At 58.6% G+C, this 52,790-nt stretch carries 50 protein-coding genes and 5 pseudogenes; 41 read left to right on the plus strand and 14 right to left on the minus strand.

Annotated elements, in window-relative coordinates:
• On the plus strand, positions 1-295 hold a 295-nt coding region (locus tag K408_RS0134500), incomplete at its 5' end, for an integrase core domain-containing protein (protein ID WP_155248779.1).
• 18 nt (positions 296-313) lie between these two features.
• Here K408_RS0134500 and K408_RS41565 read toward each other — a convergent pair.
• From K408_RS41565 to K408_RS39545, 3 genes and pseudogenes are all read right to left on the minus strand, one after another.
• A pseudogene (locus tag K408_RS41565) lies at positions 314-454 on the minus strand (PAS domain S-box protein); the annotation flags it as partial.
• A 232-nt stretch (positions 455-686) separates the two neighbouring features.
• Complete coding sequence (locus K408_RS42435; protein WP_155248780.1) at positions 687-995, minus strand: hypothetical protein; 309 nt, start codon at positions 993-995, stop codon at positions 687-689.
• Between the two features lie 139 nt (positions 996-1,134).
• Entirely contained in the window at positions 1,135-1,899 is a 765-nt protein-coding gene (locus tag K408_RS39545; protein ID WP_245265975.1) for an AAA family ATPase, read from the minus strand.
• Between K408_RS39545 and K408_RS43735 the strand changes: the two are divergent.
• Positions 1,841-1,975, plus strand: a pseudogene (locus K408_RS43735) (ABC transporter ATP-binding protein); the annotation flags it as partial. The gene K408_RS39545 and the pseudogene K408_RS43735 sit on opposite strands and share 59 nt — an antisense overlap.
• A gap of 83 nt (positions 1,976-2,058) precedes the next feature.
• Here the strand turns inward: K408_RS43735 and K408_RS39550 are convergent.
• Positions 2,059-2,886 carry an ABC transporter permease subunit gene (locus K408_RS39550; protein WP_245265976.1) on the minus strand — a complete coding sequence of 276 codons (828 nt, stop codon included), beginning with the start codon at positions 2,884-2,886 and terminating at the stop codon, positions 2,059-2,061.
• Here K408_RS39550 and K408_RS39555 point away from each other — a divergent pair.
• From K408_RS39555 to K408_RS0134555, 7 genes are all read left to right on the plus strand, one after another.
• A complete protein-coding gene (locus K408_RS39555) occupies positions 2,879-3,829 on the plus strand; it encodes an AMP-binding enzyme (RefSeq protein ID WP_049820505.1) in 951 nt (316 codons plus the stop codon). The two genes, K408_RS39550 and K408_RS39555, sit on opposite strands and share 8 nt — an antisense overlap.
• Positions 3,830-4,131: 302 nt before the next feature.
• Positions 4,132-4,857 carry a transglutaminase-like domain-containing protein gene (locus K408_RS0134530; protein WP_024343073.1) on the plus strand — a complete coding sequence of 242 codons (726 nt, stop codon included), beginning with the start codon at positions 4,132-4,134 and terminating at the stop codon, positions 4,855-4,857.
• Positions 4,854-5,303 carry a MaoC/PaaZ C-terminal domain-containing protein gene (locus K408_RS0134535; RefSeq protein ID WP_024343074.1) on the plus strand — a complete coding sequence of 150 codons (450 nt, stop codon included), beginning with the start codon at positions 4,854-4,856 and terminating at the stop codon, positions 5,301-5,303. The genes K408_RS0134530 and K408_RS0134535 overlap by 4 nt, the downstream gene beginning before the upstream one ends.
• Complete coding sequence (locus K408_RS0134540; RefSeq protein WP_024343075.1) at positions 5,300-6,412, plus strand: acyl-CoA dehydrogenase family protein; 1,113 nt, start codon at positions 5,300-5,302, stop codon at positions 6,410-6,412. Before K408_RS0134535 ends, K408_RS0134540 begins: the two co-directional genes overlap by 4 nt.
• Positions 6,409-7,560 carry an acyl-CoA dehydrogenase family protein gene (locus tag K408_RS0134545; RefSeq protein ID WP_024343076.1) on the plus strand — a complete coding sequence of 384 codons (1,152 nt, stop codon included), beginning with the start codon at positions 6,409-6,411 and terminating at the stop codon, positions 7,558-7,560. The genes K408_RS0134540 and K408_RS0134545 overlap by 4 nt, the downstream gene beginning before the upstream one ends.
• Before the next feature lie 37 nt (positions 7,561-7,597).
• Positions 7,598-8,407, plus strand: a complete 810-nt coding sequence (locus K408_RS0134550; protein ID WP_024343077.1) for an enoyl-CoA hydratase/isomerase family protein — start codon at positions 7,598-7,600, stop codon at positions 8,405-8,407.
• A 25-nt stretch (positions 8,408-8,432) separates the two neighbouring features.
• Entirely contained in the window at positions 8,433-9,629 is a 1,197-nt protein-coding gene (locus K408_RS0134555) for a phenylacetate--CoA ligase family protein (RefSeq protein WP_024343078.1), read from the plus strand.
• Here the strand turns inward: K408_RS0134555 and K408_RS39560 are convergent.
• Positions 9,626-11,014 (minus strand): TetR/AcrR family transcriptional regulator, encoded by a 1,389-nt coding sequence (locus K408_RS39560; RefSeq protein WP_024343079.1) that lies wholly within the window; start codon positions 11,012-11,014, stop codon positions 9,626-9,628. The genes K408_RS0134555 and K408_RS39560 overlap by 4 nt on opposite strands.
• Positions 11,015-11,133: 119 nt before the next feature.
• Between K408_RS39560 and K408_RS0134565 the strand changes: the two genes are divergently transcribed.
• The 5 genes and pseudogenes from K408_RS0134565 to K408_RS44480 all read left to right on the plus strand — a co-directional run bounded on the left by K408_RS0134565 (position 11,134) and on the right by K408_RS44480 (position 15,052).
• Positions 11,134-11,895, plus strand: a complete 762-nt coding sequence (locus tag K408_RS0134565) for a glucose 1-dehydrogenase (protein WP_024343080.1) — start codon at positions 11,134-11,136, stop codon at positions 11,893-11,895.
• Between the two features lie 78 nt (positions 11,896-11,973).
• Complete coding sequence (locus K408_RS0134570; RefSeq protein WP_024343081.1) at positions 11,974-13,911, plus strand: AMP-binding protein; 1,938 nt, start codon at positions 11,974-11,976, stop codon at positions 13,909-13,911.
• Positions 13,912-14,218: 307 nt separating this feature from the next.
• Positions 14,219-14,719, plus strand: coding sequence for a helix-turn-helix domain-containing protein (locus K408_RS44470; RefSeq protein ID WP_366863931.1), 501 nt, complete (start codon positions 14,219-14,221; stop codon positions 14,717-14,719).
• Positions 14,602-14,880, plus strand: a pseudogene (locus K408_RS44475) (DDE-type integrase/transposase/recombinase); the annotation flags it as partial. The gene K408_RS44470 and the pseudogene K408_RS44475, both read left to right, overlap by 118 nt.
• Positions 14,819-15,052 carry an integrase core domain-containing protein gene (locus K408_RS44480; protein WP_433994163.1) on the plus strand — a complete coding sequence of 78 codons (234 nt, stop codon included), beginning with the start codon at positions 14,819-14,821 and terminating at the stop codon, positions 15,050-15,052. The pseudogene K408_RS44475 and the gene K408_RS44480, both read left to right, overlap by 62 nt.
• Before the next feature lie 93 nt (positions 15,053-15,145).
• Here the strand turns inward: K408_RS44480 and K408_RS0134580 are convergent, their stop codons facing one another.
• A complete protein-coding gene (locus tag K408_RS0134580) occupies positions 15,146-17,179 on the minus strand; it encodes an oxidoreductase (RefSeq protein WP_024343082.1) in 2,034 nt (677 codons plus the stop codon).
• Positions 17,180-17,271: 92 nt separating this feature from the next.
• Between K408_RS0134580 and K408_RS0134585 the strand changes: the two genes are divergently transcribed.
• From K408_RS0134585 to K408_RS39570, 8 genes are all read left to right on the plus strand, one after another.
• The gene (locus tag K408_RS0134585; protein WP_024343083.1) at positions 17,272-18,453 is read left to right on the plus strand and encodes an acyl-CoA dehydrogenase family protein; all 1,182 of its coding nucleotides are present in this window, start codon (positions 17,272-17,274) and stop codon (positions 18,451-18,453) included.
• Positions 18,450-19,229 carry an enoyl-CoA hydratase/isomerase family protein gene (locus K408_RS0134590; RefSeq protein WP_024343084.1) on the plus strand — a complete coding sequence of 260 codons (780 nt, stop codon included), beginning with the start codon at positions 18,450-18,452 and terminating at the stop codon, positions 19,227-19,229. The genes K408_RS0134585 and K408_RS0134590 overlap by 4 nt, the downstream gene beginning before the upstream one ends.
• Positions 19,219-20,409, plus strand: a complete 1,191-nt coding sequence (locus K408_RS0134595) for an acyl-CoA dehydrogenase family protein (RefSeq protein WP_245265977.1) — start codon at positions 19,219-19,221, stop codon at positions 20,407-20,409. The genes K408_RS0134590 and K408_RS0134595 overlap by 11 nt, the downstream gene beginning before the upstream one ends.
• Positions 20,410-20,438: 29 nt before the next feature.
• Positions 20,439-21,830, plus strand: a complete 1,392-nt coding sequence (locus tag K408_RS0134600; protein ID WP_024343086.1) for a phenylacetate--CoA ligase family protein — start codon at positions 20,439-20,441, stop codon at positions 21,828-21,830.
• On the plus strand, positions 21,827-23,434 hold the full coding sequence (locus K408_RS0134605; RefSeq protein ID WP_024343087.1) for an acyl-CoA carboxylase subunit beta: 1,608 nt from the start codon (positions 21,827-21,829) through the stop codon (positions 23,432-23,434). Before K408_RS0134600 ends, K408_RS0134605 begins: the two co-directional genes overlap by 4 nt.
• Before the next feature lie 12 nt (positions 23,435-23,446).
• Positions 23,447-25,462, plus strand: a complete 2,016-nt coding sequence (locus tag K408_RS0134610) for an acetyl/propionyl/methylcrotonyl-CoA carboxylase subunit alpha (RefSeq protein WP_024343088.1) — start codon at positions 23,447-23,449, stop codon at positions 25,460-25,462.
• Positions 25,459-26,415 (plus strand): hydroxymethylglutaryl-CoA lyase, encoded by a 957-nt coding sequence (locus K408_RS0134615; protein ID WP_024343089.1) that lies wholly within the window; start codon positions 25,459-25,461, stop codon positions 26,413-26,415. The genes K408_RS0134610 and K408_RS0134615 overlap by 4 nt, the downstream gene beginning before the upstream one ends.
• 190 nt (positions 26,416-26,605) lie before the next feature.
• Positions 26,606-28,159, plus strand: a complete 1,554-nt coding sequence (locus K408_RS39570) for a class I adenylate-forming enzyme family protein (RefSeq protein WP_024343090.1) — start codon at positions 26,606-26,608, stop codon at positions 28,157-28,159.
• A 142-nt stretch (positions 28,160-28,301) separates the two neighbouring features.
• Here the strand turns inward: K408_RS39570 and K408_RS0134625 are convergent, their stop codons facing one another.
• The 3 genes from K408_RS0134625 to K408_RS0134635 form a co-directional block, all read right to left on the minus strand.
• The gene (locus tag K408_RS0134625) at positions 28,302-28,703 is read right to left on the minus strand and encodes a PaaI family thioesterase (protein WP_024343091.1); all 402 of its coding nucleotides are present in this window, start codon (positions 28,701-28,703) and stop codon (positions 28,302-28,304) included.
• The gene (locus K408_RS0134630) at positions 28,700-29,185 is read right to left on the minus strand and encodes a PaaI family thioesterase (RefSeq protein WP_024343092.1); all 486 of its coding nucleotides are present in this window, start codon (positions 29,183-29,185) and stop codon (positions 28,700-28,702) included. The genes K408_RS0134625 and K408_RS0134630 overlap by 4 nt, the downstream gene beginning before the upstream one ends.
• A gap of 199 nt (positions 29,186-29,384) precedes the next feature.
• On the minus strand, positions 29,385-30,215 hold the full coding sequence (locus K408_RS0134635; protein ID WP_024343093.1) for an SDR family NAD(P)-dependent oxidoreductase: 831 nt from the start codon (positions 30,213-30,215) through the stop codon (positions 29,385-29,387).
• A gap of 190 nt (positions 30,216-30,405) precedes the next feature.
• On the opposite strand from K408_RS0134635, the gene K408_RS0134640 reads away from it, so the two are divergent.
• From K408_RS0134640 to K408_RS0134705, 14 genes are all read left to right on the plus strand, one after another.
• Positions 30,406-32,004 carry an acyl-CoA carboxylase subunit beta gene (locus K408_RS0134640; protein ID WP_024343094.1) on the plus strand — a complete coding sequence of 533 codons (1,599 nt, stop codon included), beginning with the start codon at positions 30,406-30,408 and terminating at the stop codon, positions 32,002-32,004.
• 12 nt (positions 32,005-32,016) lie between these two features.
• On the plus strand, positions 32,017-32,814 hold the full coding sequence (locus K408_RS0134645; protein ID WP_024343095.1) for a crotonase/enoyl-CoA hydratase family protein: 798 nt from the start codon (positions 32,017-32,019) through the stop codon (positions 32,812-32,814).
• Positions 32,799-34,826 carry an acetyl/propionyl/methylcrotonyl-CoA carboxylase subunit alpha gene (locus K408_RS0134650; RefSeq protein ID WP_028139152.1) on the plus strand — a complete coding sequence of 676 codons (2,028 nt, stop codon included), beginning with the start codon at positions 32,799-32,801 and terminating at the stop codon, positions 34,824-34,826. Before K408_RS0134645 ends, K408_RS0134650 begins: the two co-directional genes overlap by 16 nt.
• Positions 34,823-35,992, plus strand: coding sequence for an acyl-CoA dehydrogenase family protein (locus K408_RS0134655; protein ID WP_024343097.1), 1,170 nt, complete (start codon positions 34,823-34,825; stop codon positions 35,990-35,992). The genes K408_RS0134650 and K408_RS0134655 overlap by 4 nt, the downstream gene beginning before the upstream one ends.
• Before the next feature lie 362 nt (positions 35,993-36,354).
• Complete coding sequence (locus K408_RS0134660; RefSeq protein WP_024343098.1) at positions 36,355-37,218, plus strand: SDR family oxidoreductase; 864 nt, start codon at positions 36,355-36,357, stop codon at positions 37,216-37,218.
• Positions 37,219-37,270: 52 nt separating this feature from the next.
• Positions 37,271-38,065 carry an ABC transporter ATP-binding protein gene (locus K408_RS0134665; RefSeq protein WP_028139151.1) on the plus strand — a complete coding sequence of 265 codons (795 nt, stop codon included), beginning with the start codon at positions 37,271-37,273 and terminating at the stop codon, positions 38,063-38,065.
• Positions 38,055-39,980 (plus strand): AMP-dependent synthetase/ligase, encoded by a 1,926-nt coding sequence (locus tag K408_RS0134670; protein WP_024343100.1) that lies wholly within the window; start codon positions 38,055-38,057, stop codon positions 39,978-39,980. Before K408_RS0134665 ends, K408_RS0134670 begins: the two co-directional genes overlap by 11 nt.
• Positions 39,980-40,867, plus strand: a complete 888-nt coding sequence (locus K408_RS0134675; RefSeq protein WP_024343101.1) for a branched-chain amino acid ABC transporter permease — start codon at positions 39,980-39,982, stop codon at positions 40,865-40,867. The genes K408_RS0134670 and K408_RS0134675 overlap by 1 nt, the downstream gene beginning before the upstream one ends.
• A gap of 3 nt (positions 40,868-40,870) precedes the next feature.
• Complete coding sequence (locus K408_RS0134680) at positions 40,871-41,944, plus strand: branched-chain amino acid ABC transporter permease (protein ID WP_024343102.1); 1,074 nt, start codon at positions 40,871-40,873, stop codon at positions 41,942-41,944.
• An 8-nt stretch (positions 41,945-41,952) separates the two neighbouring features.
• On the plus strand, positions 41,953-42,771 hold the full coding sequence (locus K408_RS0134685; RefSeq protein WP_029674699.1) for an ABC transporter ATP-binding protein: 819 nt from the start codon (positions 41,953-41,955) through the stop codon (positions 42,769-42,771).
• A 41-nt stretch (positions 42,772-42,812) separates the two neighbouring features.
• Positions 42,813-44,060: an ABC transporter substrate-binding protein gene (locus tag K408_RS0134690; RefSeq protein ID WP_245265978.1), complete on the plus strand. Its 1,248-nt coding sequence runs from the start codon at positions 42,813-42,815 to the stop codon at positions 44,058-44,060.
• A gap of 102 nt (positions 44,061-44,162) precedes the next feature.
• Positions 44,163-45,413 (plus strand): ABC transporter substrate-binding protein, encoded by a 1,251-nt coding sequence (locus tag K408_RS0134695; RefSeq protein ID WP_024343105.1) that lies wholly within the window; start codon positions 44,163-44,165, stop codon positions 45,411-45,413.
• Positions 45,414-45,529: 116 nt separating this feature from the next.
• Positions 45,530-46,312 carry an enoyl-CoA hydratase/isomerase family protein gene (locus K408_RS0134700; RefSeq protein ID WP_028139149.1) on the plus strand — a complete coding sequence of 261 codons (783 nt, stop codon included), beginning with the start codon at positions 45,530-45,532 and terminating at the stop codon, positions 46,310-46,312.
• Between the two features lie 50 nt (positions 46,313-46,362).
• On the plus strand, positions 46,363-47,640 hold the full coding sequence (locus tag K408_RS0134705; RefSeq protein WP_024343107.1) for an acyl-CoA dehydrogenase family protein: 1,278 nt from the start codon (positions 46,363-46,365) through the stop codon (positions 47,638-47,640).
• 52 nt (positions 47,641-47,692) lie between these two features.
• Here K408_RS0134705 and K408_RS42440 read toward each other — a convergent pair whose 3' ends face one another.
• Genes K408_RS42440 through K408_RS44490 form a run of 4 tightly spaced genes read right to left on the minus strand, consistent with a single transcriptional unit; the run spans position 47,693 to position 49,492 of the window.
• Positions 47,693-48,133 (minus strand): HTD2 family dehydratase, encoded by a 441-nt coding sequence (locus K408_RS42440; protein ID WP_491018466.1) that lies wholly within the window; start codon positions 48,131-48,133, stop codon positions 47,693-47,695.
• Positions 48,097-48,558: an FAS1-like dehydratase domain-containing protein gene (locus K408_RS41585; RefSeq protein ID WP_155248782.1), complete on the minus strand. Its 462-nt coding sequence runs from the start codon at positions 48,556-48,558 to the stop codon at positions 48,097-48,099. The genes K408_RS42440 and K408_RS41585 overlap by 37 nt, the downstream gene beginning before the upstream one ends.
• Before the next feature lie 5 nt (positions 48,559-48,563).
• A complete protein-coding gene (locus K408_RS44485; protein ID WP_080654993.1) occupies positions 48,564-48,815 on the minus strand; it encodes a Zn-ribbon domain-containing OB-fold protein in 252 nt (83 codons plus the stop codon).
• Positions 48,743-49,492: a hypothetical protein gene (locus K408_RS44490; RefSeq protein ID WP_433994164.1), complete on the minus strand. Its 750-nt coding sequence runs from the start codon at positions 49,490-49,492 to the stop codon at positions 48,743-48,745. Before K408_RS44490 ends, K408_RS44485 begins: the two co-directional genes overlap by 73 nt.
• Here K408_RS44490 and K408_RS39585 point away from each other — a divergent pair.
• From K408_RS39585 to K408_RS39590, 5 genes and pseudogenes are all read left to right on the plus strand, one after another.
• Positions 49,492-50,373: a thiolase family protein gene (locus K408_RS39585; protein WP_210163728.1), complete on the plus strand. Its 882-nt coding sequence runs from the start codon at positions 49,492-49,494 to the stop codon at positions 50,371-50,373. The genes K408_RS44490 and K408_RS39585 overlap by 1 nt on opposite strands.
• Positions 50,304-50,662 (plus strand): annotated as a pseudogene (locus tag K408_RS44495) (thiolase C-terminal domain-containing protein). The gene K408_RS39585 and the pseudogene K408_RS44495 overlap by 70 nt, the downstream one beginning before the upstream one ends.
• Before the next feature lie 12 nt (positions 50,663-50,674).
• Entirely contained in the window at positions 50,675-51,139 is a 465-nt protein-coding gene (locus K408_RS0134725) for a MaoC/PaaZ C-terminal domain-containing protein (protein WP_024343108.1), read from the plus strand.
• A 58-nt stretch (positions 51,140-51,197) separates the two neighbouring features.
• Positions 51,198-51,455 carry an acyl-CoA dehydrogenase family protein gene (locus K408_RS43185; RefSeq protein ID WP_210163730.1) on the plus strand — a complete coding sequence of 86 codons (258 nt, stop codon included), beginning with the start codon at positions 51,198-51,200 and terminating at the stop codon, positions 51,453-51,455.
• Between the two features lie 12 nt (positions 51,456-51,467).
• Positions 51,468-52,355 (plus strand): acyl-CoA dehydrogenase family protein, encoded by an 888-nt coding sequence (locus tag K408_RS39590; protein WP_210163731.1) that lies wholly within the window; start codon positions 51,468-51,470, stop codon positions 52,353-52,355.
• Between the two features lie 81 nt (positions 52,356-52,436).
• On the opposite strand, the pseudogene K408_RS0134735 reads toward K408_RS39590, so the two are convergent.
• Positions 52,437-52,790, minus strand: a pseudogene (locus K408_RS0134735) (IS21 family transposase); the annotation flags it as partial.

A 52,790-nucleotide genomic window follows, 5' to 3' on the forward strand; every position in this document is an offset into this window, starting at 1 on the left:
GATCCAGAATGCCTTCGTCGAGAGCTTCAACGGGCGTATGCGTGATGAACTACTCAACGAGACCCTGTTCTTCGACCTCGACGACGCCAGGGCAAAGATCGCGGCGTGGGTTGCCGACTACAACGGCGACCGCCCGCACTCATCGCTGAAATACCTCACCCCGGCGGCCTATGCTGCCACATTCACCGCAACGGGCGATCGGCTGCGCAACCCCGACCAGCTCCGCCGATCGCCCGTTGCTCCACCTGCGCCAATCGGCGTACAAACCCCCGAGACTCTAATTGCCTCTGGATGAAAACTCAGGGGCAGGTCACTTGCCTTGAATCTCTGCAAGCGAATAGCCGACCGCCTTGAGGAAGTTGTCGTTCGCCTTGATGATCGTCCCATCAAGCTTGAATTCGATGATGGCTTGGGACCGATCAACTGCTTGGGCGGTAGCCAAGGCATCTTCGATGGACTATTGTTCCGGCGAAACATGGCAAATCCTTCCACTCAGCAATCGAGTAAGGATGTGCCGACCTCGTAAAGGAATTGCTAACCTGGTGACGATCCCCGTATTTTCACGATAGGCGCGGGCAGGCGCAACCAGAGCAATGGGCGGTGACGCAGGCGCTTCAGCCGTTCCGCGACTCCCCATTATGCGGATATGAATTGTTTCCTATGGGCCGGTACGGTAGGTTCTTCGGCTAGGGATTAACGTCCCCCCTACCCATCGCTTGGCAGCGCTGGCAGGCATGCTCCCAGGCGTCAAAACTGACCGCTGGTGCGTCTTTAGGATTGACCGGCATTACGAAGGGATCATCGCCATGGGCCACGTAGGACTGCCACAAGTCGTCTGCGGACATACCTGGCTTAAATGCTTCGGCAAGCCATTCATCGACGATGGCTCGGCAGGCCGCCAACGCCTCTTCAGCGGTCTCGAACGTGCCATGGTTGAGGCGTTCGGATTCATCCATAAATTTATAATTGTCGTCGATCAGGACTCGATATTTCACGACGCATCCTTGGCGACTGACCCAGCCCGGCAACCGCAGCCGGACAGGACAAGGGATATGTAATATATCCCATGTCCGTCCAGCCGCTTTCGGGTTCAGTCGGACATAATTTTTATGTAATGGGACATGTCCGGCTCGGCTAGTGAAGAAGAACGGCGTCCGGCAAGCCGTAGAGGTCGCGATATAGCACAATCTTGCCGTCGCGCTTTAGTTCGGCTTCAGCACGCCGAAAACGCTTGCTGAGAGTGTCTTCCTTAGCGTCCGGTTCTGTTGTTCTGCAATCGGCGTAGTACTGCTCACGCCAGACGTTCGGATGCACGACCATGGTCGGGGCTTCAGAGGACGGTTCACCTCGCGCCTCGATAGCTCGGCTCAATGAAGAAAGCGCTGCTTCGGCCACCTTTGGAGGCTTCTGTCCATCGATCTGCACGACAATCGGCGCGGAAGTTTCGTCGCCGTCCTGGCCTATACCGAGCGTGACGCTTTCCAGCTTGAAATGCGTGATTACGCCGTCCTGCCCATCATTAGCGCCGGTGCATTCAAACGTGTATTGCTTTGCAGCCCCGCTACCCGTCGCCTTTATGCCGAACGAAACGTCTATCGCGCCGTCCAAATCGATTGCCCCTTTGCCGCGATCATCAGACCAAGGCGAATGATGAATTATGACAACGTGAGCACCAGTCGCGCGGCTAAGAACATCTATCGACTGTACGTATCGTCCCATGTCGCGTGATTGATGCTGGTCGCCCGGACCGAACGTTCTTGTTAGGGTGTCAACGATGACCATCACGCAGCCAGAAGGCCGCGACATATTTCCGGCCCTTACCGTGGAACAGAATCTTATCTTGGGCGAGAAGAAGCCTAGAGGTGCCTCATCGAAAGCCCAGTGGTCCTTGGACGACATGTATCGCTTTTTCCCGCATCTGAAAGAACGCCGATATATCCCCGCGGGGGTGCTTTCAGGTGGCGAGCAGCAGATGCTCACGCTGTGCAGGACGCTTATGGGAAATCCAGACATGATCATAATCGATGAGCCCACGGAAGGACTCGGCCCCCGCATTGTTCACCTTGTCGGCGAGTATTTGGTTGAGCTGAGAAATAGAGGAATTTCGGTGCCCTTGGGACGGAGAATGAGAACCAGGACCAGCAGGATATATGGCAGCATCGGTGCCATCTGTGCAACGGTAATGCGGAGAACGGTGCCGCGCAGCGCGGTCTCTTGGATTCCGAGCGCCGTCAGCAGGGTGAGAACAGAATAGTCCAGCGATACCGCAAAGGTCTGCACCATTCCGATCAAGAGGGATGCAATCAGGGCGCCGGCGAGCGAGCCTAGCCCACCAACGACCACAACAACGAAGATGATGCTGCCGACAGTGGCGGCCATGCCGGGCTCGGTGACAAAGGCATTGCCCCCGATCACACCCGCGAGCGCGGCGAGACCACAGCCTCCTGCAAACACCAGCGTAAACACGCGGGGAACGTTGTGGCCCAGTGCCTCGACCATGGAAGGGTGTGTTAAGGCGGCCTGAACGACGAGGCCCACACGTGTCCTTGTCAGAGCGAGATAAATTGACAGCACATGAGCGACGCAACGAGCATCATTAAACCGCGATAGATCGGAAAGGAGGTGCCATAGAGCGTAAACAGCGGGCCGACGGTGCTGCACGCCATGAATGCCGCCCACACCAACGCGTATGGGATTTCCGTTCATGACGTCGCGATGCCGTTGACGCCGATGTTTCACGTCAACGCCGGAGGCCTTCCCTATATTGCTCCGCTTTGCGGTGCGGCTTTGGTTCTCGTTGGGCCTAAAATTGATGGTGAGATCATGCAGTCTCTTATTGAGTCGGAAAGGGGTGAGTTTCACCACGGGCGTACCGACAATGGTCACGATGCTGATGGAGTATCTAGATCGCAGCGGCAAGCGTATTGATAGTCTGAAGCGTGCTGTGATTGGCGGGTCCTCCGTGCCCGCAGCGATGATCGATCGCATGCGTACCCAGTACGGCTGCAAAATCATGCAACTCTGGGGAATGACGGAGACGAGCCCCGTTGGGGCGCTTTGCACGGAAACGCCGGCTGCGGCGGCCCTGCCGGAAGCGATTCGACGAGAAATAATGTTGAAGGCCGGGCGCGTGTTATTCGGAGTGGAGGTCAAGCTCGTAAGCGATGAAAGCGTGACCGCGTCTCCAGAACGAAGCCGGCAAGGTGCATTGTGGGTACGTGGTCCTTGGACGGCGAAGGCGTATTTCAAGCAGGAAGATCTGCCAATAATGGACAAGGAGGGCTGGTTTCCCACTGGGGACGTGGCTGCGCTGGACGAGTACGGTTTTCTTCAGATTCTGGATCGCACAAAAGACGTCATAAAATCTGGAGGAGAGTGGATTTTGTCGACCGATATCGAGAACATGGTGTGCGGGCATCCCGAAGTCCGTCAGGCCGCTGTCATCGGCGTGCACCATCCAAAATGGGAGGAGCGGCCCCTGCTGATCATTGTTCCCGTGCCCGGGACTTCGCCGACGAAGGAGGGCTTGCTCGACTATCTAAGGCCGAGAATCGCCAGTTGGTGGATGCCGGATGATGTCGTGTTCATTGAAGAGATGCGGATGACGGCGACGGGGAAAATTCGGAAGACGTCACTACGCTGTGTTGCCCGAAAAACAGAGCTCGAGCAGACCTCAGCAGCCGCCACAGCGCAGCGGATGATCATCGCGGAATTTGATAAGCACAGCGTTTGTCTTGGTCACCCTAGACCGTACCGGCTCGTGGTCGAGGATCTCGCTGACCGTCTCATCGATCGGATGCGGCGCGCCGCCACAGCCAGTCAAGCCTAAAACTAGCAGGACGGTAGCCTGGCTTCGCGCACTTACCTCGATCGAGAAACATGCCGGTGAAGGTATCCGGACCGCTTCGCCGAGGTTGTCGATCGGTACGGAGGGCCGGCATTTCAATAGGGTCGACGCGGAACTGCCAGTGGGGCCGCTGCGAATAGATCTCCACAATTGAGGGAGCGGCCGAGGCGGATCGAACGTCCATCTCATTAAGCGGAAATCAAGATTTCGTGCACCGTTGACAGGCCTGCATACGATGGAGTAAATCTAACGTATGTTAGAAAAGTTGCTTCAAGGGGTGGATAATGTCTAGCGCGGATCATCAACCGCCGGCAGATCCGGCGTGGTTCACTTCCCCGACAAACTTTGTCGATAGCGATAGCGCCGAGGTGAGGGCTTTCGTAGAGTCTGCTTTGCGCAACCTGAACTCCAGCGCTTCCGATACCGAAAAGGCAATCCGACTGTTCGAAGCGGTGCGCGATGGCATCCGATATGATCCCTACACGTTTGAACTGAGCCCCGATGCTTATCGCGCTAGCGTGGTGGCAGGGGCGGAGTCTGCTTTTTGTGTGCCCAAGGCGATCTTGCTGACCGCCTGCCTACGTGCTGTTGGCATTCCCGCTGCATTGGGCTTCGCCGACGTTCGTAACCATTTGAATACGCCAAAGCTAACCGAGCTGATGCAAACGGATCTCTTCATTTACCACGGATACGTGCAGCTGTGGCTCGACGGGAGGCCCTACAAGGTTACGCCGGCCTTCAACATGGAGCTATGCAAGCGCTTCGGAGTAAAGCCTCTTCTCTTCGACGGGACGTCTGACGCTCTGTTTCACGAGTTCGACGAAAAGAATCAGAGGCACATGGAATATGTTCATGACCGGGGCTTGTACGTGGATGCGCCAATCGACGAATTCCTGGCGGCGTTCAAAGCAACCTATCCCAAGTTGGAGGAATTCAACCGTTGCCGGATCGCGGGGCAGAGCGGCTTTGACGATGGTTTTGCGCCGACGGAGGAAGGGCATCGGCCGTGAAGTACTTGGAGGATTTCAAGGTCGGACAAATTTTTGCGTTCCGCACCCCTCCCTTAAGCAAGGACGAGATAATTTCGTTCGCCAGGGAATGGGATCCGCAGCGGCTGCATACGGATGAATACTATGCCAAGCAAATCCATGGCGGTCTGATCGCATCGGGGTTCCAGACACTCCTCCTCGTATTCAGGCCGATTATGCGGGACTTCATGACGGGGGTCGCAAACATCGGTGGTTTGGGTTTCGAGAGACTATCTTGGAACGCGCCTGTGCGGGCGAATGAGCCGCTTGATGTTACATTGAAGATGCAGGCAGTGAGGCCCTCCCAAACCAAGCCCGATCGGGGTGTCGTCAGCTACCGTGTCGAAGCGCGCAACATGGCAGGAGAGCCCGTGCTGACCGTCGATACCGCCGCGATGGTTAAGCGAAAGGCAGGGCCGCCGTCATGAGCAATGTGAGGGCGCATTCACAGGACGATTTGCGGATGCTGCGCGGAAGCGTGCGCACACTCTTTGAGCGCGCGGGCGGCATCGCACGCGCCCGTAACGCTCGCGACAAGGGCTGGGACCGACAGGTGATGAACGAACTGGCCCATGCTGGCGTGCTCGGTGTCGCCGCCCCAGAAGCGGTCGGCGGACTTGGCATGGGACTTACAGCGGCCGGTGTGATCGTGGAAGAAGTTGGTCGCGCGCTCACGCCCGAACCGGTGGTGTCAGCCATCGCACTTGCGATCGGAATGATTCAACGGGTATGTCCTGGCGATGCGATGCTCGCTACGGCTATCAGTGGCAAAATCGCCTGCGCCCTCGCGTGGCAGGAACGTGGTCTTCGAGGTTACTCTGACCAAATGGCATGCCGTTTCGACGGTAAAGTGCTGAACGGCTCAAAGGCCTGGATTGCCGGGGCCGTCGGCGCGGATCAATTGCTCGTGGTTGCGCAAAATGATTCGAAGCCCGTTCTCGTTGCCCTCGACGCTGATGGCAAGGGGATCTACTCGGAGCTGCGGCGACAGTCCGACGGAAGCCAGCTCTGCGACATCGGCTTTGTCGACGCCCCAGGTAAATTGCTGGCCGAAGGCTCGGTGGTATCGGAAGCGTTGTCCACCGTCGTCGCCGACGCCACGGCGCTCGCCGCCGCCGAGCTGGTCGGCGTCAGCGCTAAAGCACTCGAACTGACCCTCGATTATGTGAAGACGCGCGAGCAGTTCGGCAAGCCAATCGGGTCGTTTCAGGTCATCCAGCACCGCGCCGTAGACCTGTATGTCGCTCAGCAGGTGGCCGAGGCGGGGGTGAGCGAGGCGCTGGCACGGATGGATGTGAGCGCCGATCAGGGTGCGCGCATACGTGAGGCGAGCCGCGCCAAAGCTCGCGCCTGCAGCACGGCCAAGAGGATCACCCGGGAATCGATTCAACTCCACGGTGCAGTCGGCTATACGGACGAGTTCGACATCGGCTTGTTTCTGAACCGTGCGCTTGTGCTTTCGGCCTGGCTCGGGGATGCCGCCTACCACCGGGCTCGTTGGATGGACGCTCTTGAGGCAAATGAGGCAGGTCGATGACCGACTGGAATGCACTGAGTGACGAAGCGTTCCGCCGCCAGGTTCGCACCTTCTTCGAGACCGAGTATCCCGAAGAGCTACGCCATCTGCCGCATCGGGCGAAGTTCGCCGAGATCCGCCAATGGCACGAGAAGCTCTACGCCAAGGGCATGGTCGCGCCTGCTTGGCCGGTCGAATATGGCGGCATGGGTCTGGAAGCTTCGAAGCTCCTCATCTTTTATGAAGAGCAGCAGCGCTGGGGCGTGACGCGGGGCCGCGACATGGGTGTACAGATGGTCGGCCCCCTTATCATCAAGTTTGGCACCCAGGCGCAGAAACACTACTGGCTGCCGCGTATCCTTACTTGTGAGCACATCTGGTGTCAGGGCTACTCCGAGCCGGGCTCGGGGTCCGATCTCGCCAGTCTGCGCACGAGTGCCGTGATCGACGGCGATTATTTCGTGATCAATGGGCAGAAGATCTGGACCACGATGGCTCATGACGCCACGCACATCTTTATGCTGGTGCGCACCGATTCTCATGCGCGAACAAAACAGGAGGGCATCAGCTTCTTGCTCGCCGAAATGAACCAGCCGGGCATCGAAGTTCGCACGATCACGACGCTCGCGGGTGAAGACGAGTTCTGCGAGGTATTCTTCGACAATGCTCGCGCGCCCCGCGAAAACCTGGTTGGCGAACTGAACAAGGGTTGGACGATGGCCAAGGCCCTGCTCGGCTTCGAGCGAATCTTCATCGGTGCGCCCAACCTGGCGCAAAACGCACTTGTTCAGTTACGGACGATTGCGCAAGGGCGCTGCATGTTCAGCGATCCGGTGTTCCGCGATCGCTTTGCGAAAGTCGCTCTGGATGTTGAGGATCACGCGGCGCTCTATAGCCGCTTCGCCGACCAACTCAAGCGCGGCGAAATGCTCGGTCCCGACGTGTCGATGCTGAAGATCTGGGTCACTGAGACGTTCCAAGAGATTACCGAACTCATGATCGAATCCGCCGGACCTGACGGTGGCCTGATCGGTCCCTTACAGCTCGGCAATGTCGGTGTTGACGTGCTGGCGAACTTCTACAAGGCGCGACCGACCACGATCTACGGCGGGACGAATGAGATCCAGCGCAATATCTTGTCGAAAGCTGTTCTCGGCTTGCCTGGCTGATAGATAATTGCCCTACATTGAAGGAGGAAGAGCACCCATGTCTGACAGCTATGCCAAATACAACAAACTGAAATTCGACTATCCGGCGGACCGTGTTCTTCGGATCACGTTCGATCGTCCCGAAACCTTCAACTCCGTGGATGCGGAAACGCACACGCAAATGACCGACATGTGGATTGATGTCGACCGCGACCCCAACATCAACGCGGTTATCGTGACGGGGGCTGGCAAGGCGTTTTCGGCGGGGGGAGATTTCAGCCTGATCGAAAGGATAGCGGGCAACTTCGACGAGATGATGAGAACCTGGAAGGAAGCCAAGGATCTCGTTTACAACATCATCAATTGCAACAAGCCTATCATCTCGGCGATCAATGGCCCAGCCGCGGGTGCGGGGCTCGTTGTCGGAATTCTGGCTGACGTGTCGATCGCAGGCAAGCGAGCCAAGATTGTTGACGGGCACCCCCGCCTGGGGGTTGCCGCAGGTGACGTAGCGGCGATCATTTGGCCGCTGCTCTGCGGCATGGCCAAGGCAAAGTATTATCTTCTGACGTGCAAGGCAATCTCCGGCGAAGAGGCCGAGCGCATTGGCTTGGTATCCATGTGTGTCGACGATGATCAACTGCAGCAAGTCGCTCTCGACACTGCAGTTGAGTTGGCAAACGGCGCGCAAAGCGCGATCCGCTGGACGAAATATTCACTGAATAATTGGTTGCGCCAGGCCGGGCCAATCTTCGACGCTTCCACTGCGTTCGAGATGCTGGGTTTCATGGGCCCTGACGTCAAGGAAGGCGTGCTGTCACATCGGGAGAAGCGCGCTCCGAATTTTCGCAAGGACTGCCCTATTTAGTTTGCGCGGGAGAGAGGTAGAGCATATGCCCGACGCGATTTACCGGAAGATCGCTGCAGCCTATGGCCAGGCGGCACGTAAGGCGCCCGGCCTAAAGGCACGCTTCGATGCGGCGGGTTTCGACCCGGCAAGCATCAGATCATTGAGGGATCTCTCTCGCCTGCCGGTTCTGAAGAAAGAACAGCTCCTGGCACTCCAAAGGGAAAATCCGCCCTTTGGAGGCTTTCTCGCAGCCGATCTCGAAAGCCTGTCGCGGATCTATGTGTCGCCCGGGCCGATCTTCGAGCCCTCATTGGCGGGAGGTGGCGGGCACGGCTTCGAGGAGCTGTTCAAGGCTGCGGGGATCACGGTGGGCGATCTCCTCCTGAACACATGGTCCTATCATCTGGTCCCGGCAGGTCTTTTGTTCGACGAAGCAGCGCGTGCAGTCGGCGCGACGGTCATTCCCGGTGGTACGGGAAACCGTGAGCTGCAGGCGCAGATCATCGTTGAAACCGGCGTGACCGCGGTCTGCGCCAGCACGGCATTCTTCCTTACATTGGCGGATACGGTAATCGAGGCGTATGGGCGGAACGCTTGGAAGGTCAGATCAGCATTCCTCGGCGGCGAGATGGGCAACTGGATGGCGAAACGGCGTCGTATCGAAGCGGACTATGGCGTTACAACCTGGGCCGCCTATGCGACGGCCGATCTGGGTCTTGTGGCTTATGAGGATGACGGCGAAGGGTATGTTGCGCATCCCAATCACGTGGTGCAGATCTGCGATCCCATCAGTGGGGAACCCTTGGCCGCCGGCGAAACCGGTGAGATCGTGGTGACCGCACGCGACGCCAACTGGCCGATGATCCGCTTCGGCACCGGAGATAGCGGCTTCGCTCTTGAGAGTGACGGAGATGGTCGCGTTACGCGTCTTTCGGCCTTGCAGGGACGAGTCGGCGCGGCCGTAAAAGTCCGTGAGATTTTCGTCTACCCCCGCGCCATCGAAGAGGTGGTTATCGCGACCCCGGGCGTGCGCGCCGCCCAGGCGGTTGTGACATGCGAGAACGATCGTGATACTGTGCGCCTCTTGCTCGTCGCCGAGCCCGGCGCCGATCGTATTATGGCCCAAACACGTGCCATCGAAGCTTTTGCCACCAGTGCACGAATCCGGGCCGATGGCGTGGAATTCATCGATCTCCTGGAGGAGAACGCGTCGCTGATTGTAAACAAGAAAGACGCTTAGCCGGCGTGAGATCCAGCGCGCAAGGCGCGCCGCCTCGTTCGTTTGCTCGTAGAGGGCAAGTCGCGATGATGAAACGAAGGACCGGCATCGTACTGAAGGCCATCCAACAGCAGGCTCTGCAACATCACAATCAATTCAGACAGCGAATAGTATCCATCGCGTTGGCCCTTTTCAGGATTGAACCACTCTACAGTCCAGTTGAGCGCTCCCAGCATGGCCTGCCGCAAAGGCACAACCTTGATATCGGAGCGCAGCTCACCCGCTTCCTGCGCTTTGCGTAAGCAGTCATCCCAAAGGTTCGCGTATTTGTGTCGTATTGGCTGATGACGTGCTCGCACCTTCTTGGGTAGCTGCCCGTAGATGCGGATATTCGCAGACGTAAATTCGCTCAAACGAAAGAGGTACTCCATATGGGTACGGATCGCTGCGGCGATCCGGCTGCGGTGATCGGGAAACTGATGTGTCTTCGAAATGGTCAACGACATTCCGCGCAGGACCGCTCGCAATCCAATATCGAGCACTTCGTCGAGTATCTCATCCTTTGAACTAAAATGATAATAGATGCTGCCTGCTTCCATGCCGGCTTCTTGCGCGATATCTCGCATTGTTGCGGCCTTGTACCCTCTGTCGCGAAAAATCCGCGCTGCAGCGGAGAGCACTTGGACGCGGGTGCGGGATGATTTGCTGTCGTCGGAATCAATCAGGTCCAGGGTTTCCAGTTCGATTGGAGCTGGCTGTTTCAATGGCATGCCGCGTGCGGTGGACATTCCGTCCAAGAGAAGTTTACAAAGGCGCTCAGACAGCATGCTTACGGGATAGCGCGTCGCATCATACCATTCGACTGTCCAATTCATCGCTCCCAGCACGAACTGCCGCAGCGGTACGACTTTGATGTCGCTCCTAATGTCCCCGGCCGCTTGAGCTTCTGCCAAGAAATTGTCCCACACGGAGGTGTAGGCTTGGCGCAGTGGCCGATGGGCCACACGCATGTCCTGGGGAAGCCTCGAGTAATTTCGGATATTTGCCGAAGTGAAATCACTTTCTTTCAGGAAGTACGTCAGGTGCGCGTCGATCATCAAGGCGAATGTCTGTCGGAAATCCCTGCCGGAGAGCCGGCAATCCTCTCGGACCTTCTGCACGGCGTCGAAAACGTGCCGTACGCCCAATCGAAGGATTTCGTCGAAGATCGCCTCCTTCGACGCAAAGTGATAATATAGGCTACCCGCCTCCATACGCGCAGCCTTCGCGATCTTGCGGAGCGTCGTGGCATCGTATCCTTCATCTCGAAATAGCTTCGCGGCGGCGCTCAGGATGAGGGCGCGCGTCTGCTCCGACTTGCCATGATTTTTTCCAGTAGTTCCAAGCTGCGGTGAGGGCGAATTCATATTGTGTAATTTGCCTCTAGACATCGAAATAGCAAGTGCGATAATCTAACATACGTTAGAATTTGGTCGCCTAAGGTAGAACACCGATGGCGTATCCGCGGAAGGGAGGGGTGATAACCATGCGCGGGCTAAAAGGGAAGCGGACAATCGTAACCGGCGGCGGCAGCGGGATCGGACGCGAAGTATGCAAGCGATTCGCCGAAGAAGGCAGCGAGGTCGCCGTATTCGACACAAATGCCGCGGGTGCGGCTGAAACTGTGAAGATCATAGGGGACGCAGGTGGCAAAGCGACTGCCCACGCCGTTGACATCACCGAACGTGCGGCAGTCGATGCGGCTGTGGCCGAGGTGGAGAAAGGCGGGCCCATCAATGTTCTGGTCAACAATGCCGGCTGGGACGTCCCTCGACTTTTCCTGGAATCCGACGCAACGCTCTGGAAAAAGGTTATTGACATTAACCTCTACGGTCCCCTGAACATGCATCACGCGGTACTTCCGGGCATGGTTAGAAACGGAGGCGGGCGCGTGGTCAATATCAGTTCCGACGCGGGCCGCGTTGGCTCCTCAGGCGAAGCTGTTTACTCGGCCTGCAAGGGCGGCATTATCGCCTTCACCAAGACAGTGGCGCGGGAATTGGCGCGCAAGGGAATACAGCTCAATGCCGTGGCCCCAGGGCCGACCGACACACCGCTTTTCGCCGAATTCTCGAAGGGCGAAGGTGGCGAGAAAATCGCGGAAGGTCTCAAGCGTTCCATTCCGATGCGACGGCTCGCGCAACCGACCGACTACCCGGGGATCATCTGCTTCCTTGCCTCCGACGACGCTGGTTTCATCACCGGCCAAGTGATTTCGGTCTCCGGCGGGCTGACGATGCATGGATGACGCGCGCGACGGCGGCGCCCTCAACTTGTGGATTGATACGGCCGGACCGTGCCGAGATACCGTATCGGATGAAATGGTATGTTTACGCCATCTAAAGACATCCAGGACTGCAGCGCGATCCGAGCTTTTCTCACGCGCTGCGGCCTGACAGATTACGAAAGTCTCGTCGAGTGGGCCGACGCTGAACCCGATTGGTTCTGGTCACAAATTCTCGATCTTGCGAACGTGCGCTTTTCGCGTCGTTACCGAACGTTGCGGGACGTGAGCGGTGGGCTAGCCGGAATCCGTTGGGCCGCGGACGCCACTCTCAACCTCACCGAGACTTGCCTTGACGCTCGTATCGAAGTTGGGCTCGGGGAAAAAGCCGCCATCGACTGGATCGGCGAAGACGGGGAACGGCGCGTCTGGACCTACCGCGATCTCGCCTGCGAAAGCGCCCGGGTTGCCAGCGCCCTGGCCGCCCGCGGCGTAGGCGCGGGTGATGCGGTTGGCATCTACATGCCGATGGTGCCCGAGATCGAAGCGGCCCTCCTGGGCGTTGCGAGGCTCGGCGCTATCGCCGTCCCCCTGTTCTCCGGATACCCGGCGCCGGCCGTGGCGGCACGCTTGAACGACTGCACGGCCAAAGCGGTTTTGACGGCCGATGCGAGTAGGCGTCGCGGCAGGCCTGTTCCCATGGAATCCGTGCTGGTTGAGGCTCTGGCCGACGTATCCAGCGTGCACACGGTGATCAGCCTGCGCCGCTTCGGCGGCAGCGCCGCCGACCCACGGCGGGATCTGGACTGGGCTGCCACAGTCGGGGCCGCAAAGGCGGATTTTGCACCTGTTCCGGTTGCATCAGATGCGCCGCTGATGATTGCCTACACTTCTGGGACAACCGGCCGGCCCAAGGGGGTGGTTCACACGCATCTCGGTGTGCAGGCGGCGGCAACGACCAATTTCTTGTTGTGCCTCGACTTGAAGCGCGAGGACCGGCACCTGTGGATGACCGATATGGGCTGGGTTATGGGCCCGCTGACCCTGATCTCGACGCTTCTGGCGGGCGCGACACTGGTGCTGGCCGAAGGGGCGCCCTCCACGCCGGACGACCCGTTCCGCCTGCTGCGCCTCGCAAGCGAACATGGCGTTACCCATCTTGGCGTCGCGCCCACCTTGGTGCGACAGTTCATGAGAAGCGATCGCGGTCTGCTGACGCGGTACAACCTCTCCGCGCTGCGCATCGTCGCTTCCACTGGCGAGCCCTGGACCGAGGATGCCTGGCGTTGGCATCTAGAACACATCTGCCGCCGCAGGGCTGCGCCACTCAACATCTCCGGCGGTACTGAGCTCTTTGGCGCAATCCTGACGTCGACCGTGCTTCACACGTTGCGGCCCTGCGGTTTTTCCAGCGAGGCGTTGGGCGTCGGGGCCAAAGTGCTACGACCGGACGGGTCCGAGGCGAGGGATGGCGAAGTGGGCGAACTGGTGGTCACCAAACCGCCGCTAGGCCTGACGCCCACGATTTGGCAGGATCACTCGCGATATCTCGAGACCTATTGGTCGGATTATCCCGGCATTTGGCGGCATGGCGATTGGGCGCGCCGCGATTCCGACGGAACATGGTTCATTCTCGGCCGTTCGGACGACACGCTCAACATCGCCGGCAAACGTATCGGCCCGACCGAGATCGAGGCCGCGCTGACTTGCACTGGTAAGGTGATCGATGCTGCGGCAATCGCAGCGCCGGATGATCTGAAAGGCTTCGCTGTGGTGTGCGTGTGCGTACCCTCCGCCGGCGTGAAAACCGACGACACCTTGGTGGAGCAACTGAAGGACAATGTAGCCGCCGCGGTCTCCCAACCTTTCCGCCCGCGCGAGATACACTTTGTCGAGGCGCTGCCAAAGACTCGCAGTATGAAGACCATGCGCCGCGTCGTCCGCGCGGCGTTTCTGGGCGAGAAGCCGGGCGACCTGTCGCCGTTGCAGAATCCCGAGGTCATTGCTCCCATCGCTGCATTGAGGAACAAAGGCCGCTGAACGCCGTCTTGGAAGGGAGCGACAGGCTGCAACTCATCGACCGCCCCGCCAAGGGGGATCCGCCGCTTTGGTATGGTATTGTCGGTCCTTCGAGGCGCGGTGCCCCAACAGGTTTCTTTTCGATAGCTTGGCCGCAATGCCGACGGCCCGCTGCGAGCGGGCTAGCTGTGAGCTTTCAGGAGGTTGTCCATTCGACCGCAACCGTGAACGCTGATGTCGCCAAACACACAGTGATTCGCGGGGGATCGAATGGACACTCACAAGAATGCGCCTCTGACGCCCAAAGGTCGAGAGGCCATGGTGCGCAGTGTTGTTGAAGGAGGGCTCAGCAAGGCCGCAGCCACGCGCCAATTCAACATCACCAACGATTGTCGCCAAGTGGGTCACCCGCTTCCGCACAGAAGGCGTCGATGGGCTGCGGGATCGTTCCTCACGGCCCCATTCATTGCCAGGCCAAACCCCGGCAGCTACATGTGCCACTGTCGAGGCGTTGCGTCGGCAGCGCCACACGGGCAGGCAGATCGCTGCCGAAATCGGAATATCGCCCGCAACCGTTAGCCGCATCCTGCGCCGGCTCGGCCTGAACAGGTGGCCGCGCTGGAGCCGGCCGAGCCGATCCGCCGCTATGAGCGCGAGCACTCCGGCGAGCTTATCCACCTCGACATCAAGAAGCTCGGCCGGATCGGCTCTGTGGGACATCGCATCACCGGGCGGTATCCCGGCGCGATCAATCGCCACCATGGCATCGGCTGGGAGTTCGTCCATGTCTGCATCGACGATGCTTCACGCATCGCCTTCGTGCAGGTGATGGCCGATCAGCGCAAGGAAAGTGCAGTGGCTTTTCTTGAGGCCGCTGTCACTTACTTTGCCAGGCTCGGAGTCCGCGTCGAGCGCGTGATGACTGATAATGGCTCGTGCTACCGCTCAAGGATGTTCCGAGCAGCTTGCAGGCGCCTTGGTCTTTCACCAAATCTTCACCAGGCCATATACACCGAAGACCAACGGCAAGGCCGAGCGCTTCATCCAAACTTCCCTTCGCGAATGGGCATATGCCCGCGCCTACCAGAACTCAAATCAACGATCAGCCGAGCTGGTGCATTGGCTCATCGCTACAATTGGCATCGGCCGCATGGTAGTCTGAAGGCCAACACTCCCATCAGCCGACTCGGTTTAGCCAGGAACAACCTCTTGAGGCCCTACATAGACCAATGTCAACAAACGATATCATCCACCCTTAAAGCGATTGTGCCAGCCGGATGCCCTCGTCAATCGCGCGTAAGGCGTCGAGTTCGGTGGCTTCCTTGGCCCCGCCGACTACTGTGGCCGGGATGCCGCGCTCAATCAGTGCGGCGTGAAGCGCGCGCTCAGATTCCTGCCCGGTGCAAAGCACGATCGTGTCAGCTGCGATGACCTGACGTCGGCCGGCGATCTTGATGTGTAGGCCCTCATCGTTGATTCGTTCATAGCTGACGCCGCCCAATATCTCGACGCCGTATTTGCGTAGCGCGTTGCGAAGGATCCAGCCTGTGGAAACGCCGAGTCCGTCACCGGGCTTAGTGGTCTTACGCTGCAGCATGACGACTTTGCGGGTGCCGTCCACCGGTGCCTGCGGATCAGCCTTGAGCGCGCCGGGCGCGGAGAAATTTCCATCCACGCCCCAAGTGTCGAAAAAAGCCTCGCTGCCGTTAGCCTCGGCGGTGGGAGTGACGAGAAACTCGGCCACGTCGAAGCCGATCCCGCCAGCGCCCACGATGGCGACGGTCTTTCCCGCGACCCGTGTGCCCGATAGGATTTCCGCATAGGTTGCCACCTTGGAATGGTCAACGCCCGGCAGATCGGGGATGCGGGGGCTGACGCCGGTAGCAATCACCACATGATCGTACCCGCTCAGATCCTCGGGGGAGGCGCGGCGGCCAAGATGCAGGTTGACCCCGTGCTTGTCTACCTGGCGTCGGAAGTAACGCAGAGTGTCGTCGAACTCATTCTTGCCAGGAACTGCGCGCGCCAGCGTAAGCTGTCCTCCGAGCGTTTGAGAAACTTCGAACAATGAAACAAAGTGACCGCGTCGCGCCGCTTCCGTTGCCGTAGCCATCCCCGCCGCGCCGCCGCCGACCACGGCGATCTTTTTCCGGACCTCCGCGGGCGTATCGCGCAGCTCGGACTCGCGGCCAGCGCGAGGATTTACAAGGCAACTCACCGCGCGGCCAGAGAAGATGTAGTCCAGACAAGCCTGGTTGCAGGCGATGCAGGTATTGATCTCGTCCACTCGTCCATCGCGGACCTTGTTGGCGAAGAACGGATCGGCCAGCATTGGCCGCGCCATAGAGATGAGATCTGCATCGCCGCTCGCGAGGATGTCCTCGGCCATCTCCGCGGTGCTGATGCGGTTGGACGCGACCACGGGGATGGAGACGGCAGCGCGGACCCGTGCGGCGGCCTTGCGCCAAGCTCCTCGTGGCACGGGGTAGGCGATAGTAGGCACGCGGGCCTCGTGCCAGCCAATGCCAGTGTTGATGATGTCGGCGCCGGCGGCCTCGACCTTGCGGGCAAGGGCGGCGATTTCGTCTGCCGGTGCGCCGTCTTCGATGAGATCGGCAGCCGAAATGCGATAGATGATCAGTAGATCCGGACCGCAGCGCTGGCGCACCGCGCGCACGACCTCGACAGGAAAACGATGGCGGTTCTCCGCGCTGCCGCCCCAAGCATCTTCGCGCTTGTTGGTGTGGGTCACCGTGAACTCGTTAATGAGATAGCCCTCGGATCCCATGATCTCCACACCGTCAAAGCCTGCAGCCTGCGCGTTCGCTGCCGCCTCGGCGAATTGGCTGATTGTGCGCCGGATGTCGCTATCGAGCATCTCGCGCGGGATATGGCGGTTGATTGGTGCCCGAATTGGGGAAGGCGCCACGCAGCACGCAATCTTCGCGTAGCGCCCTGCATGAAGGAGCTGCGCGCAGATGAGAGCGCCCTCGTGATGTACTGCATCGCAGATCGGGCGAAGCGCCTGGGCCTCTTCGGGATCGTCGAGCCGCGGTCCTTGAGCGTCAAGCACGCCTTCGGCGTTAGGCGAAAACCCGCCAGTGACGATGAGCGCAACGCCGCCGCGCGCACGTTCGACATAGAAGGCAAGTTGCGCGGCGATCGGGTCGGGCTTGCACTCGAGCTTGGTGTGCATGGAACCCATGATGATCCGGTTGCGCATTTCATGGCGCCCGACCTTGAGTGGCGAAAGCAGTCTGGCGTAGGTCGACGAAGCCGTCGTGTTCATAATTATCCTCCCTTTGGCACTTGCCGGTTATTCTAACGTTTGTTAGGTTTCTTGGAAAGTCGATTTAAGACGCTCCGCGGGAGGATCATTCAATGCCCTTTCAGCCGACCGAAGATCAGCTCGCCTTTCGGGAGGTCGCACGGCGCTTTGCACGCGAAAGATTGGCAGATGGCTATCAAAAGCGCGCCAAAGGCCATGTCCTCGATCGGGGACTGATCCGTGAAATGGGCTCGCTCGGTTTGATTGCGTCGGATCTTCCTGAGAAGTTTGGCGGAATGGGTGAAAGCTCCGTCACGGCCGGGTTGATCACCGAACAGATCGCCTATGCCGATTTCAACGTCAGCTACGTGCAACTCCTGGGATCGCTCATGGGCGGCATGGTCGCAAAACACGCCTCGGAGGACATCGCCCGCGATTGGGTGCCGCGAGTGATTGCAGGGGACGCGGTGATCGGACTTGGCCTCACCGAGCCGCGCGGCGGTTCGGACGCGGCAAATCTTCAGCTGCGCGCCGAGAAGTCAGGTAATGGCTGGCGGCTGAATGGCGAAAAGACCTCCATGAGCTTTGCTGCGCAGGCAGACGCTGCAGTTGTCTTCGCCCGCACCGGCGATCCAAAAGGCGGGTCGCGTGGCGTCAGCGCTTTCTTTGTCAACTTGACGGAAAGGGGGATCAAGCGGACTCACTTCGACGATATAGGCACCAAGCCGGTCGGCCGTGGCTCGGTTTTCTTCGATGATGTCCATGTGCCGGCTGAATGCTTGATGGGCGAACAGGACCGAGCCTTCGGGACCATCATGGCGGGCTTCGACTATAGCCGCGCGCTGATCGGGCTGGAGTGCCTCGGTCCGGCGCAGGCCTCTGTCGACGAGACCTGGGCCTATGTCCAGGAACGCGAGGCGTTCGGCGCGCCCTTGGCCCAATATCAGGGCGTCACCTTCCCGCTCGCGGAGGCCGAGACGCAACTAACGATGATGCGCCAGCTTTGTTATTACACCCTCGATCTCCGCGATCGCAACATGCCGCATACGGCCGAGGCGGCCATGTGTAAATGGTATGTGCCTAAGACGGCTTGCGAGATTATGCAGCAGTGCCTGATTTTGCACGGACATTACGGCTACACGACGGATCTACCACACCACCAGCGTTACAACGACGTGCTCGGGCTCCAAATCGGCGACGGTACGGCGCAAATCCAGAAGCTCGTCATCGCGCGCGAGAGGGTTGGGCGTGTGGCGCTCCAATATGACAAGAGAGCGAAGGGGGCGGCGAAATGAGCGTCCCGGTCAATATCCGAAGTGAAGGCAGCACCGGGATCATCGAGCTGAGCCGGCCGGAGAAGTTCAACTGTCTCTCGCTCGAGGTGCACGAACTCATAGACGCGGCTCGCGTGAAATTCGAGGCTGACCGTTCTGTTCGGGCCATTCTGATCTGCTCACAGGGCAAACACTTCTGCACCGGTGCTGACCTCGTCGAAGTCAAGGGCAAGATGGACGATCCGGCGGCGCTCGACCACTTCATTGGCTTCGGCATGAGCGTGCTGCGCCGGCTCGAGCAGAGTCCCCTGCCGGTGGTCGTGGCGGTCCAGGGGCTGTGCCTGGCGGGGGGCATCGAATTGATGCTGTCGTGCGACGTCTGCTTCGCGGCGGAGACCGCGCAATTTGGTGATCAGCATGCGCAGTTCGGTCTCATTCCGGGTTGGGGCGGCAGTCAGCGGTTGGTCCGTCTTATGGGACTGCGCCGAGCGCTCGATCTGATGTTCTCTGCGCGTTGGTTGAAGGCGGACGAGGCCAAGGAGGCTGGACTCGTAAACTATGTCGTGGCCGATGATCAACTCCACAGCGCGGCCTTGGCTTACTGCCAGAAGATCGGCACGCGCTCGCGGCAGGGCATGGCTGAGATGAAACGGCTGGGTCGCGAGGGTCTGGAACTGACGCTCGACCAAAGCATGCGTCTTGAGCGCGACGCTGCATTGCGCCACCTGCCGGGAGCGGAGGTGGCCGAAGGGCTGGATGCCTTCGCCAATCGCCGCGAGCCGAGATTTGAACAATAACATCGCGTCGGAGTTCAATATGGATTTCAACTTGAACGATGAGCAGCGCCAGATCTACGAATACGGCGCCCAGTTGGCACAGCGTTTCGACAACGCCTATTGGCTCGATCATGCGCGTCGGCATGTTTTTCCGCGAGAGATGTTCTCTAAGATCGCCGATGATGGATTTCTGGGGCTTATGGTGCCTCAAGAGTTTGGCGGGGCCGGCCTCGGCATGACTGAGATGGCTTTGTTCATGGAGGGGACGGCCAATCACGGTATTCCGCTTCTGATGATGGTCGTCGGGCCGACCATGTCCTTGGCGCATATTGCGAACCATGGAAGCGAGTTCCAGAAAAAGGAGCTCCTGCCGCGGGCTTGTCGTGGCGAAATCCAGTTCTGTTTTGCGATCACAGAGCCCGGAGCTGGTTCGAACACGATCAAGGCTCGAACATTGGCAAGGCAAAGAGGTAACCGCTTTTCATTATCGGGCGAAAAGACCTTTATTACCGGCGCTGATGTCGCGGACTACTGCTTGGTAGTAGCCCGTACCAAGCCGCACGAAGAGGTCAAGCGCAAGACCGATGGCTTCACGCTTTTTGCGGTCGATCTGAAAAAGAAAGGCGTCGACAAACAACGGGTGAAGATTTCGATTCCACTACCCGAAGAACAATGGACGCTATTTTTCGACGAGGTTGATCTTGGTCCCGAAGATGTTGTAGGCCAAGTGGACGAAGGCTTTTCGATTCTTTTCGACTCGCTTAACCCCGAGCGCATCATCCTGGCTGCTCTATGCTGCGGAATTGGCCGATTCGCGCTAAATAAAGGCGTCGCCTATGCGTCGCAGCGCAACGTTTTCGGCCAGCCGATCGGTGCGCATCAGGGTGTCCAACATCCGATGGCCAAGGCCCACACCGCAGTCGAAATGGCGAGCCTCATGACCCGCCGCGCCGCTTGGGAATTCGACAACAGCCTACCCGCTGGCGCCTCGTCCAATATGGCCAAATATGCTGCGGCGGAGGCTGGCATCGAGGCGGTGGATGCGGCGCTCCAGGCTCATGGCGGATCGGGGTTTACCGAAGATACCGGCATTTACGAGCTATATCCACTGATGCGCTTGCTGCGCACGGCCCCAGTGAACCGCGAGCTTTGTCTGAGTTTCATCGGCGAAAAGATCATGGGCCTGCCACGCTCTTACTGAGAGCTGCGGATCGGCAAGGAGGTTAAGCAATGAATCTCGGGATGCGTTTCCGAAGAGCGGACGCTCACGAAAAGTCAAGCGCGCGCTGCTGGCATGCGATCGAAACAACGCCGCTCAGCGAAGTCCGACGCATTCAAGAAGAGAAGCTGATCGCGCAGATGGCCTACTTGCAGGCCAACTCGGAATTCTATCAGAAGAAGCTGGGCGCGGCCGGTGCGAGGTTCGACGACGTGCGCACTATCGATGATCTGCAGAAGCTGCCCTACACGTTCAAAGCGGAGATCCGCGACAGTCTTGCCGCTCGCAAGCCTTTCGGCCTCCACCTCGCGGCCAAGCCCGAAGATATAATTCAGATGCAGGCGTCCTCCGGCACTACAGGCAGCCCATCTTACGTGGCTCTGACCGAATCCGACGCCGCAATGTGGCATGAAATGTCGGCACGCTGTTTTTTCGCAACCGGGGTGCGGCCCGGCGACATGGTGCTGCATGCCTTCTCGCTGGCCAAAGGCTTTGTTGGCGGCATCCCGGTCATGCAAGGTTTGCAATACTTGGGCGCCATCGACATCCCGATTGGTGCCGATGGCGGTGCCGACCGTCTCATCCGAGCTTGTGCCGACATCCGCCCGCGCTGCGTGGTCGGTGCGCCAAACTTTGTTCTGCACTTGGGTGAGAAAGCGCCTGAGATCCTTGGCATTCCCGCATCGCAGCTTGGCGTCGAGCGGGTCATCGTGGGTGGCGAGCCGGGCGGTGGCATCCCCACCGTCCGCCGCCGCATTGAGGAGCTGTGGGGCGCAAAATGCACCGAGTTACTTGGTGGCACGGACCTCGGTGTGACCTATTGGGCCGAGTGCGACGAACAGTCGGGCATGCACATGGTCAGTATGGACTACATTATTACCGAGCTGCTCGACCCCGAAACTGGCAAGATTATCCCGTTCCAGGACGGGGCCCGGGGTGAGATGGTCTATACGGCGATAGGCCGTCAGGCGAGCCCGCTGCTGCGCTTCCGCTCCGGCGACTACATTGACGTCCTGGCCACCAGCTGCTCGTGCGGGCGAACAGGGCCAAAGATCCGTTGTATCGGTCGCGCCGACGATATGCTGATTGTCCGCGGTGCCAACGTCTTCCCCTCAGCCATCCACAGCATCATCAACGAAATGATGCCCGAGACCAACGGGGTTGTCCGCGTTGTTGCCGATTTCGAGGGGCATACGACGCAGTCGGCACTCAAAATCATTGTCGAACGCGGACCCCACCGTCCGCCCAACAGGGACGACGAACTAAGAAACAAGATCGAGACGCGTCTTCGCGATGCGCTGGTATTCAAGGCCGACGTCCGCATTGTGAAGCCCGACACATTCGAGAAACCCGGCGCGGCGAAGGTTGCGCTCACTCTTCGCAAATACCCCGATCTGTCATGACAATCCTTAAATCACTTCTCGATAAGGGTTCGGAGAATTTCCGGGCCAATGAGACGCACTATCGCGCGAGAATCAAAAGGCTGCACGAACTGCGGCTGGAGCAACGTGCCGGCGGCCCGCTGAAGGCACGGGAGCGACACGAGGAGAAGGGCAAGGTCCTGCCGCGTGATCGCGTCGAACGGCTGATTGATTCAGGCACCCCCTTTTTGGAACTGGGTGAACTTGCGGGCTTGAATAAATATGAAGGCGTGCCCCCTGGCGCTGGCATCATTACCGGCATCGGCATGATCGAGGGCCGGCATTGCATGATTATTGCAAACGACGCCACCGTAAAGGGCGGCACTTATTTCGGGATGACGAGCAAGAAACACGTTCGCGCCCAGCGCGTCGCTTGGACCAACCGGCTGCCAGTGATCACACTGGTCGACAGTGGTGGGGCTTTTCTGCCCGAACAAGCAAATATTTTTCCCGACGAAGGCCAGTTCGGCTCCATCTTCCACAACCAAGTGGGCATGTCGGGCGATGGCATACCGCAGATTGCTGTTGTGATGGGACCATGTACCGCGGGTGGTGCCTATATCCCGGCATTATGCGATGAGGTCGTGATCGTGCGCGGGCAAGGATTTATGTATCTTGGCGGGCCCGAATTAACGTTTGCCGCGACTGGCGAGAAGGTCGACGCCGAGACTTTGGGCGGCGGGAAGATGCATTGCGCGATCTCCGGCGTGACCGACCACTTGGCCGAGAATGACGCCCATGCGCTGGCGATTACTCGGCAAATCGTGGCACATCTGGGCGAAAAGACCAGTCCTCGGAAAATCCCCATCGTTCCGAAGCCTCCCGTTTATCCGGTTGATGAAATTTACGGCATCGTCAGTCGTGACGCCAAGGTACCGACGGATAATCGCGAAATCGTCGCGCGGCTGGTCGATGGCAGCGAATTGCACGAGTTCAAGCCGCTGTATGGCGACACATTAATAACTGGTTGGGCTCGCATTCACGGCCATGAGGTCGGCATCCTGGCCAACAACGGAGTGCTTTTCGTCGATGCAGCTCTGAAAGCGGCTCATTTTATAAATCTATGCGTGCAACGCGACATTCCGCTGGTCTTTCTCGTCGACGTTAATGGGTTCATGGTCGGTCGCGAAGTGGAACAGGCGGGCATCGCTAAGGCTGGCGCCAAGATGATCACTGCTATGTCGTCGGCCCGCGTGCCGAAGTTTACGGTGATTACCGGCGGCTCCTACGGCGCGGGCTACCTCGCGATGTTGGGCCGACCGTTTCAGCCGGACGCCATGTTTGCCTGGCCGAACGGACGCGCGGCTATCATGGGGCCAGAGCAGGCAGCGAGCGTGCTGGCCCAAGTGCGTGCCCAGATCAATGACCGCGAAGGTAAAATTTGGACGGCCGAAGAGGAAGAGGTCTTTAAAGCTCCAATTCGCCGGGAGTACGAGTCATTTCAAGACGCGTACAATTTCGCTTCGAATCTTTGGATCGACGGCGTTATCGAACCCGCTGAAACGCGCGATGTGCTGGCGCTGCTTCTGGATGTAGCTTCCCGACGTCCGAAGGTCGACAGTCACTTCGGCGTTTTTCGGTTTTAGGTGTGCGACACCATGCGTATTAAGTCTCTTCTCATTGCCAACCGCGGCGAAATCGCATGCCGGATCGCACGCACGGCTCGCTCGCTCGGAATCGTTCCGATCGGCGTCCATTCTGACGCTGACGCCGAGGCGTTGCATGTGCGCGAAGTCGGTCGGTCGCTCAGGATCGGAGGCGGACCCGCTGTCGAAAGTTATCTGCGGATCGACGCGGTGATAGCGGCCGCTCGGCAAGCCGGAGCGGACGCAATCCATCCCGGCTATGGCTTCCTCGCGGAAAATCCGGACTTCGCTCGTGCGGTGGAGGCCGCCGGTATGATCTTCGTCGGCCCTACCGCCGAGACACTACAGCGGTTCGGCGACAAGGCCAGTGCTAAAAAGGCCGCGACAGCCGCCGGCGTGCCGGTCATTCCCGGAGGCCATGGTGTCATGTCCGACCCCGATCAAATCGCACGGGCGGTACGAGAAGTTGGGCTTCCGGCTCTTTTGAAGGCCGTTGGGGGCGGCGGTGGGCGCGGTCAGAGGCTGATCGACAATGAGGCTACGCTGAAGGCCGACATCGAGAGCGCGCAGCGCGAGGCGAAATCCGCTTTCGGCTCCGAGGGACTTTTGCTCGAGCGCTTCCTGCCTGCGGCGCGCCATGTCGAAATACAAATCGCCGGTGATGGCACAGGCCACGTGGTGCACCTCTTCGAACGCGACTGCACGCTACAGCGCCGCCATCAGAAGGTGATCGAGGAAGCTCCCGCCTGGGGTCTCCCGCGGCCACTTCTCGATCATATCGCCCAGGATGCGGTCCGGCTTGCGGAGGCGCTGAACTATCGTGGGCTAGGCACTGTCGAGTTTCTTGTGCTAGGCGAAGAGTACTTTTTTCTGGAGGTCAATCCCCGAATCCAGGTCGAGCATCCGGTAACCGAAGCGGTCACCGGATTGGACCTCGTGGCGCTGCAGCTGCGCATCGCAGAGGGCGCAGGCTTGGGCCTGACCCAAGATCAGATCACCTGCACGGGGCATGCTGTGGAGGCTCGGCTCTACGCCGAGGATCCGCGGATGCAGTTTTCTCCTTCAACAGGGCGGATCACGGCGATTTCGCTGCCCGACGGTCTTAGGATTGATAGTGGCGTTGAGGCAGGCGACAGTGTTAGCCCTTTCTATGATCCGATGATTGCAAAGCTCATCGTGCATCATTCCGATCGGGATGCGGCGCTGGCGCGCCTGGCTCAAGCGTTGGATCACGTGGTTGTGGACGGGGTCGAGACGAACCGTACCTTTCTTGCTGCACTCACCCGAGACGCCGATTTTGCGCGAATGCAGGTGCATACCCGCTGGATCGACAGTTGCATCGATGCACTAACCGCCGCTCCGCAGCGCTCGGATGGGCGGCTGTGGCAGGCGGTGGCCGCCGTTCTGTTCGTCACCCGTGGCCGCGCCGACAGCGATGCCAACCCTTGGCGCAACCGTGATAGGTTTACCGGTTGGCGGCTCGGCCTTGGCGGCGCTCTGGAGGAGGCAGGCCAGCGTGTGATCCTCGCGCATCCGGGAACATCCGGCAAAGAGCTGCGCGTCAGCCCGGTGGGAAATGACAACCTCTTTGTTGTCTACAGCGACGACAGCATGCCCTTGGCGCTGAACGCAACTGAGCTTCGATCCGGCCGCTTGCAGATCACGCATGAGGACGAAACGATTACCATCGAAGCGCGCGTCCGAGGCAATTCGATCGAAATCGACACGCCTGGCGGCCGTCTGCTGTACCAAGCGTCGACATCGCTGGCTTTCGCTGAAGTAGATAGCACTGCGGACCGCATTCTCGTGTCTCCTCTAACCGGCACAATTGTGAAGGTATTGATCGACGAGGGGGCCTCAGTAGCGGCCGGCGAGGTTGTGGCGATCCTGGAGTCCATGAAGCTTGAGATCTCGATAAAGGCGATGGTTTCGGGAGTGGCGAAAAATATATCCATCTCGCGAGGCGCAATGGTGGACCGAGGGCAGCCAATCGTCGAGATAACTCCCTTAGAAAGTGAGAGTTCATGAGCGATTTTCCAAAATTCGTCGAGTTTAGAGAAGAGGGACCCCGCGAGGGGTTTCAGATCGAAAAAAAGATCTACCCGATCGAAGAACGGGTCGAACTGATCGATATGCTCAGCGAAACCGGGCTGAAGCGGATTCAGGTAGGTAGCTTCGTCAACACCCAAAAGGTGCCCCAAATGGCCGATACAGCCGAGCTGTTCAAGCGCATTAGGCGGGTGCATGGCGTAAGATACACGTCGCTCTGGCTGAACGACAAGGGCTTTCGCAAGGCGCTCGCAGCGCCTCAAGTCGATATCGATCCGCGGCTATTGTTCTATCCATCCGACACATTCTCGCGAAAGAACAACGATGCTTCCTCGATGGAGATGCGCGAGAAGCAGCGCGAATGGGTCAACCTCTACAAGCAGGAGGGCTACACTGTCGACACGGCATATGTGATGACCGCATTCGGATGCAACTTCGAAGGACCGATCCCGCAGGACCGGGTCTTAGACGATTTCCGTTTCGTGCTGGATCTCTGCGCAGAAGAAAATATTCCGCTACCGATCCTTGTTGTCGCCGACACGATGGGGTGGGGCAATCCTGAGGCAGTTAAGCGCATGATCGGGGCGATAAGGGAAATCAAGCCGGATGCGCGCATCGGCATGCACCTGCACGACACCAGGGGCCTCGGCATAGCCAACATCTATGCGGCGCTTTCTATGGGCGTTGACATGTTTGAGAGCTCCGTCGCAGGACTGGGCGGATGCCCGTTTGCTGGTCACGGCCATGCGCGCGCGGCCGGGAATGTCTGCACCGAAGATGCAGTTTTTTTGTGCCATGAACTGGGCATTGCGACTGGCGTCGATCTCGATAAGCTCATTGCCGCTTCCGTTTATGCCGAAAAGATAATTGGTTCACCACTAATGGGCCGTGTGATGCATTCCGGCGGACTCGATAAGTACCGTAAAGTTTAGTTGAGGAAAAACCGAGATGGCTAAGTTGCTCGACGGAACTGGTGCTGCGGCAACTCAATTTTAGATATGCTGCAAACCGTACGTCGACGGCGGTGTTAGCGTTCGAATTCGAAAAGGGCGGCCAAATCGCAGAGCGATCTATCACAACGGCAGGAATGCGACTTGGTTAGAGTGACCGAGGGAGGAATTGATGCCGGAAATACTCCTGGCTGCGGGTCAGGCCAACGTCTATGGCCTGTTCAGAACCTGTGCACGAAAACAGCCATCCAGTGCCGCGATCGAGTATGAGGGGCTAACCGTTTCATACGGTGACCTTCTGAAGAGGGTCGACGCGATTGCTTCCGCGCTGCTCGGCCGAGGTGTCAATCCTGGCGACCGTATCGCGATCCTTTCGCATAACCGTCCTGATTACGTCGAACTGCAGCTGGCTGCAGCTGCAATCGGGGCCATCGTTGCTTGCTTGAACTGGCGACTTTCGCCGGCTGAACTCAAGCATTGCATCGAACTGGTGGAACCGGTGATGGCTGTCGTCGAGCCGGAATTACATGCGACGTTTGCAGCCGTGTCGGAACTGCCGACAATCCAAGTCGGCCCTGAGTTGAGCCGAATGAGCTCGTCGGCCGCCCTCGATTCTCGGCTCGGCACGTTGCTTGAAAGTGATGAGGAGGGGCTGACCATTCTTTTCACCTCAGGAACCACGGGGCTGCCCAAGGGCGCACTTGTCAGCCATCGCGCACATGTGGCGCGTGCGATGGCTTTTTCGGCTGAATTAATGCTGGACCCACGTGACGCGTTCGTTGCTTGGGCGCCCATGTTTCATATGGCATCGACCGACCATATGCTGGCGACACTCATGCGGGGTGGTACGGTCGTCATCATAAACGGCTTCCAGCCGGAAGCGATCAATATGGCGTTGTCTCAGCACAAGATTGGTTGGCTGGTGATGATGCCGGGTGTGGTCGACGCATTCATCGAAGAGCGAAAAGCGCGACCAACACCCATCAAAGGCATCAAAATCTGTGGCGCCATGGCGGATCTCGTACCGCGGCATCAAATTTCGGAATTGACCCGCCTGCTTGACGCTCCCTATCTGAATTCCTTCGGCGCAACGGAGACCGGTCTTCCGCCAGCAAGCGGTTCTGTAATAGAGGTCGGAGTGACGCCGACCGATCTCGCCAAACGCATTTCTTCATTCTGCGAGATCAGGCTGGTCGATCCGCTTGACAACGACGTACCTGATGGCGAGCCGGGTGAAATGGTGGTCCGAGGACCCACGCTTTTTTCGGGCTATTGGAATGCGCCGGAAACCAATGCTGTAGATTTCAGAGGCGGTATGTTCCATATGGGCGATACATTTCGGCGGCTTCCTGATGGACGTGTGGATTTCGTTGACCGGGTAAAATACATGATCAAGAGCGGAGGTGAAAACGTTTACCCAGCCGAGATCGAGCGAGTGTTACTGGCTCATCCAGCAGTTTTGGAAGCGGCGGTAGTCAAGGCTAGTGATCCAAAATGGGGAGAAAGGCCCGTAGCGTTCGTCGCTTGTGACGAGGCAAACATATCCGCCGATGAAATCTTGCGGCTCTGCAGCGAACGCCTCGCCGGATACAAACGGCCAAGGGAGATCCGGTTCATTGCGTTCGATGATTTTCCGCGTTCGACCAGCGGCAAAGTCCAGCGTCACGTTCTCGAAGATCGGCTGAAGGATCAAGCTTCTGGCAGCCGAACACGTAACGCTGACTGATCGGAACTGCTATGACGATCTAGGCTTTCGGCGGAACTACGAGGCCTTTGTATCGTACTTGATAATGTATTTGTTCTTTGCAGGCCGGTTAGTGCCAAGGTCTGTCACCTGCGTTATTGTCGGGCGATAAGCGATCGCGCTCTCAAGCGAGCAGAAAATGAAATAGCCCTTTGGCGACAGAAATCTCCGGCTCCGCCTGCCAACTCACGGCTTCGACGCTTGCCATCCGACGCCCTTTTCGTAAGACCGTCGCCCGCACATTCAACGGCTCTGCGATGGCGGGCCGCAGGTAGTCAACCGTAAGGTTGATTGGCTTCAGACTTCGATTCCTGAGATCTTGCCAAACTGCGACGGATGCCACCGCCTCCATAACACTGGCAATGATGCCGCCATGATAGTAGTTCATGACAGGATTACCTATATAGCTTTCGGAAAAGGGCATTTGGGCAGCGACGTGTCCCTCCTCAATGTTCACGATGGTAAAGCCGAGGAACCTGAAGAAGGGCCTCTTCATCAGTAGCGTGTTCGTTTCCTCGGGCGTCATTCTGGTTTCCGCGGTGTTGTTTGGATATCGAAAAGATTTCTCTCGCCTCGTGTGAGAGCGAAGGTAGCACAGCCACGTGCGACTTCGTCGCCCTTGTCATCATCGAACCAGATAACGCCGGAATTGAAGGCAATATGGCGGGTCTGGTGATAGCATTTGGCGCGGACCAACACGTCGGCGCGGGATTGTGCCGGTCGAAGATAATCCACGCGCAGATCAAGCGTGGCCATCGTGCTGATGTCGTCGATCGCGATGAAATTGACCAGCCCGAATACACTGTCCAGCAGCGCAGTCAGCACTCCGCCATGGAGAAGAGTTGGTGGCTCGTCGATACAAAAAGCGGGATTGAACGGCATCCGGACGGTTACGCCGTCAGGCCCGTGCCCCTCAATCCGCAAGTTCATGTGGGTAATGAAACCCTTGGCTCTCGTGATCCAGAGAGTGCTGATTTGCTCAAAGCGTTGCTGTTCTTTGAGGAGCATCGGTGCGACCTTAGCTGATGACTATTGAAAAAAATAAGCGCGGTTTCTTTCAGTTCATGGAGATTTTGACTCTTCGAGGGGAAGCGGCGTTGTCTTGACAACAGCAACCCATTTCAGTGCTTTCCTCTGTAGGCCGCTCGAGCGCCGTCAAAATGCGAGGGTGCGCAAGCAATACTCCGGATGCGGAACGGTTACGAAATCAGCCATGTCGGCGATCTCCGCGTTGACGGTTGGCAAACATTTCGGTGTTGATCATGTCACGGGCATCGTGTGCTAGGTGAAGGGTTTCGCCGCCGTCTACGTACCAATCTTCGCCGGTGATGAAGTTACCTAACTTCGACGCAAGAAAGACAATCGCGCCAGCGACATCCTCGGGCGAGCGGTTAAACTCATTCCATTTCTGTGGTGGGATCGGATAGCGACCGAGCGCCTCCGTCTTTACAGTGCCGGGTGCTACGCAATTTAGCCGAATGCCGTATTTTGCCCACTCGGCGGCGAGGGTCTTCATCAGTCCGGTCACGCCGGCGCGTGCAGCGGCGGTATGAGCAAAGCCGGTCAACGCGGTGCGGCTGACCGCCGTCACGAATACGATGGAGCCGCCATGTTCGAACATGAAATGATCGGCGACAGCGCGCGTCATCTGCCATGATCCAACTAGATTGTTACGCACTACGGCCTCAAAACCCTTGTTGGTGATATCGCGTGCGGCGGCAACATATTGCCCACCAGCGTTGTTGACCAGGACATCCAGCTGCCCGTAATTCTCTTTAATCCGGCGCATCGCAGCAGTAACACTTGCTTCATCTCGGATGTCGCCTGAGATTACCAATGCTTCGCCGCCCTGGGCACGAATCATCTCGGCGGTTTGCTGCAGCGGATCCTCGCGGCGGGCGAAAAGCACGAGCTTTGCACCGCAGAATGCCATTTCAAGCGCGGTAGCGCGGCCCATGCCAGAGCCGCTTCCGGTGACAAGTGCAACCTGACCGAGCATTAAACTAGGGGCGAAGCGACTTCCGATTTCTCTCTTCATCTCCGCTTTCCAATATTATTCCCAGAACGACTCGCCGATGATGGTCAGATTGCCATTTCTTGCACACGTGCACTCTCCCCAGATGCAGCTTACCGAAGACGTTGACAAAAATCAAACGGATGTTAGAAAACGGCAATTGCTCTGGACGCATCCGCTACAGTAGCACCGGTAAACAGTCTGAGAAGAACGAATGAGGAGCCTTTCTTCATCACTCAACATCGCCTCTGAACGATTTATTCGCAACCGCGCTACACAAAAGGCGCGCGTAGCGCTTCTGCGCGACCGAATGGCCGAGGCCACAGGTGGTGGACGGGTTGAAATTGTTGAGCGGCACCGCGCTCGTGGCAAGTTGCTGGTGCGCGAGCGCATCGACGTCCTGGTCGATCCCGGCTCGGCATTTCTGGAGCTTTCGAGCTTGGCGGCATGGGGGCAGTATGGCGGCGAGGTACCGGGTGCGGGCATCGTCACTGGCATTGGAATCATCCACGGCCTGCACTGCATGCTGATCGCCAACGACGCTACGGTCAAAGGCGGATCATTCTATCACGAGACGGTGCAGAAACACATTCGCGCACAGGAGATCGCTGACCAAAATCGGCTGCCTTGTCTCTATCTCGTTGACTGCGGCGGTGCCTATTTGCCCGAGCAGGACCGAGTGTTTCCTGGGGGGCGCGATTTCGGCAACGCCTTCTATCGGCAATGCAACATGTCGGCTTCGGGGCTGCCGCAGATATCGGCAGTGTTTGGCGGCTGCACCGCTGGTGGAGCTTATATTCCCGCGCTCTCTGACGAGGTCATCATGGTGCGCGGCAATGCCCGCATTCATCTGGGTGGCCCTTCGATTGTCAAGGTGGCGATCGGCGAGGAAGTCGATGGCGAGACCCTCGGGGGGGCCGAGATGCATACCCGCGTCTCGGGCGTGAGCGATCATCTAGCCGAAAACGAGCATCACGCGCTCGCACTCATGCGCGATATCGTCGCTAGTCTGGGGCTGACACGCCCAACCGCGCCCACAGCTCCACCGCGCCGTCCGCTTTATGATCCCGAGGAGCTTCTGGGTGTCGTGAGCGGCGACCGTAAGGAGCCCTATGACGTGCGCGAGCTCCTGTTGCGTATCATCGATGCCGGTGAGTTCCACGAATTCAAACCCGATTGGGGGGCAACGCTGGTCTGTGGCACTGCACGTATTCACGGCTATCAGGTCGGCATCTTGGGTAACAACGGCGCGCTTCTGTCGGACTCTTCGCTCAAGGGTGCACAGTTCGTCTCAATGTGCGATCAGAGAAATCTGCCCCTTATCTTCCTGCACAATGTCACAGGCTTCATGGTCGGCACGGAGGCCGAGCGCGGCGGCATCGCCAAGAATAGCGCCAAGCTGGTTTATGCCATGTCGGTGGCCAAAGTGCCCAAACTTTCGATGATCGTTGGCGGCTCCTATGGGGCGGGTAACTATGGAATGTGCGGCCGCGGATTTGCGCCGCGCTTCCTGTTTGCATGGCCGACGGCAGAAGTTGCCACCATGTCAGCGGACATCGCAGCAAGCGTGATGATGGAGTTGCGTCGTCAAAAGGGGGGCGACGAGAGGCAGATGCAGGCGGAGCTGGAGAAGATCGAGCTCGCAGTGCGCGCGCAATATGCGGAACAATCCGATCCTTACTATGCAACCTCGCGGCTGTGGGACGACGGTCTGATTGAGCCGGGTCAAACGCGCGACGTCCTCGGGCTGTGCCTGGCCATCGTGACCTCGGTGCCCGAGGCCGGGCGCCATACGCCCGTCTTTAGAATGTGAGACAATGCAACCATGAAGCTCGGCGTACACAACACCGTCATCGTCGACGTGGATGCCCGCGGGGTTGCGACGCTGACGCTCAGTCGTGCGGAGAAGCACAATGCGATCAATGGCGAACTGATTGCTGACCTGGGTGCGGCAGCTCAGATACTGGCGGACGACCCAGCCGTGCGCATCGTGGTGCTGACCGGTGCAGGCAAGAGCTTTTGCGCGGGAGGCGACTTCAACTGGTTTGCCTCGAACGTGGAAAAGACGCGCATTGAGCGGGTGGCACAGAGCGCATCGCTGGCTCATCTGCTACGCAGCCTCGACACCCTGCGCAAGCCGTTGATCGGGCGCGTCAACGGCCCGGCCTACGGTGGCGGCGTTGGCCTGATCTCGGTGTGCGACTACACGATCGGCATCGAAGGCTCGAAGTTCGGTCTTACGGAGGTACGAATGGGCCTGCTGCCCTCCAATATCTCCCCCTATGTGGTGGCGAAGATCGGAGCGGCTGCCGCACGCGAGACCATGCTGTCGGGAGCGTTATTCGATAGTGCGCGTGCCGAGCGGCTCGGGCTTTTGACCGAGGTCGTGGCAGCCGAGGCGCTAGACAAGGCAGTCGAGCGCGTCGTCAATGCCCATCTACAGGCCGCTCCGGGGGCAGTGGCCGAAACCAAGCGGCTCATCGCCTATGTCGCCCGGCACGATCTCCACGCCAACATGATCTATACCGCCGACCGGTTGGCCGACGCCTGGGAGACCGAAGAGGGAGTTGAAGGCATCAACTGCTTCTTGAGCAAGGGCACGCCCTCATGGCGCGTGAAATGAGCTTCACGCGCGTCCTCATCGCCAATCGAGGCGAGATCGCACGGCGCATTCAGCGCGCCTGCGCGAAACTCGGGCTTGAAAGTGTCGCCACTTATTCCGAGTCTGACCGCGACGCCCCCTTCGTAACCGAGGCCAATCACGCTATCTGCGTCGGCCCGCCGGCACCTTCGCGGAGCTACCTGAACATCGATGCGATCTTGGAGGCCGCGCGCGCTGCGGGCGCGGGCGCGGTGCATCCTGGCTATGGCTTCTTGTCGGAAAGCGCCCAATTCGCTCGCCGCGTGGCGGAGGCGGGGCTCGTCTTCATCGGCCCCTCTGTCGAGGCGATCGCGCGGATGGGTTCGAAGATCGAGGCCAAGGCGGCCGCTGAGGCGGCGGGGGTGCCCGTTCTGCCCGGCTATCGCGGGGCGGATCAGTCCGAAGCGCGGCTGCTCGCGGAAGCCGAGAGCCTCGGCGTGCCATTCCTCGTCAAAGCCAGCGCCGGCGGCGGTGGGCGGGGGATGCGGCTTGTTATGGAACTCAAGACGGCAAGTGAGGCGATCCGCGCCGCCAAAGCCGAAGCGCTTGCCGGCTTTGGCGATGCAACCGTGTTTCTTGAACGCTACGCTCCACGCGCACGCCATGTCGAAGTGCAGATCTTGGGCGACAGCTATGGTCATATTGTGCACCTGTGGGACCGCGATTGCTCGCTCCAACGCAACCACCAGAAGCTGATCGAAGAGGCGCCAGCTCCCGGCCTGCCGGCGCCGCTGCGCGAGAAAATGCTCGGGGCCGCCGTCAGCCTCGCCCGCACCATCGGCTACAGCTCGGCTGGCACGGTGGAATATCTCTACGACTCTGAACGTCGGGAATTCTATTTCCTCGAAATGAATACGCGCCTTCAGGTTGAACATCCCGTAACCGAGGCGATCACCGGCATCGATCTCGTGGAATGGCAACTGCGAGTCGCGCGCGGCGAGGAATTGGCCTTCACCCAGAAGGACATTGGCTGCGCGGGTCATGCCATCGAGATTCGCCTTGCAGCTGAGAATCCCGCCGAACGCTTTCGCCCCGAAACTGGCACGATCACCCTCTGGGCACCCCCCAAGGGTCCAGACCTTCGGCTCGACTCAGGGGTCGAGATGGGCAGCGTTGTGAGCCATCACTACGATTCGATGCTCGCTAAGCTGATTGCGAAGGCAGGCGATCGTGAAGGTGCAATCCGCCAGGCCGTTGCTGCGCTCGACAAATTCGCCGTCGGGGGCGTCGGCATGAATATCGCCTATCAGCGCGCGCTGCTCACTCATCCAGATTTCGCCTCGCTGCGCCACCACACCGCAGCGCTCGAACAGCTTTTTCCCGGCGGCTGGAAGGCGCCAGAGGCAGACAATGAAAGTCGAGCGCTAGCTGCGTTGGCGCTGCATCAGCATCTTTCCAAGAGCGTGAATGCCGACCCGTGGCATACGCTGGGTGCCTGGCGTGTGACCGACCGGGCGGGACGGCCTGGTGCGGCGCGCTATTGGCAAGCAGGGGACGAGCTGGAAGAGCTTTTGGCGGTCGGGCAGGATTTGCGGCTGGAGGTTCGCGGAGCAAAGATGACACCGGTCTCGGTTGAAGACATCTCACTCCGCGATGGACGATTGATGGGGCGCGTTGCCGGGCGGCCATTTGCCCGCATCGCGCACTTGGAACGTACCGACGGGAGCTGGCGTGTCCATCTTTCGGGCCGTGATGGCATGATGCAGGTCCATTTCCTCACGCTCGAGGATCTTCATGGCCACGGCGCTGGTGCGGGTTCAGCTGACGAGGATACTCTGAATGCGCCGATGCCCGGCACGATCGTCGAGCTCAGCGTCAGGCAGGGCGACTTTGTCGAACGAGGTCAGACATTGGTGGTGCTGGAGGCAATGAAGTTACTGCAAAGCCTGGTCGCCCCCTTGAGCGGCAACGTGAAGGAGATCTATTGCGTGACCGGCGACACCGTTGCTGGTGGCGCCCCGCTCGTCCGAATGGAGCGAAAGGAAGACACATGAATACCCGTCAAGTCCTAACCGAGGCGACCGCGTTCCCCTTCAACGAAGAGTTGGAGATGATCCGCGCTCAATTGCGGCGGTTCATCGACACCGAAGTTATTCCGGTGGCACACGCGTGGGAGGAGCAAGGCTTAGTACCTCGCGACGTCCTACGCAGAATGGGCGGGCTCGGCGTCCTGGGAATGCGCTATGATCCCGAATATGCCGGTGCCGGGCTCGACACGATGGCGAGTGTGATGCTGGCCGAGGAGCTGGGCCGCTCCACCTTTGGCGGATTCTCGGCGACGGTTTTGGTCCATACCGATATGGCATCGCCGCATCTGGAAAACGCCGGGACGCCGGAGCAGAAGGCGCGTTGGATGCCCGCCATCACCAGCGGTGAGAAGATCACGGCAGTGGCCGTCACTGAGCCGGGCGCGGGATCGGACGTCGCCGGTATGCGTACGCGCGCTGTGAAAAGCGGTTCTGATTGGGTGCTGAACGGCACCAAGATGTTCATTACCAACGGCGTGCACGCCGACTTGTATTTTGTCGCCGCCAAGACCGATCCGGGAGCGAAGGGCTCCCGCGGGATCACGATGTTCGCCGTCGAGAAAGGTGCGCCCGGCTTTTCGGTAAGCCGAGCGTTGAAGAAAACGGGATGGCTGTGTTCGGACACCGCCGAGCTGATTTTCGAGAATGTTCGCGTGCCTGCCGAAAACGTGCTGGGCGAAATCAATCGCGGCTTCTACTCGGTGATGAAGAATTTCCAGAATGAGCGGATTGTGCTGGGTGCACTAGCAGTGGCCGAAGCGCAGACCGCACTGAACCTGACCGTTGCTTACGTCAAGCAACGCAAAGCATTCGGCGGCGCATTGTGGGACAAGCAGACTGTGCGCCAACGCCTGGCGGTTTGCCAGACCCGGGTCGAAGCGGGGCGTCAACTCGTTTATCACGCTGCTCGTCTCGACTGCGAGGGCCGCGACTGTGTGCGTGAAGTCTCGATGGTCAAGGCCTACTCCGGTGAGTTGGTGAACCGGGTTCTCTACGACTGTGTTCAGTTTCACGGAGGCATGGGGTACATGCGTGAGATGGCGGTGGAGCGGATGTCGCGCGATGCCCGAGTTCAGGCCATTGGCGGCGGCGCCAGCGAGGTCATGCTAGAAGAGGTCGCCAAACGAATGTAGTCGTTTGGCCTACACCTGCGACATCTGAGAATGCTCGCGTGAAGTATTTGGCGGCTGTATAGATTGCGGCGATTGTGCCAATTGAACAGATTCAGGAAAGCGGTCGTTGCAGCCGAGATGCGGACCAACGACATGCCGATGGAGCGATCGTCGTTCCTTCGGCGCGACCGGGCGCGGCATGCAGCGTCAGTGAAGGTCATCGGATCACGGCCGGACACAATAGACTGCGTGTTGAACCCGAAAGGCTCGTTCCTTTTTTTGGCTAAGAGCGAAAGCGCCTCCCCTGAAGCACCTTGCGGTGTTTTCTAACACATGTTAGATGTGATCGAGCCCGACAACAACAGATCGGGGGGAGGGAGGAAATGGACAGTTCACCGCGAGCGCAGTTCGGGTTATCGGAATCCAAGTTGCGCAATTGCGCGACGGTTTTCAGGCCTGATCTTTTCAAAGGAAAAGCCGTCGTCGTTTCCGGTGCTGGCAGCGGCTTGGGTCGGGCAATCGCTTCGCTCTTCGCGCGGCTTGGTGCATCATTGGCGATTTGCGGCCGCAATGAAGAAAAACTGAATAGCGCTGCGGATTATTTGCGCGGATTCGGCGGCGATGTCCTCAGCGGTCAATTGAGCATCCGCGATCCAGAGCAGGTAGCAAATTTTATCAGCGCAGTAGGCGAGCGATTTGGCCGGCTGGATGTTCTCGTTAACAATGCTGGAGGGCAGTTCCCACAGCCGGCACTCGACTACTCAGTTAAGGGCTGGAACGCAGTGGTCGACACCAACCTCAATGGCACATGGTGGATGATGCAGACGACAGCGAAGAGATGGGTTGCGACAGGACAGCCCGGAACCATCGTAAACATCGTCGCCGACATCTGGCGCGGCCTGCCAGGCATCGCGCATTCCTGCGCGGCGCGCGCCGGCGTGATCTATCTGTCCAAATCGGTGGCCGTGGAATGGGCGCCGTACAAAATCAGGGTCAATTGCGTCGCGCCCGGATGCTGTGAAAGCAGCGGATTCGGCAACTATTCGCCGGAAGGCGCGGCCACCTTCGAGGAATCAAATCCCATGCGCCGGTCTGGAGACGAGTGGGATATTGCCGAAGCTGTAATTTACCTGGCTGCGCCGTCGGGCAAGTTCATTACTGGAGAAGTCTTGACGGTCGACGGTGGTCAGCAGCTGTGGGGTGATCCGTGGCCGACGGGGCGTCCAGGCTATTTTAAATTAGGCTAACCAGGTTCAACGGGCCGCGAATGCGAAGCGAGCTGGTATGACAGAAGATTGTGTGCCGAAATCGTTTCACCAAGCGGAACCGGTACTGCAATGCACTGGCATTGAACGACGCTTCGGCGGCCTTGTTGCCGTGACCGGTGTCGATCTGAGTGTGTACCGCGGCGAAATCTTTGGGCTCGTCGGCCCAAATGGTAGCGGCAAAACTACGCTGACAAACGCCATAACCGGCTTTTATCCGCCTAACAAGGGAACAATCAAACTCGACGGCAAGGACATTACTGGCACAGCACCTCACAAGGTGGCGAGTTTAGGCGTTGCCCGCACGTTTCAGAATCTGGCGCTCTTCAATGGCATGAGTGTGCTCGACAATATTCTGCTTGGACGACATATTCACATGCGCCCGGGCGTCATTCGTACGGCGCTATACTGGTGGTTGGCGCGTCGCGACGAAATGCGAAGCCGCGAAATCGTGGAGGAAGTGATCGAGTTCTTGCAACTCGAAAGTGTCCGTCACGAACTCGTCGACGGCATTCCGATCGGAATGAAGAAGCGTGTCGAGCTTGCACGCGCGTTGGTGGCGGAACCGCGCCTTCTGATCCTCGATGAACCGATGGCTGGAATGAACCAGGAGGAGAAGGAGTATATGGCAAGGTTCATTCTCGATGCGCGCGCGGAACGCGGCGTGAGCGTTTTGTTGATCGAACACAGTATGGATGTGATTACCGGCATATGTGATCGCGTGCTGGCATTGAACTACGGAGAAATGATCGCAACGGGCAAGCCCAGGGAGGTTGTCAAGGATCAGCGGGTCATTGAAGCCTATATTGGTGTCGGTCATGCGGCATGAAAAAGTGATGAGCATGCCTACATGCGCTGCAGACGATACCCTGCCGCGCCTACTAGTCCACAATGCCGCCCAGCATGGCAACAAAATCGCGATGCGGGAAAAAGATCGCGGCATCTGGAAGGAGATGACGTGGTCAGAATATTTCAATGAGGTGCTGGTTTGCGCTGCGGGCCTTGACGCTCTCGGAGTTCGACCGGGCAATGCAGTCATGATTCTTGGCGATAATCGCGCGCGCCTTTACGCGGGCGTGATTGCATCGTCGATGCTGGGAGCATACGCGATGCCAGCCTACCCTGGGACGACGCTGGACGAATTGCGCCACTTCGTCGGTGAAGTGAAGGTTGTGGCGGCGCTCGCCGAAGACCAGGAGCAGGTCGACAAATTTCTCGATTTGCGGGAGGCCGGCAGTACGATCGAATATATCGTCTACGAGGATAAGAGAGGCCTTAATACCTATGACGCGTCGGGGCTCCTGTCGTGGGAGGAACTTAACGATAAAGGCGAGACGAACCTTAAGGCCGATCCGCAACTGCGGGACCGCATCGTCAATCGCGCGGCGCCGGATGATCCGGCAATATTCCTGCATTCGTCAGGCACGACCGGTAAACCAAAGGGGGTCGTGCTCAGCCACAGAAATGTCATCGCCGCAGTTCGCAATGCATATTCTGGCGGGGCATTCAATTATGGTGAAGAGGTTCTCGCTTACTTGCCGATGGCATGGGTCGGAGATTTTGCCCTGACCGTGGCTGCCGGAATCGCTTTTCGTTTCACCGTCAATGTACCGGAAAGGCAGGAGACGGTCTTGCGTGACATGCGCGAGATTGCGCCCAGCCTTTATCTTGCTGCCCCGCGCAGCTGGGACAATTTGCTGACCTCTATTCAGGTCGGAATCGAAAACTCCACTCCGTTAAAGAAATGGCTCTACCACTTTTTCACGGACAGAGCGATTGCTTCGGAAAGGCGAAAGCTCGACGGTCAAGAGGGTAGCCATCTGGAATGGCTGGGCCGGTTGCTCGGCGAACGCATTGTCTTCGGACCGATAAAAGACCTCTACGGTCTTAGCAGACTAAAAAGCGCGTTCACGGGCGGCGAGGCCATTGGGGAGGACACCTTTGTTTTCTACCGCGCGCTGGGGATCAAGTTGCGGCAGCTCTATGGCCAGACCGAGAATGCGGCCTTCAACGCTATCCAGATGCCCGATGAGGTCAAGCTACACACCGTAGGGCGACCGCTTCCCGGCGTTCAGGTCAAGGTCACGGACGGGGGTGAAATACTGCTGAAGGCAGAAAGCGTGTTTCGGGGGTACTACAACAATCCCCTGGCAACCGCGGAAACGCTCAAGGACGGTTGGCTGCACACCGGCGATGCCGGATATTTGGAAGACGATGGTCACCTTGTCGTGCTGGGGCGTGTGTCAGAGGTCGTCCATACCAAGGAAGGTGAGCGTTACGTCCCCAACTACATCGAGAATCGGCTGAAGTTCAGCCCATACATAAAAGACGCAGCCGTTTTCGGAGCCGGTCGGGACGAACTAACGGCTATTGTTTGTATCGATCTGGAGGCCGCCGGGCATTGGGCAGAGACCAACGCGGTGCCCTATGTCTCCTACGCTGACCTGTCGCAACGGAACGAAATTGCCGGACTACTTGGCGACGCGTTTCATCGGGTCAATAAAGCGCTTCCAGAATCACTGAAGCTGCATCGGTTCGTCAGCCTTCACAAGGAATTCGACCCGGACGATGGAGAGATAACACGCACCCGCAAGCTTCGCCGCTCTGTTGTTGAAGAACGATACGCATCGGTTATCGACGCACTTTATGATGGATCGAAAGAAATCCACGTCAAAGCTGCGGTGACGTACGAGAGCGGTGAGGTCGGGTTGGTTGAGCGCACGCTGGTAATTCGGGAGGTCTAATGGACATCGCATATGTCAGCGAGTTAGCTGTAAATGGCGCATTGACCGGACTGCTCTATTCGCTTTTCGCACTTGGACTAGTGTTGATCTACAAATCATCGTCCGTTCCCAATCTTGCCCAAGGCGCATTGACGATGCTGGCCGCATACGTGGTGCTGGCCTTGTCCCGGCAGTTGGGTTTCCCATTGTGGCTGGGAATCGCTGTGACAACGATCATCATGTTTTTGGCCGGCTTTGGTGTGGAGAAGGTGACGTTGCGGCGAATGGCGGGGCGTCCGATTGTCATGATCCTGATGATGACGCTCGGCCTCGACATCTTCATACGAGGTTCGACTTTGGCAGTGTGGGGCGGTACCTCCCGTTCGATGGAGCTCGGCGTCAGCTACGATCCTTTGTTTCTTGGACCGTTGCTGCTGAGCCGCATCAATCTGGCCGGGGCCTGCGTCGCGATCGCACTTTTTGTAGCATTCCTCCTGTTCTTCCGAACGCGCCGTGGAATCCGGTTACGCGCAATCTCGGACGACTACGTCGCTTCTTGGTCGATCGGAATCTCCGTTGAACACGGCGTAGCGTTGTCATGGGGTATGGCTTCGGTGGTCGCCGTTGCGTCAGCCGTGATTTGGGGAGAGATCCAGGGCGTCGACCAATCGCTTTCGCAACTCCTGTTAAAAGGACTGACTGTCGCCGTCCTGGGTGGGCTTGACAGCATAGTTGGTGCGATCCTCGCCGGAATTGTCCTTGGGGTCATCGAGAACGTGGGCGCCTCCTACCTCGATTTGGTGGTTGGAGGAGGTAGTCGTGACCTAATCGTCGCTGCCGTGCTGATCTTCACCGTCATGTTGCGTCCACACGGACTCTTCGGACGCCATGACATCGAAAGAGTATGACGCATGTTTTATCCTCTCGCGGGCGTTCGTCATCAGAGCTATGTATCGGACAGCAAGCTATTTCCGGTGCCAACGGACCGGAACCTGCTTATCGTCCTTACCGTCGCTGCTATCGCTGCGCCGTTCCTGTTGAGTTCGTTGTATCTAAACAGCTACGTTCAGCCTTGGCTGATCTGGACGGCGCTGGCGCTCGGTCTCAATTTGGCGACAGGCTGGGCGGGGCAGCTGCATCTGGGATACGCTGCGACGATGGCGGTGGGCGCCTATGCGGCCGTCCACGCAGCCAGGTTCGGCATACCCTGGGAATTTGCTCTTCTGATCGGCGGCCTCGCCGCATCCCTGATAGGAAGCCTGTTTGCGTTCGCGGCCCTGCGGGTGAAAGGGCTTTATCTCGCGATCGTGACACTTGCGATGCAGTTCGTCATGGATTGGGTACTGAATCACTCACCAGCGATATCTGGCGGCTCACATGCCTCGCTTCAATCCCCTCGTTTTGCGCTTCTTGGGCAGGAAATCGCTTCAGGCAGAGGGTTATACTACGTGGCGCTGGGATGGTGCGCGTTGGTGACCGTTTTCATGATGAACCTGCAGCGAACCGCCTTGGGACGTGCCCTGGTTGCCGTGCGCGAGAAGGATTATGCGGCTGCAATTCTCGGCGTGAACAGCTTCTACTACAAGCTAATCGCGTTTTCGATGTGCTCGTTCATCGGTGGGATTGGTGGCGCCCTGCTTGTTGCTACGTTCTTTTTCCTTGCTGCGCCCGAGCAATTCTCGGTCAATGTTTCAATTCAGGTGCTTGCCATGATCATCGTCGGCGGGCTCGGCAGCATCATCGGTACGTATTTTGGAGTGGCATTGATCCTCCTCATGCCGGGAATCGCCAATGAGATAATTGCGAATTTGACGTCTTTCCTTGGGCTTCCACTCGGAAATGAAACCCTTGCTCATATCCCTACCACCGTCTACGGCGCTTTGATCATCATTTTCCTGCTGGTTGAGCCTTTGGGACTCGGGAAGCTTTATGCGAATATCAGGGACTATTTCCTGGTCTGGCCCTTCGACCAGTTCAAGAAATAGAAATCGGCATGAAACCAAACGACATTCAACAAGATGGCCCAATCCTGTCGATGAACAGCGTGGAGGTGCTTTACAATTCGGTCATGCTCGCCATCAAGGGCGTGTCGATTGAGGTGCCCTACGGCGGAATGGTCGCGCTCCTCGGATCCAATGGAGCTGGGAAGAGTACCACATTGAAAGCCATAAGCGGCCTTCTGAGCGCAGAACGCGGAAAGGTAAGCCGGGGCGAGATCCGCTTTGACGGTAGAGTGATCGGCGACAATCCGCCTCAGCAGCGTGTCGGACTGGGGATTTGCCACGTGATCGAGGGGCGCCGAGTTTTCGAGCATCTTACGCCAGATGAGAACCTCGAGGCTGCCGCTCCGATGTCATTGTCGAGAACGCGGGTCGCATCGGAGAAGGCGCGCATTTACGACTACTTTCCGCGTCTAGCTGAGCGAAAATCTTCGCTTGCCGGATATCTTTCGGGCGGTGAACAGCAGATGCTCGCAATCGGACGGGCCTTAATGACGCAGCCGCGCTTGCTCATGCTGGACGAGCCAAGTCTGGGTCTGGCTCCGTTTCTGGTCGCCGAGATTTTCGAGATCATCAAACGGATCAATCGCGATCATGGCCTATCCGTCCTGCTTGTCGAGCAAAATGCGCTCGCAGCTCTCGATATCGTCTCGCGTGGCTATCTGATCGAGAATGGACGTGTCGTCATGCACGACACGGCAGAGAGGCTGAAAGCAAACTCCGATATTCAGGAGTTTTACCTCGGGGGCAGTCAAGCCAAGAGTTTCCACGACATCAAGCACTATCGCAGACGCAAGCGCTGGCTCAGCTGATCAGAACGCCCCAATGTGTCAGTTGTGAACGGAGGAGACTCATGATGGGATTTTTCAAATACTCAGTGGCTGCGGCAATCGCTGGCATTGTGGCGCTTTCGGTAGCTCCGCCTGCCGGCGCCGCACAACCGCTGAAGCTCGGCGTCTGCTACGACCTAAGCAAGGCCTACACGTTCGCCACGCCTCAGGTATCGCAGGCGGCACAGGATCTGGTCGCGCTAACCAATCTCAAGGGTGGGATCGGGGGCGCTCCGATCGAAGTCATCGTGCAAGACCACGGCAATGAGCCGCAACGCGGCATCGAATGCTACGAGAAACTTAAGCGGGAAGGCGTGTTCATCTTTGACACGCTGTCGACTCCCGTTTCAATCGCCATGTTGCCGCGAGTTATGCAGGACAAGAACATCCTCATCCAAGCACTAGTTGGCCGCGGAGACGCTGTCGATGGCGGCGTATTCGGGTGGGTTTTTCCGCTGGGTCCTACTTATTGGGGACAGGTTGCCAATAATGTTGCCTACTTAAAGCAGGTGCACGCTGGCAACCTGCGCGGGGTAAAAATCGGCTTTGTCTATCTCGACTATCCGTTCGGACAGGAGCCGATTCCAATTTTACAGACGCTCGCCAAGGTGGAAGGATTTGAATTGAAGCTCTATCCGGTGCCGCTCCCTGGCAAAGATCAGACGAGTGTCTGGACCCAAGTGCGCCGTGACCAGCCAGATCACATCATTAGCTGGCTGCTAGCGGGAGCGCATGTCGTGGCATCCAAGGAGATGAAGCGCAATGGTATCCCAATGGATAAGTACATCTCGGTTAATTGGTTGAACGAAGTTGACATTGCCAATATCGGCGCTGAGGCTGCAAAAGGATTGAAGCGTGGCACCAACGTCGCGGGCGGTCAGGATATTCCAGTGATTCAAGAGATTATTGCTGAGCTTTACAAGAAGGGTAAGGGCAGCGGGCCAGAGAAGAATCTCAAAGATGTATACTACAACACCGGACTAGCGATGTACTCGATGGTCCTTGAAGGCGCTCGCCAAGCTGCCAAGTTGCATGGCACTCCAATTTCCTCCGCCACAATGCGCGAGGGTCTCCAAAATATCGCAAGTTACGATGCCGGTGGACTTATGGCGCCGGTAACTGTGACATCAAGCGATCACGGCGGTGGTGGGAAGACCCGCATCGAGATGTGGGATGGAGAAAAATGGATACCCCAAACAGAATGGATCGCCGCCTACACAGATATCATCTGGGAAGTGGTAAGGAAAAGTTCTTCCAACTATCACAACTAGCACTTGAAGACATGACGAACGCCAACTCCGTTCAGCAGCGCTCTTAAAGGCCGAGGACAGCAGAAGGCGTACTGAAATTCGACCAACAGATTGGGAGGTAGAATGTTAATCGGGAAGGTGACAAAGGGCTTGGCGGTCGCTGCCGCTCTCAGTGCCGCAGGCTGGACAGACGCTTTGGCTCAGGAAGGAACCCTGAAGTTCGGCTTGTGCTTCGATCTAAGCAAATCCTACACGTTCGTCTCGCCACAGGTGGCGCAAGCTGCGCAAGACCTTGCCGCCCTGACGAATATTAAGGGTGGTATCGAAGGGCACAAGGTAGAGATCGTGGTTCAGGACCACGGCAACGAGCCCCAACGCGGCATTGAATGCTACGAAAGGCTTAAACGTGACGGCGTGTTCGTATTCGACATGCTGTCGACACCGGTGTCGATAGCTGTCCTACCGCGGATCATGAAGGATAAGAACATTTTGATGCAGTCATCGGTCGGACGCGGTGATGCCGTTGACGGCTCGGTGTTCACGCAAATCTTCCCCGTGGGTGCGACTTATTGGGGGCAAGCCGCCAACGATATCGCCTACATCAAACAACAGCGCAGCGGCGATTTGAAGGGGGCCAAGATCGGATTTATCTATCTCGACTATCCCTTCGGTCAGGAGCCGATCGGTGTCTTGAAGACACTCGCTGAACGCGAAGGCTTCGAGTTGAAGCTCTACCCGGTGCCGTTGCCCGGCAGCGATCAGACGAGCGCTTGGACGCAGGTAAGGCGCGACCGGCCTGATTTCATGATCAGCTGGCTCCTGGCCGGAGGACATGTCGTCGCGGCCAAAGAAATGAAGCGCAACGGCTATCCGATCGAAAAGTACATTTCGGTCAACTGGCTTAACGAGGTGGATATTGCCAATATTGGTCCCGATGTTGCCAAGGGCATCAAGCGTGGCACAAACGTGGTCGGCGGCCAGGATATTCCCATCATTAAGGAAATAATGGCTGAGCTTTACGCAAAGGGTAAGGGAAGTGGCCCCGAAAAAAACCTGAAAGATGTGTATTACAACTTGGGTCTCGCCAACTACTCGGTTGCCTTTCAAGCCGCACGAAATGCGGTGAAACAAGCCGGTTGGCCAGTGACCGCCGCATCGATGAAAGTTGGCTATGAGAGCCTCAAGGATTTCGATGCCAATGGCCTTCTTGCCCCTTTGACCGTCACTGCTCAAGATCATGGTGGCGGAGGCAAGACAAGAATCGAAATGTGGGACGGTCAGAAGTGGGTGCCGCAGACCGGCTGGCTGGCGGACTATCAGGACCTCATCTGGCAGATCGTGAAAACGAGTTCATCCGGATTTAAGGCCGAATAGTTCCGGCGATCCCGTTGGCTCAAATCCTACGTGTCGGCGGGTGCAACCGCCCGGGGGCGGTGGATAATGCATCCGCCGCCGACTGCCAACCTTCAGCGCGAAAGCCAGTGAACTCCATGATCGATAGTCCAATCGAAGTCAGCGTCGAAGAAGATATTGCTACCGTTCTTATCAATCGTCCTGACCGCAAGAACGCGCTATCTGTGGCGGCGGCTAATGGACTGGCCGATGCCTGGGACCGGATCGAAGCGGACAGCAAGATCCGGGCGGTAATTCTAACCTCTGCCGACTGTGGCGTCTTCAGCGCGGGGCTTGACCTCAAGGAGGCGGCCGAGATCGCTCGCAACGAACAGATCGATATCCTGTCCAAAATGCGCGATCCTTTCCACGAGCGCATGCGCACGTGCTCCAAGCCAATCATTGCCGCGATGACCGGCTCGCTGATGGCGGGCGGAATGATGCTGTCGCTGATGTGCGATCTGCGCGTCGGTCTCAAAGGGACTAAGGCCGGCATCACGGAGGTAAAGATCGGTCGTGGCTCGCCCTGGGCCGCTCCGGCCCTCTATATGCTACCTCAGGCAATCCTTATGGAGATCGTTCTGACGGGCGATCTCATGCCAATTGAACGGCTGCACGATTACGGTTTCACTAATTATCTTGAAGATACACCACACGCTGTGCGCTCTCGTGCCAAGGATTTGGCTATGCGCATTGCCAACGGTGCGCCATTGTCTGTCATTGCTGCCAAAGCCAGTGTTCGCTCGACGATGGACCTCGGATGCCGCGAGGGACTGGTAGAGGGTAAACGCCTTCACGAAGTTGTCTATGCCAGCCAAGACGCAATCGAAGGTCCCAGAGCGTTTGCCGAAAAGCGCAAACCGGTCTGGCAGGGCAGGTAAGGGTGCGCGTGATCTAGCGGCTCTGTCGGGAGATCAGAACGCAAGGTTCCGTGACGAGCGTTGCCTATTTAGAAACTAGCGGGGCGATCGCAGTGGGCAGTGTTGCGTTTGAACTTCCCGAGTACGTCGTTGAAGTGCGCGATGGCGTTCTGCGTTTTGTCGATTCGCAGGTCGTGCCGCTGATCGATGGGAATCGCACGCTTCTCGAAGATCAGCGACGGCTGTACGACGAATATGGTCGATACAGCGCCGAAGTACGCACGTTGATCCAACAAGTTAGGATGCTTTCGGCCGAAGCCGGCTTCTATGCGATGTGCGCACCGGCGGAAATCGGGGGAGGTGGGCTGGGGCACCTTGTCTACTACGTGGCCTGGGAGGCGATATATCGCCGGCTCGGGGGGCAGGGCGTCATTATTCCCTGGGTCATTGCACACTGGGCTTTCGGGCCCAGCCGACTGCTCACCCAGGTCACAGAGGTAGCCCGCGAGAGATGCTTGGCGGGCATGATGGCCGGGAAGACATCGATGTGCTTTGGTCTTTCCGAGCCGGGGGCCGGCTCAGACGCCAGCATGATCAAGACGCGGGCTGACAAGACCGGAACAGGCTGGAAAATCTCTGGCCGCAAGCTCTGGACAACCAACGCTCCCACTGCGGAATGGTGCATTGTTTTCGCCGTCACCGACGTCGAGAAAGCTGTGCGAAAGGCTGGAGGCATCAGCGCATTTCTCGTTCCAACCGATGCACGAGGATTTCATGTTGAGAGCGTCGTGCGCTTGTTTGGTCACGTTGGCGGGCACGAGGGCGCTCTTGTGCTTGAGGAGGTAGAGGTACACCCTTGGCAATTGGTCGGCGAGCTCGACCAGGGATTCAAGATCGCACTATATGGAGGCTCGCTGGGTCGGGTCTACAACGCCGCCCGAGCTGTCGGACAGGGAAGATGGGCGCTGGAAATGGCCATCGACTATTCGAAGCAACGTGAGGCCTTCGGTTCAAAGATCGCGGAGTATCAAGCCGTCTCGTTTCCGATAGCCGAAGCAGCTACGGAATTGCACGCTGCGCACCTGATGGGATTGAATGCAGCGATGCTCCTCGACCGCGGCGATAAAGCGCCGAAGGAGCTTTCGATGGCAAAGGCCTATTCGGTACAAGCCGGATTTCGCGCCGTGGATCGTGCAATTCAGACACACGGCGGCATGGGATTGACGAACGAAATCGGTCTTGTTCACGCCTGGCAAGACCTGAGAATCGTCAACATTGCCGACGGCACGAATGAAATCCCGACGCGAATGATTGCCCAGCGATTACTGTCAGGTGACGTCGATCTCTAAGCCCGGGCGGAAGTTGACGATGTGTCTGCCGTCGCTTCCCGCGGCCAAACGGTCAGGTGAACCGAAGTTGCACCTCCATGGCGATGGTCCCGCCCGACGTCATTGCCCACAGCTCGGCGCCGGCGCCGCCGTTGACCGGACGTCCGGCGACGTTGAACGGCGCAGTATCGAACAAGGGTGCGCGTGCGCGTTGCGTAAACGAGGCGATAGTCCTGCTCGCATTGTTGTCCCGGACGAGATCAATGAGACATTGCTGCGAATAAGGGCCGTGCACCACCAGCCCGGGGTAGCCCTCCACGGTCATCGCGTAAGTCCGATCGTAGTGAATACGATGCGGATTGAAGGTCACAGCAGAATAGCGGAAGAGCGATACCGGATCCGTTGTGATCTGCCGCGTCCAAGGTAGATCGGCGGGCGGCGTGTCTCGTTTCGGTATCCCGCTTTTCTCACCCGGCTTTACGGCGTCGCGAAACACGGTGAAACTCTCCTCCACGATCGCGAGGCCGCATGGCGAGAATATGCGTCGCGTTTGTGTGGCAAAGATGAGTGGGCCGTACTGCCGGAACGCAACGTCATGTCCGTCAGCTCCGTCTCACGTTTGAGGGCGTCTCCCACGAGGAGCGGATGATGAAACGTCAGACTTGTCCCCGCGTACATGCGTCGCGGAAACGGCACATCGGGAATGACGCCTCCCGAAGTTGGCAGGCCATCCTCGCCCAGCGTCGCCCTGCGCGCGAATGAATTGAAATAGGCGAGGTGCCATCCGGGCGGAATCGCTTCACCCTTGGTAGGTACCGCATCGTCTCGATCGAATGCCGCGACTAGACCGAAGAGGGGCGCTCGCGTAGCTTCGTCTTCTTCCACGATCTTGGTGCCTATGTGTTTGCGCAAGCCGTCAATGTCGATTTCGGCAGCCATCATCGTTATCCCGAGCTGGGTACGGACATGTCGGTCGCGGGGGCTGCCAGAACGAATCCAGGCAGAGTGAGGCCAGGTTTCGCTTTCTCAAAGACGAGGCGGACGGACATGCCGATATCGAGCCGTGTGTCCGCAGGGGCATGTAGCCGCGCCAGCATGCGTACACCTTCCTCCAGATCGACCGTCACCAGCGTGTAGGGCAGATCGGACCTGTAACCGTCGTGAAACGGATGATGCGTGATCGTCCAGCTGTGAATTGTACCTTGCCCCGATGCTTCGACCCACCGGGTTTCGAAAGAATGGCACGCATCGCATACCGGCCGAAGCGGCCTCCGCGCTGAAGGAGCGCGGGTTTGACAATGTCATGGGCGTCCAGGCCGACGTTCGAAACTACGAACAGGTTTCCGAGGCGGTGCGCGCGGTGGTCCATCGGTTCGGATCGCTGGACATTCTGGTGAACAATGCGGCGGGAAATTTTTTCTGCCCAACGGCCGCGATGTCTTCGAACGCATGGAAGACGGTCGTTGATATCGATCTCAATGGCACGTTCCACGGTTGCCGCGCCGCCTATGAACATCTCGATGCGTCGAGTGGCGGCGGCTGCATCATCAACAACATTACCATGCAGGCGCTGTCGGGATAGCCGGGCGCGGCGCATGCCGCCGCTGCCAAGGCCGGCATCCTGTCGCTGACGCGAACGCTGTTCGGACGCACGGCACACGGCCTGCGCGAGGGCATCCACATTCGCGAGAGCCGCGTTGCGATAGCCGGACAGCAGCCTGCCGCCGCGCAGCGACTGGATCATCTCCAGCGCTTCGGCTTCGATCTGCAAGACCACGTCGCCGAGCTGGATATCAACCCCGTGAAACTGTCGGCCGTCAGCGCAACCGCTGTCGATGCGCTGATCGTGCTGCGCGAGAAAGAGGATAAGCAATGAACAAGTCAGCTTCAGGCAGGGTCGCGATCGTCGGTGTCGGCGAATCCGACATCGGCAAGGTCCCCAACATGACCGGTCTCGGATTGAACGCGCAGGCCGCCAAGCGCGCGCTCGACGATGCCGGTCTCAAGGTGTCGGACATCGACGGGGTTCTGACCGCGTACTCCTTCACCGAACCGTACTTCATGCTCGGATCGGTGTTGTGTGAATATCTTGGCCTCAAGCCGCGGTACAATGCGTCGGTCATCGTCGGCGGCGGATCACCCGCTGTGATGCTGAAGCACGCTACGGAAGCGATCCTGGCCGGCAGCGCGGACACCATCCTGGTCTGCGCCGGGGAGAACAGGGCGACGGGTCAATCGCGTGATTCCGCCGTGTCGGCGTTGCTGGCGGTGGGCCATCCGTACTTCGAGCAGCCCTATGGCGGATCGATCCCCGGCTTCTACGCCATGATCGCGCAACGGCATATGCATGTGTATGGCACGACCCGCGAGCACCTCGCGCATATCGCTGTGAATACCCGTCGGCACGCGCTGCTGCATCCCAATGCGCATATGAAGACGCCGATCACCTTGCAGGATGTGCTGTCGGCGAAGCCGATCGCCGATCCGTTTGGGATGCTGGATTGCTGCCTGATCTCGGATGCAGGCGGCGCGTTCATCGTGACGTCGGCCGAGCGCGCCAAGGATCTCAAATCCAAGCCGGCCTATCTGCTGGGCATCGGAGAACATCACACGCACGAACACATCATGTGCGCGCCAAGCCTGACGGAATTGGCGCAAAGGAATCCGGCAAGCGCGCCTACGAGATGGCTGGCGTCAAGCCGTCCGACATCGACGTCGCGCAACTCTACGACTGCTTCTCCATCGTCCCGCTGATCGAGCTGGAAGAGCGCGGGTTCTGCGAGCCGGGCGAGGGCGGCGCTTCTTTGCCGACGGCCGAGCCTCGATCGGCGGAAAGCTGCCGATCAACACCCATGGCGGAATGCTGTCGCACGCTCATGCAGGCGCTGCGGGCGGCTTGTTCGGCATCGTGGAAGGCGTCCGGCAACTTCGTGGCGGGCTTGGCCCGCGCCAGGTCGAGGGTGCCGAACTCGCTCTGGTCCACAACGAGGGTGGCATTCTGTCATCCCACTGCACACTCATTCTTGGCAACCAACCCAACTGACGAGAGAAGACAATGAGCAATCAAAAACCGCGCGGCCGCTATTTCGACGATTTCGAAGTGGGCCAAGAGTTCGAAAGCCCGGCGCGTACCGTCACGCAGGCCGACATCATCAATTTTGCCTGTCTGTCCGGCGATTTCAACGAGGTCCACACCAATTTCGAATACTGCAAGACGACGCAGTTCGGCGAGTCGATCGCGCACGGTCCGCTGGTCTACGCGATCATGGGCGGCTTGCAATACGCGAGTGGTATCAACGACGGCACGCTGCTGGCGTTGTTGCAAATCGACAAGTGGCGTTTGCTCGACGCCGTCAAGCACGGCGACACCATTCGCTTGCGCTCCAAGGTCGTCGATAAAAAGGAAAGCAGCAAGCCGGATCGTGGCGTCGTCACTTTCAAACGTGAGTGCGTGCGTCACGATGGCAAGGTGGTTCAGGAGATGCAGGCCACGCTGCTCTATCGCCGTAGGCCGGCGTAGGCGTCCATCATCGATAAGGCGTTCCATGCGTCTGTAAACGCAACTCAGGGATTTGTTGATGACCTCTTTTCAGAACAACGCTGAGTTCGATCTCAGCGAGGATCAGGTGCGGATGCGTGACAGCGTGTTGCACCTGCTTCGCGAGACCTTACCCGCGACTAAAGTAGCCGAGTTGGATGATGCGAGCGAATTTCCGTTCGATGCCTATGCGGCGCTCGCCAAAGCCGGCTGGCTCGGATTGCCGCATGACGAGGCTTATGGCGGCGCCAATGGCAGCTACATGGATCTGGCTGTTCTGATCGAAGCGATTGCCTAACACAACGCCCAGATGGCCTCCGCCTATCTAACCACGGTTGTCTATGGCGGAATGCAGCTCAGGTTCGGCGCCAGTGAGAGCCTGAAGGCCGCGTTGCTGCCGAAATTGATTTCAGGAGATTTGCGGCTCGCCTTCTGTTTGACGGAACCGGACACCGGCTCCGATGCAAGCGCCATTCGAACGCGTGCCGTTGCCGACGGTGATGACTATGTGATCGATGGTCAGAAGGTTTACATCACGTGCGCACACGTCGCGGACCACCTCGTGGTCGCAACCAAGACCGCGCCCGACCAACGGCACCGTGGCATCACGAGTTTTCTCGTCGATGCCAAGGCAAAAGGGGTGACCATTCGCCCGCTGCGTGGCCTCGGCCGAAAGATGATCCATACCAATGAGGTGTTCTTCGATCAGGTGACAGTGCCGGCGGCGCGCATTCTCGGCGGATTGAATAACGGCTGGCAGAACATCATGCGCGGCCTCAACGTCGAGCGGCTCTGCCTCTCGGCGGCGGCCAGCGGTAACTCGCACCGTATTATCGACACGGCGCTGGAATTTGCGCGGCAGCGCGTCCAGTTCGGCAAGCCGATCACCGAATATCAGGCGATCAGTCACAAGCTCGCCGACATGCGTATCGGCGCCGAGATTTCTCGTGTGATGACGTATCGGCTGGCGTCGCTGATGGACAAGGGCATCGCTCCCGGTACGGCCGCGGCAATCACCAAGATCTATGCGACCGAGGGCAATTCACGCTGTGCCGATATGGGTATTCAGGTGATGGGCGGCGCTGGCCTGATGATGAGTTCGGAGATGCAGATGTATTTCCGCGATTCGCGAATCGGCATCATCGGCGGCGGCACCAGCGAAATTCTTCGCAACGTTATTGCCAAATCAATGATCTGAAAGGGGGAGGAGGGTCATGGGAACTGTATCGCGTCGTTCGTTTGTGATCGGAGCCGGAGCTGTTGGGCTGGGCCTCGGAAAGGCACGCGAGTACTTGTTGTTGTCGAAGCGCACCAGGCAGGTCTTCGAGACCGATGCCGTTACCGCATGGAAGCCGTCGAAGCGGCCGGCATAGGGAACGAGTTTGGGGCGTTCGGCTTCGAACACTTCCCAGATCGTCTGATCGACCAGCTCCGGATGGCGATGAGCCTTGGCGTAAGCGATGCACTTGTCGAGCAGCCAGGCGTTTAACTCGTCGAGGTTTTTGAACCGCAGCCGGGGCGTGAAGAAGCGTTCCCTGACCAGCCCGACCTGGTTCTCGACCTGCCCCTTCTCCCAGCCCGACGCTGGCGTGCAGGCGACCGGATCGACCAGATAGTGGCTGCACATCTGCAG

The organism is Bradyrhizobium sp. in8p8 (assembly GCF_000426845.1).
Lineage (GTDB): Bacteria > Pseudomonadota > Alphaproteobacteria > Rhizobiales > Xanthobacteraceae > Bradyrhizobium > Bradyrhizobium japonicum_C.

Bases quoted from the DNA above. Each gene is read 5' to 3' on its own strand.
- K408_RS39545 (WP_245265975.1), bottom strand. From the start codon at position 1,899: ATGTCGTCCAAGGACCACTGGGCTTTCGATGAGGCACCTCTAGGCTTC.
- K408_RS39555 (WP_049820505.1), top strand. From the start codon at position 2,879: ATGGTCACGATGCTGATGGAGTATCTAGATCGCAGCGGCAAGCGTATT.
- K408_RS0134530 (WP_024343073.1), top strand. From the start codon at position 4,132: ATGTCTAGCGCGGATCATCAACCGCCGGCAGATCCGGCGTGGTTCACT.
- K408_RS0134540 (WP_024343075.1), top strand. From the start codon at position 5,300: ATGAGCAATGTGAGGGCGCATTCACAGGACGATTTGCGGATGCTGCGC.
- K408_RS0134545 (WP_024343076.1), top strand. From the start codon at position 6,409: ATGACCGACTGGAATGCACTGAGTGACGAAGCGTTCCGCCGCCAGGTT.
- K408_RS0134550 (WP_024343077.1), top strand. From the start codon at position 7,598: ATGTCTGACAGCTATGCCAAATACAACAAACTGAAATTCGACTATCCG.
- K408_RS0134555 (WP_024343078.1), top strand. From the start codon at position 8,433: ATGCCCGACGCGATTTACCGGAAGATCGCTGCAGCCTATGGCCAGGCG.
- K408_RS39560 (WP_024343079.1), bottom strand. From the start codon at position 11,014: ATGAATTCGCCCTCACCGCAGCTTGGAACTACTGGAAAAAATCATGGC.
- K408_RS0134565 (WP_024343080.1), top strand. From the start codon at position 11,134: ATGCGCGGGCTAAAAGGGAAGCGGACAATCGTAACCGGCGGCGGCAGC.
- K408_RS0134570 (WP_024343081.1), top strand. From the start codon at position 11,974: ATGTTTACGCCATCTAAAGACATCCAGGACTGCAGCGCGATCCGAGCT.
- K408_RS44480 (WP_433994163.1), top strand. From the start codon at position 14,819: ATGGCTCGTGCTACCGCTCAAGGATGTTCCGAGCAGCTTGCAGGCGCC.
- K408_RS0134580 (WP_024343082.1), bottom strand. From the start codon at position 17,179: ATGAACACGACGGCTTCGTCGACCTACGCCAGACTGCTTTCGCCACTC.
- K408_RS0134585 (WP_024343083.1), top strand. From the start codon at position 17,272: ATGCCCTTTCAGCCGACCGAAGATCAGCTCGCCTTTCGGGAGGTCGCA.
- K408_RS0134590 (WP_024343084.1), top strand. From the start codon at position 18,450: ATGAGCGTCCCGGTCAATATCCGAAGTGAAGGCAGCACCGGGATCATC.
- K408_RS0134600 (WP_024343086.1), top strand. From the start codon at position 20,439: ATGAATCTCGGGATGCGTTTCCGAAGAGCGGACGCTCACGAAAAGTCA.
- K408_RS0134605 (WP_024343087.1), top strand. From the start codon at position 21,827: ATGACAATCCTTAAATCACTTCTCGATAAGGGTTCGGAGAATTTCCGG.
- K408_RS0134610 (WP_024343088.1), top strand. From the start codon at position 23,447: ATGCGTATTAAGTCTCTTCTCATTGCCAACCGCGGCGAAATCGCATGC.
- K408_RS0134615 (WP_024343089.1), top strand. From the start codon at position 25,459: ATGAGCGATTTTCCAAAATTCGTCGAGTTTAGAGAAGAGGGACCCCGC.
- K408_RS39570 (WP_024343090.1), top strand. From the start codon at position 26,606: ATGCCGGAAATACTCCTGGCTGCGGGTCAGGCCAACGTCTATGGCCTG.
- K408_RS0134625 (WP_024343091.1), bottom strand. From the start codon at position 28,703: ATGACGCCCGAGGAAACGAACACGCTACTGATGAAGAGGCCCTTCTTC.
- K408_RS0134630 (WP_024343092.1), bottom strand. From the start codon at position 29,185: ATGCTCCTCAAAGAACAGCAACGCTTTGAGCAAATCAGCACTCTCTGG.
- K408_RS0134635 (WP_024343093.1), bottom strand. From the start codon at position 30,215: ATGAAGAGAGAAATCGGAAGTCGCTTCGCCCCTAGTTTAATGCTCGGT.
- K408_RS0134640 (WP_024343094.1), top strand. From the start codon at position 30,406: ATGAGGAGCCTTTCTTCATCACTCAACATCGCCTCTGAACGATTTATT.
- K408_RS0134645 (WP_024343095.1), top strand. From the start codon at position 32,017: ATGAAGCTCGGCGTACACAACACCGTCATCGTCGACGTGGATGCCCGC.
- K408_RS0134650 (WP_028139152.1), top strand. From the start codon at position 32,799: ATGGCGCGTGAAATGAGCTTCACGCGCGTCCTCATCGCCAATCGAGGC.
- K408_RS0134655 (WP_024343097.1), top strand. From the start codon at position 34,823: ATGAATACCCGTCAAGTCCTAACCGAGGCGACCGCGTTCCCCTTCAAC.
- K408_RS0134660 (WP_024343098.1), top strand. From the start codon at position 36,355: ATGGACAGTTCACCGCGAGCGCAGTTCGGGTTATCGGAATCCAAGTTG.
- K408_RS0134670 (WP_024343100.1), top strand. From the start codon at position 38,055: ATGCGGCATGAAAAAGTGATGAGCATGCCTACATGCGCTGCAGACGAT.
- K408_RS0134675 (WP_024343101.1), top strand. From the start codon at position 39,980: ATGGACATCGCATATGTCAGCGAGTTAGCTGTAAATGGCGCATTGACC.
- K408_RS0134680 (WP_024343102.1), top strand. From the start codon at position 40,871: ATGTTTTATCCTCTCGCGGGCGTTCGTCATCAGAGCTATGTATCGGAC.
- K408_RS0134685 (WP_029674699.1), top strand. From the start codon at position 41,953: ATGAAACCAAACGACATTCAACAAGATGGCCCAATCCTGTCGATGAAC.
- K408_RS0134690 (WP_245265978.1), top strand. From the start codon at position 42,813: ATGATGGGATTTTTCAAATACTCAGTGGCTGCGGCAATCGCTGGCATT.
- K408_RS0134695 (WP_024343105.1), top strand. From the start codon at position 44,163: ATGTTAATCGGGAAGGTGACAAAGGGCTTGGCGGTCGCTGCCGCTCTC.
- K408_RS0134700 (WP_028139149.1), top strand. From the start codon at position 45,530: ATGATCGATAGTCCAATCGAAGTCAGCGTCGAAGAAGATATTGCTACC.
- K408_RS41585 (WP_155248782.1), bottom strand. From the start codon at position 48,558: ATGGCTGCCGAAATCGACATTGACGGCTTGCGCAAACACATAGGCACC.
- K408_RS39585 (WP_210163728.1), top strand. From the start codon at position 49,492: ATGAACAAGTCAGCTTCAGGCAGGGTCGCGATCGTCGGTGTCGGCGAA.
- K408_RS0134725 (WP_024343108.1), top strand. From the start codon at position 50,675: ATGAGCAATCAAAAACCGCGCGGCCGCTATTTCGACGATTTCGAAGTG.
- K408_RS43185 (WP_210163730.1), top strand. From the start codon at position 51,198: ATGACCTCTTTTCAGAACAACGCTGAGTTCGATCTCAGCGAGGATCAG.
- K408_RS39590 (WP_210163731.1), top strand. From the start codon at position 51,468: ATGGCCTCCGCCTATCTAACCACGGTTGTCTATGGCGGAATGCAGCTC.